Annotated in this window: 44 protein-coding genes and 1 tRNA gene (2 of these 45 running past the window's edge); 24 read left to right on the top strand and 21 right to left on the bottom strand. The window is 68.9% G+C overall.

Annotated elements, in window-relative coordinates; all coding sequences use genetic code 11:
• The 5 genes from E4F25_RS01915 to E4F25_RS01895 form a co-directional block, all read right to left on the bottom strand.
• Nucleotides 1-3,454, bottom strand: the 5' portion of a protein-coding gene (locus E4F25_RS01915; protein ID WP_140908582.1) for a DEAD/DEAH box helicase. Its footprint begins 2,105 nt before the window's first position; only the first 3,454 of its 5,559 coding nucleotides appear in the window; its start codon is at nt 3,452-3,454; its stop codon lies off the left edge, out of view.
• Between the two features lie 8 nt (nt 3,455-3,462).
• The gene (locus E4F25_RS01910; RefSeq protein WP_181168173.1) at nt 3,463-4,548 is read right to left on the bottom strand and encodes a hypothetical protein; all 1,086 of its coding nucleotides are present in this window, start codon (nt 4,546-4,548) and stop codon (nt 3,463-3,465) included.
• On the bottom strand, nt 4,533-7,325 hold the full coding sequence (locus tag E4F25_RS01905) for a hypothetical protein (protein ID WP_140908580.1): 2,793 nt from the start codon (nt 7,323-7,325) through the stop codon (nt 4,533-4,535). Before E4F25_RS01905 ends, E4F25_RS01910 begins: the two co-directional genes overlap by 16 nt.
• Nucleotides 7,326-7,327: 2 nt before the next feature.
• Entirely contained in the window at nt 7,328-8,557 is a 1,230-nt protein-coding gene (locus tag E4F25_RS01900; protein ID WP_140908579.1) for a Druantia anti-phage system protein DruA, read from the bottom strand.
• A gap of 63 nt (nt 8,558-8,620) precedes the next feature.
• Entirely contained in the window at nt 8,621-12,139 is a 3,519-nt protein-coding gene (locus tag E4F25_RS01895) for a methylmalonyl-CoA mutase family protein (protein ID WP_140908578.1), read from the bottom strand.
• A gap of 43 nt (nt 12,140-12,182) precedes the next feature.
• On the opposite strand from E4F25_RS01895, the gene E4F25_RS01890 reads away from it, so the two are divergent.
• The gene (locus E4F25_RS01890; RefSeq protein ID WP_140908577.1) at nt 12,183-13,055 is read left to right on the top strand and encodes a ChaN family lipoprotein; all 873 of its coding nucleotides are present in this window, start codon (nt 12,183-12,185) and stop codon (nt 13,053-13,055) included.
• On the opposite strand, the gene E4F25_RS01885 is transcribed toward E4F25_RS01890, so the two are convergent.
• On the bottom strand, nt 13,052-14,626 hold the full coding sequence (locus E4F25_RS01885) for a tetratricopeptide repeat-containing sulfotransferase family protein (RefSeq protein WP_140908576.1): 1,575 nt from the start codon (nt 14,624-14,626) through the stop codon (nt 13,052-13,054). The genes E4F25_RS01890 and E4F25_RS01885 overlap by 4 nt on opposite strands.
• A 207-nt stretch (nt 14,627-14,833) precedes the next feature.
• On the opposite strand from E4F25_RS01885, the gene E4F25_RS01880 reads away from it, so the two are divergent.
• Together E4F25_RS01880 and E4F25_RS01875 are read left to right on the top strand one after the other, a co-directional pair.
• Nucleotides 14,834-15,934: a Glu/Leu/Phe/Val dehydrogenase dimerization domain-containing protein gene (locus tag E4F25_RS01880; RefSeq protein ID WP_140908575.1), complete on the top strand. Its 1,101-nt coding sequence runs from the start codon at nt 14,834-14,836 to the stop codon at nt 15,932-15,934.
• Nucleotides 15,934-17,091 (top strand): isovaleryl-CoA dehydrogenase, encoded by a 1,158-nt coding sequence (locus tag E4F25_RS01875; RefSeq protein WP_140908574.1) that lies wholly within the window; start codon nt 15,934-15,936, stop codon nt 17,089-17,091. The genes E4F25_RS01880 and E4F25_RS01875 overlap by 1 nt, the downstream gene beginning before the upstream one ends.
• 103 nt (nt 17,092-17,194) lie before the next feature.
• Here the strand turns inward: E4F25_RS01875 and E4F25_RS01870 are convergent, their stop codons facing one another.
• Entirely contained in the window at nt 17,195-20,149 is a 2,955-nt protein-coding gene (locus E4F25_RS01870; protein ID WP_140908573.1) for an autotransporter serine protease, read from the bottom strand.
• Nucleotides 20,150-20,289: 140 nt separating this feature from the next.
• Between E4F25_RS01870 and E4F25_RS01865 the strand changes: the two genes are divergently transcribed.
• From E4F25_RS01865 to E4F25_RS01835, 7 genes are all read left to right on the top strand, one after another.
• Nucleotides 20,290-21,465 carry a thiolase family protein gene (locus E4F25_RS01865; RefSeq protein ID WP_140908572.1) on the top strand — a complete coding sequence of 392 codons (1,176 nt, stop codon included), beginning with the start codon at nt 20,290-20,292 and terminating at the stop codon, nt 21,463-21,465.
• 122 nt (nt 21,466-21,587) lie between these two features.
• Nucleotides 21,588-21,965 (top strand): hypothetical protein, encoded by a 378-nt coding sequence (locus tag E4F25_RS01860; RefSeq protein ID WP_140908571.1) that lies wholly within the window; start codon nt 21,588-21,590, stop codon nt 21,963-21,965.
• A 79-nt stretch (nt 21,966-22,044) separates the two neighbouring features.
• Entirely contained in the window at nt 22,045-22,380 is a 336-nt protein-coding gene (locus E4F25_RS01855) for a hypothetical protein (RefSeq protein ID WP_140908570.1), read from the top strand.
• A gap of 69 nt (nt 22,381-22,449) precedes the next feature.
• Nucleotides 22,450-24,060: a carboxyl transferase domain-containing protein gene (locus E4F25_RS01850; protein WP_140908569.1), complete on the top strand. Its 1,611-nt coding sequence runs from the start codon at nt 22,450-22,452 to the stop codon at nt 24,058-24,060.
• Nucleotides 24,061-24,093: 33 nt separating this feature from the next.
• Complete coding sequence (locus tag E4F25_RS01845; protein WP_140908568.1) at nt 24,094-26,055, top strand: BCCT family transporter; 1,962 nt, start codon at nt 24,094-24,096, stop codon at nt 26,053-26,055.
• A gap of 95 nt (nt 26,056-26,150) precedes the next feature.
• On the top strand, nt 26,151-26,660 hold the full coding sequence (locus tag E4F25_RS01840) for a bactofilin family protein (RefSeq protein ID WP_140908567.1): 510 nt from the start codon (nt 26,151-26,153) through the stop codon (nt 26,658-26,660).
• Complete coding sequence (locus E4F25_RS01835; protein ID WP_140908566.1) at nt 26,657-27,022, top strand: hypothetical protein; 366 nt, start codon at nt 26,657-26,659, stop codon at nt 27,020-27,022. Before E4F25_RS01840 ends, E4F25_RS01835 begins: the two co-directional genes overlap by 4 nt.
• Nucleotides 27,023-27,062: 40 nt before the next feature.
• On the opposite strand, the gene E4F25_RS01830 is transcribed toward E4F25_RS01835, so the two are convergent.
• Nucleotides 27,063-28,982: an FTR1 family protein gene (locus E4F25_RS01830; protein ID WP_140910262.1), complete on the bottom strand. Its 1,920-nt coding sequence runs from the start codon at nt 28,980-28,982 to the stop codon at nt 27,063-27,065.
• A 163-nt stretch (nt 28,983-29,145) separates the two neighbouring features.
• On the opposite strand from E4F25_RS01830, the gene E4F25_RS01825 reads away from it, so the two are divergent.
• The 8 genes from E4F25_RS01825 to efpL are packed head-to-tail and all read left to right on the top strand — an operon-like array spanning nt 29,146 to nt 37,736.
• The gene (locus E4F25_RS01825; RefSeq protein WP_140910261.1) at nt 29,146-29,916 is read left to right on the top strand and encodes an enoyl-CoA hydratase-related protein; all 771 of its coding nucleotides are present in this window, start codon (nt 29,146-29,148) and stop codon (nt 29,914-29,916) included.
• Between the two features lie 50 nt (nt 29,917-29,966).
• On the top strand, nt 29,967-30,347 hold the full coding sequence (locus tag E4F25_RS01820; RefSeq protein WP_140908565.1) for a GxxExxY protein: 381 nt from the start codon (nt 29,967-29,969) through the stop codon (nt 30,345-30,347).
• 43 nt (nt 30,348-30,390) lie between these two features.
• Entirely contained in the window at nt 30,391-32,403 is a 2,013-nt protein-coding gene (locus tag E4F25_RS01815) for an acetyl-CoA carboxylase biotin carboxylase subunit (RefSeq protein ID WP_140908564.1), read from the top strand.
• 1 nt (nt 32,404) lies between these two features.
• Entirely contained in the window at nt 32,405-33,304 is a 900-nt protein-coding gene (locus E4F25_RS01810) for a hydroxymethylglutaryl-CoA lyase (RefSeq protein WP_140908563.1), read from the top strand.
• Nucleotides 33,301-35,874, top strand: a complete 2,574-nt coding sequence (locus E4F25_RS01805; RefSeq protein WP_140908562.1) for a sensor domain-containing protein — start codon at nt 33,301-33,303, stop codon at nt 35,872-35,874. Before E4F25_RS01810 ends, E4F25_RS01805 begins: the two co-directional genes overlap by 4 nt.
• The gene (locus E4F25_RS01800) at nt 35,871-36,362 is read left to right on the top strand and encodes a GNAT family N-acetyltransferase (protein WP_140908561.1); all 492 of its coding nucleotides are present in this window, start codon (nt 35,871-35,873) and stop codon (nt 36,360-36,362) included. Before E4F25_RS01805 ends, E4F25_RS01800 begins: the two co-directional genes overlap by 4 nt.
• Before the next feature lie 29 nt (nt 36,363-36,391).
• Nucleotides 36,392-37,162, top strand: a complete 771-nt coding sequence (locus E4F25_RS01795; RefSeq protein ID WP_140908560.1) for an SDR family NAD(P)-dependent oxidoreductase — start codon at nt 36,392-36,394, stop codon at nt 37,160-37,162.
• A gap of 7 nt (nt 37,163-37,169) precedes the next feature.
• Nucleotides 37,170-37,736 carry an elongation factor P-like protein EfpL gene (gene efpL / locus E4F25_RS01790; protein WP_140908559.1) on the top strand — a complete coding sequence of 189 codons (567 nt, stop codon included), beginning with the start codon at nt 37,170-37,172 and terminating at the stop codon, nt 37,734-37,736.
• 20 nt (nt 37,737-37,756) lie between these two features.
• Here the strand turns inward: efpL and E4F25_RS01785 are convergent, their stop codons facing one another.
• The gene (locus tag E4F25_RS01785; protein WP_407062799.1) at nt 37,757-38,317 is read right to left on the bottom strand and encodes an NUDIX hydrolase; all 561 of its coding nucleotides are present in this window, start codon (nt 38,315-38,317) and stop codon (nt 37,757-37,759) included.
• Complete coding sequence (locus tag E4F25_RS01780) at nt 38,304-39,776, bottom strand: alanine/glycine:cation symporter family protein (protein ID WP_140908558.1); 1,473 nt, start codon at nt 39,774-39,776, stop codon at nt 38,304-38,306. The genes E4F25_RS01785 and E4F25_RS01780 overlap by 14 nt, the downstream gene beginning before the upstream one ends.
• Nucleotides 39,777-39,968: 192 nt before the next feature.
• Between E4F25_RS01780 and E4F25_RS01775 the strand changes: the two genes are divergently transcribed.
• The 5 genes from E4F25_RS01775 (at nt 39,969) to mtnC (ending at nt 44,764) form a co-directional block, all read left to right on the top strand.
• Nucleotides 39,969-41,441 (top strand): amino acid permease, encoded by a 1,473-nt coding sequence (locus tag E4F25_RS01775; RefSeq protein WP_140908557.1) that lies wholly within the window; start codon nt 39,969-39,971, stop codon nt 41,439-41,441.
• A 12-nt stretch (nt 41,442-41,453) separates the two neighbouring features.
• The gene (locus tag E4F25_RS01770) at nt 41,454-42,734 is read left to right on the top strand and encodes an amino acid permease (protein WP_140908556.1); all 1,281 of its coding nucleotides are present in this window, start codon (nt 41,454-41,456) and stop codon (nt 42,732-42,734) included.
• 10 nt (nt 42,735-42,744) lie between these two features.
• Nucleotides 42,745-43,389 (top strand): methylthioribulose 1-phosphate dehydratase, encoded by a 645-nt coding sequence (locus E4F25_RS01765; protein WP_140908555.1) that lies wholly within the window; start codon nt 42,745-42,747, stop codon nt 43,387-43,389.
• Nucleotides 43,377-43,958 (top strand): 1,2-dihydroxy-3-keto-5-methylthiopentene dioxygenase, encoded by a 582-nt coding sequence (locus tag E4F25_RS01760; RefSeq protein WP_140908554.1) that lies wholly within the window; start codon nt 43,377-43,379, stop codon nt 43,956-43,958. The genes E4F25_RS01765 and E4F25_RS01760 overlap by 13 nt, the downstream gene beginning before the upstream one ends.
• Before the next feature lie 110 nt (nt 43,959-44,068).
• Nucleotides 44,069-44,764 (top strand): acireductone synthase, encoded by a 696-nt coding sequence (gene mtnC / locus E4F25_RS01755; protein ID WP_140908553.1) that lies wholly within the window; start codon nt 44,069-44,071, stop codon nt 44,762-44,764.
• Nucleotides 44,765-44,840: 76 nt separating this feature from the next.
• Here the strand turns inward: mtnC and E4F25_RS01750 are convergent, their stop codons facing one another.
• From E4F25_RS01750 to hisS, 3 genes are all read right to left on the bottom strand, one after another.
• Nucleotides 44,841-46,310: a calcineurin-like phosphoesterase C-terminal domain-containing protein gene (locus E4F25_RS01750; RefSeq protein ID WP_140908552.1), complete on the bottom strand. Its 1,470-nt coding sequence runs from the start codon at nt 46,308-46,310 to the stop codon at nt 44,841-44,843.
• 74 nt (nt 46,311-46,384) lie between these two features.
• Complete coding sequence (gene hutH / locus E4F25_RS01745; protein ID WP_140908551.1) at nt 46,385-47,986, bottom strand: histidine ammonia-lyase; 1,602 nt, start codon at nt 47,984-47,986, stop codon at nt 46,385-46,387.
• Nucleotides 47,983-49,335 carry a histidine--tRNA ligase gene (gene hisS / locus E4F25_RS01740; protein ID WP_140908550.1) on the bottom strand — a complete coding sequence of 451 codons (1,353 nt, stop codon included), beginning with the start codon at nt 49,333-49,335 and terminating at the stop codon, nt 47,983-47,985. The genes hutH and hisS overlap by 4 nt, the downstream gene beginning before the upstream one ends.
• A 91-nt stretch (nt 49,336-49,426) precedes the next feature.
• Here hisS and E4F25_RS01735 point away from each other — a divergent pair.
• A tRNA-Pro gene (locus E4F25_RS01735) sits at nt 49,427-49,503 on the top strand.
• Nucleotides 49,504-49,688: 185 nt separating this feature from the next.
• Here E4F25_RS01735 and E4F25_RS01730 read toward each other — a convergent pair.
• From E4F25_RS01730 to E4F25_RS01695, 8 genes are all read right to left on the bottom strand, one after another.
• The gene (locus E4F25_RS01730; protein WP_140908549.1) at nt 49,689-50,972 is read right to left on the bottom strand and encodes a phospholipase effector Tle1 domain-containing protein; all 1,284 of its coding nucleotides are present in this window, start codon (nt 50,970-50,972) and stop codon (nt 49,689-49,691) included.
• Between the two features lie 110 nt (nt 50,973-51,082).
• Nucleotides 51,083-52,369: an argininosuccinate lyase gene (argH, locus tag E4F25_RS01725; RefSeq protein WP_140908548.1), complete on the bottom strand. Its 1,287-nt coding sequence runs from the start codon at nt 52,367-52,369 to the stop codon at nt 51,083-51,085.
• A 38-nt stretch (nt 52,370-52,407) separates the two neighbouring features.
• Nucleotides 52,408-53,361, bottom strand: a complete 954-nt coding sequence (gene argC, locus E4F25_RS01720; protein WP_140908547.1) for an N-acetyl-gamma-glutamyl-phosphate reductase — start codon at nt 53,359-53,361, stop codon at nt 52,408-52,410.
• The gene (locus E4F25_RS01715; protein WP_140908546.1) at nt 53,354-53,956 is read right to left on the bottom strand and encodes a GNAT family N-acetyltransferase; all 603 of its coding nucleotides are present in this window, start codon (nt 53,954-53,956) and stop codon (nt 53,354-53,356) included. Before E4F25_RS01715 ends, argC begins: the two co-directional genes overlap by 8 nt.
• Nucleotides 53,953-55,293: an acetylglutamate kinase gene (locus E4F25_RS01710; RefSeq protein WP_140908545.1), complete on the bottom strand. Its 1,341-nt coding sequence runs from the start codon at nt 55,291-55,293 to the stop codon at nt 53,953-53,955. Before E4F25_RS01710 ends, E4F25_RS01715 begins: the two co-directional genes overlap by 4 nt.
• Before the next feature lie 33 nt (nt 55,294-55,326).
• The gene (locus tag E4F25_RS01705; protein ID WP_140908544.1) at nt 55,327-56,403 is read right to left on the bottom strand and encodes an acetylornithine deacetylase; all 1,077 of its coding nucleotides are present in this window, start codon (nt 56,401-56,403) and stop codon (nt 55,327-55,329) included.
• Nucleotides 56,393-57,619, bottom strand: coding sequence for an argininosuccinate synthase (locus E4F25_RS01700; RefSeq protein WP_140908543.1), 1,227 nt, complete (start codon nt 57,617-57,619; stop codon nt 56,393-56,395). The genes E4F25_RS01705 and E4F25_RS01700 overlap by 11 nt, the downstream gene beginning before the upstream one ends.
• On the bottom strand, nt 57,616-57,671 hold the 3' portion of the coding sequence (locus E4F25_RS01695) for an N-acetylornithine carbamoyltransferase (RefSeq protein ID WP_140908542.1). It continues 955 nt past the right edge of the window; the window shows 56 of its 1,011 coding nt (coding positions 956-1,011); its start codon lies beyond the right edge, outside the window — the gene reads right to left on this strand; it ends in the stop codon at nt 57,616-57,618. Before E4F25_RS01695 ends, E4F25_RS01700 begins: the two co-directional genes overlap by 4 nt.

The raw sequence follows: 57,671 nt of genomic DNA, 5'->3' as shown, positions 1-57,671 counted from the left end.
GTCCGGCACGCTGCTGGTAGTTCGCGCGGCCAGGCGGCATGTTGCGCAGGGCGACGCCCGACAGCGCACCAATGTCGATGCCCACCTCCATCGTCGTCGTGCTAGACAAGATATCGATGGCGACCTGCGCATCGTTCTGCCCATCCCAGGCGATGTTAATGTCCTGAAAGAGCAACTCGTTGCGCTCGGCCTTCGAAAAAGCTTCTTCCTGGTCGGACGAGTTCAGTTGCGCCGTATGCTCGGCCGCGATCAGCGCCAGCGGCCGCCTCGAGACATCGGACAGGACTTCCTCAGTTGCCCGGCGGTAGTAGCCCTTACGGGCCCGGAAGACCGGGTCGCTGAATGGATCGATCTGGGCAACCTGGTCTTCACCGCAGTCGATGCAGCCCGCATGATTCCCAACTTGGCGATGTACGGACGCACAACTCTTGCAACGCACCCATGTTCCGCCGAGTTCGAGGTAAAGCTTTTTCGCGTGCAGTCGGTACGTCGAACCGAGCTTCTCAGTGAACTCATCGAGGAGTGCGGGCAACCAACGCTCACTGAAGATTGTCTGAGCCGCCTTGTTCGGAAGAATCTTCTCGATGGCCTTGAACCTTCCATTTTGCCCACGTACTTCGGTCTGCCACATGTCGGCATCCATGCCTTGGAACCAAATGTGGCCCTTCCTACCCTTCTTGCGCCAGCACCGCAGCCAGTAACTTACCAGTGATAGCTTGGACTCTTCGGTCGTGGCGAATCCAACTATGTCGGGCAACTTCTGGAGCAAGTCGCTTCTTTTCTTGCCTGGCCGCACCGTCAGCGAACCCAGTGCAATCGCTTCCAAGCCAATGTAGCGGTCTTGGATGACACTCAGCAATTCCTCGAGCATAGCGTCGGGTGCTTCGGCCTCGTGAAACTCGTCGTAGAGCTCGATCAGCGTCTCTTCGCCGATCATTCCGCCACTGCCAACTTGGGCGCCAATCTTGAAGTAAGCGTCGAAGGATTCGCCTGATTTAAGTTCCGGACGGAGCCGGACTGAAAGAGAGCGCGCAGCCAGCAGTGTCGCGAAGTAGGCGTCCTGCAAGCTAATCCGCTTCGCTAACGATGGAGACTGCTGGAGCCTTTGCATGCCCCAAACCAGAAGCGGCCGCAGCGCGTCGCGCATGGAATAAGTTTGGAGGTTAGGTGCAAGGCGCGCCGCGACTTGTCGCGAGTCTGAGAAAGCCAGCACCTTGCGTCCGCGTAGCGGCGCAAAGTCGTCATCGGTCTTCGGGCCGGGCGGTTGGATCTGAATCTGCCGCGCGACAAGTGCCTGGAAAGGTTGGTCGCCCTTGGTCATGTGATCCTGCACTGAGGACTTTCCACCGCCCGCGCGGCCGCGACAGATGGCGCAAGGAATGAACTGCCCACGCGTACCCGGTCCGCCATCCTCATCTTCCTCACCCAGGGACTTAGTGTTCAGGAGACGGCGGTATACGATGCGAGAACGATTCCCGCTGTCGTATGCGTTGAGTCTTCCAGTCTCCACGTCGTATTCGGCCGGCACAACGGTGTCTTCTTTAGGTGGCGCCTGCAGCAACAAATCCAGCGCCTCCAGCTGCTCCACCTCTCTGTCGTTCAGTGCGATATTCGCGCCTGGCTCGGGCCAGAGCGACTGTGGTGCCTCAACGTTGTCGGTATATGCGCGTGCGTAAGGCGCACCGCAGTGACGGCAGGTGTAGAACTCCAGGCACATAGCGCCGCAGCCGCATTGCTTGATCGGTTGGCTGTACATCTTGCCGCAATAGAGATTCTTCTCCTCTGGCACAACTTCCGAGCAATCGGGGTCCATGCAGATCCATAGACCCGGCAAGCCACGAAAAAAGCCATGGACACGGCAGGGTAGCAGGCCATTACCGTCTGCCGACCGGGCCAGGCTGCCAAGAGACAGCAGGTTGGAGAACGCCTTCGCCGCCAGATCCGTCTCAACGCCTAGGAAAGCCTCCATAGGCAGTTCCGCCAAACGCTTCGCGCTGCCCATTGTCTCGTTGACAACCAATTGCAGCGGACCGAACGTCTCCAGCGCGGTATAAAGGTCTTTGTCGATGCACCCCGAAGGCGTCACGCCACGGTACTCAAGGAAACTGACCAAGAGATCGGCTTGCTCCTGGGGGTCGTCGGCCTCATGCAGGCGCGCGACATCGACCGCCGCCAGCGCTTGGGCATCTGCTAGGCTTCCGGTCGCCGCCTCCGCGCCCTTCTTCAGCTTGCCTTCGACTGGCTTGAATGTCTCCTCAGGGCAACCGCTGAGCTGCGATCCGAACTTTTTGGCGTAGTCGCGGTCGCTGAAGCTGGCTGTCGCGCAGATCGCCTGGATTCGGTCCGACGATACTCCGAGGCGGTCAGTTAGTCGGCGGATCAACAAGCCGACCTCCGCGCCTCCTGCGCCGCGGTAAAGGTGAGCTTCGTCGAGAATAATCAAAAATTTTTCACTCGGGTTTTGTTCGAGCCAACATTTCGTGGCGTCGAAGATCGAGCGCTCGATCGGGCGCATCAGCATGTACTCGAGCATCGAGTAGTTCGTGACAAGCAGATCTGGCGGCGCAGCTTGGACTTCGTGGCGCGTGATCAGCTCACTATCATCTGGAAGCGTGACTGCTCGAATGAACGCGCCAGTGTGGCCGTCCTGCCAACGTGAACCCGGGGCACCGAGCCATCTAGAGAGGCTGGCCTTAGCTGGCCATTTGCCCTTGGCCTGTAATCGGTGCATTAGTGCCCGGGCGCGGTCGGCAGCCTCGTCATTACCGCCCGCCTCGCGCTCTATCCTGACATAGAACTCGTCGAGCGATTTCAGTCGTCGGTCGTCCTTACCTTTCTCGCGAACGCCCGCATAAGGTGTGCGACTGGTGTAGCGTGCGAATCGCGGGATACGCTCGCCCCAGTCGTGAAACGCTCGTCTGACACGCGCATCGTTGAACATTGAGCGGAGCCGTCCGAGCTGGTCATTGACCAAGGCGTTCATCGGATAGAGGAGCAGCGCCCGGACCGCGGGCTTGCCGAAGGAACCGGGCTTGGAACTAGCTTCGATCGCCAACTTCGATAGAACCGGCATTAGAAAGGATTCAGTCTTGCCTGAACCTGTTCCGGTCATGATCAGGAGATTCCGTCCATTCACGATCGCTTCCTCGATCGCTTCGGCTTGGTGGGAATACGGCGGGTTATGCAGCAACCGCTTGCCCAAGGCCTCGTCGGAGAGCGTCGTCAGCAAGTGCCTCGCAGCCGCGGGTAGACCTTCAATCTGGGCGAATGTGCGGTCCGAGACGTAGCGCGGCGTCGACTCCAGAAACGGAACCTGATAGATGTTGCCTGGTTCGTCCAACAGACGCTTGCGTGCCTTGACCAACGCTGCCGCGCCGATGTGGTAGGTCGCCTCGATGTACTCAGTCAGCGCTTGATGGAGTTCGGCAACGGACTGCTGGATCGTCGTGGACATCTTTCCCCCTAACCGGCCTGCGTGAACCACATGTAGGACTGAACTAATTCGTCGATGCCGTGACCACTGCGCCGGTCAAGTTCATAAGCGAACAGCGCGCCGTTGGCCCGCACCTTCTCGCCCTCAATCCTGAGCTTACGCTCGACCCATAACGGCACAGGTGAGAAAAATTCATAGCGATGTAGATCACCTTCCAGCGGCACCACGCGATAGGTTTGGGGCTTTCCGGCTCGCACATCGAGAGCGCTCTGGATGCGCCACCCATGGTCGCACCCACGGAACCTTCCGCCTCGCCAAGGCAAGTCCAGAAACTGGACTGGTCGGCCTCGGTCGAGTTCGACGAAAACCCAGATCGGCGATCCAAAGGCCTGCGGGCGCCGTCCGACGTAATAACCAGAGCGCCCTGCCGGCGTGGTCAGCCGCGACGTATAAGGCCTTGCCTCATCGGCGGCCCCATACACTTGGAGACCTTCCAGCGCGCCTTGGCCCCCCGACTCTCGTAAGCGACGGACGACCCCTTCAAAGAATGTGTTGGCGCTCTGATTCTGTGGAAGGCGCGTCCACGCGGCTTTCGAGATCTCCAGGTAGCCGGCCGCACGCAGTTGCTTTGCTATCCCGTCGTCGCCCTTCCTCCGCAGGTAACGAAGCTCTCGCTGGCGAACCAGTTGGCCGCGAAGCGACGCAGGCAGAGCCGCCTGATCTTCAGGTTCGATGCCAAGCAACAGCACTGTCTCCCCGCGAACCACGAACGCAGGCGGGGCGCAATAGAGCCAATTTTCGGCTGCCACGCCCGGCAGCGAGGTCGAACCGCCAAGTTCGAGCAAATCTCCGAGGATTACAAGACTGTCTAGCACCTCGCGTACGTGCAACTTAGTCGCCTCAGTCTCGCCAACACCGGTGAACGCATCGACGGCGCCTTCGACGAAGACCTCCCGCGGGCAAGGGCACGTAGTGGCGGCGATGCGCCGCAGAACGGCCGCAATGAGGGCCGATGACAGCTCGTCAGACACCCCATCGATGTGGGTCAGCCCCAGCTGTCGGGCAACGACACCGAGCAATTCGCCACTGGTCAGTGACTTTAGCTCCAATCCCACGACTTTTCCCCCAGCAGAATCTGCAAGTAGCGAGCTCCGCGGGCGAGTTCGCTGTGCTTCGAAAGTATCCGGATATCCGCGGCAACATTCCGCGACGAAGCAACGAACCCGCTCGGGTCAGTCAGATATCGCAAGGCACGCTCGACGATATGCGGATCAGTGCACAAGCGGAAGCCAGTGCTGATTGCCAGCAGCCATGGCACAACTTGACTAGGCGCCGTATCGATTACTTCTCGGTGTGACATACGCAACTTGGCCGGAAAGTTTTGCCAGTCCTTGCGCATCGAAATCGCGTCTCCCAGCGCAGCAATCGCCTCTTCGTCTTTGGTCGAACTTTCGAACGCACGCTCGGCCTGCATCCATGCTGGGCCACACACCAAAAGAGCAAGCGCGTCGCGCATCGAGCGAACCACCCTACCTTGCCTGGCTGCCCCAAGCGGGCCGACGACTCGTGCGCGAATCCACAAGGTCTGCAACGCGATGTCGCCGGATATTCGCTCAGGCGAACTCGCAAAGCCATCTAGCCGCGGGGCGGGAGCAAGTTCGGAAAGACCGTGCAATCCGTCTCGACTCGGCTGACTGACGATGACCGCATCGAGGTGCCACCGGCCGGCTACAACGAATAGGGCACCCGGCGACTGGACTTCGATACCCTCGATGCAGGCGTCGTACTCTAATGTGCGGGCGACCGTTGGTTGATCCAGTGATGCCATCTGGCACTGCGCATTGACACCTAATCCCGCCTCGTCGATCAGCCGGATCGTGGTGGTATGTTTCGAGCGTCGCAGCTGCCATCGCACGGGCCGGCTCTCGCGCTCCAGCGGCAGGGCGAACACACCGATCTCGTCCGCCCTTACTAGGAGGCGACAGGCAGAACTGCCACCGAGATCCTCTCTCGTTTCGACTGGCAGCAAGTTCCATAAGTCGTTCAACGTCGCCGGAAGCACCACCTTGCCGAACGCCCTTTGATCTGTCTCGCAGCCAGTGACCTCCAGAAACAACTGAGCCTCTCGGCCCGCCGGACCAAACACTTCGAGTCGCAGGTCGCCGCGTTCGAGGTTCTCCAGCGTCGCGTCTGCGGGAGTAACGATCACCATCAGGCCGCCGCGCTGTTGAGTTGTCTCCTCCAGCCCTAAGGGATTCCGGACGTTCAAGATTACTTCGCCTTGCGAAGCGCCAAGCGATCGAGCTTGCCTCACGTCGTACTTCACTTCGATCGACATCCGGTGCTCGCCCGGTGGCAATGGTGGCAATTGCACCCATGAGGGACCCCGCACTCCTATCCGCGGAATCCTCAAGGCCGCGACGCCGTCGAGCATCACGTCTAGCGCGACCACGTCGTGGTCAACAGCAATACCGAAGCAAGGTTTGTCAGTCGAGAGCCACTCGCTTTGGCCCTCACCATCCCAGGACACCGCAGGAACCCCAGCTGGCCAGATCCTAACGGTCGACGTGAAAGAGAGGTCGAGTGACTTGAGATCATGCTTCAAGTCGTCGGGCACGTGCTCAGGCAATGCAAGTTGAATGCCGGTCAGCCCCCCGCATCGAAGCTCGATGGGCCGGAGGGCCGGGCTCTTTCGGAACGCATAGCCCGTCCTACCTAGTACGATGTATTTTTGTCCCGGGCGTACTTGGTGGCTACGGACTTCGCGGGCTAGTCCGTCGTTGCCAATCCGACAGACCCAGAGCGGACCTGGGCTGAGAGACGCCTCCTGCCGTACCAATTCCTCAAAGGATGGGAATACATCCTTGAATCTCAGGACCTGGCCATCAACGGGCCATTGCTGCAGGCCGTGCACCTTCGACTGTATGGTCAGCACACGCGCGGGATGCCAATCGCCAGAACCACCTACGTATTGCACCTTCGTCTTCTGCAGGTACTTATTCACTTCCGGGGACGCGGCCGCCAACGACGCGAAGGAAGGCATCTGGACGCCCACTCGCCACGCATCGCCTTCTTGACTAAGCAACAGCGACGGGCGCAGGTTGAACCGTGCTTGCGAGTGCGACACCTGCCCCTGCGACGTCCGCTCGCCCTGACGCTGCCTCCTCACACCGCGGATTCGTCGGATATCCGAGCGAGCTTCTTCCAACCACTCCCGCGCTTCCTGCATCGACCCGAGATCGCCAACGATGCGTAAGGTCGCTTCGGCCGACAGTGGCAGATCTTCGGTTTCCCCACCGAGCAGGGCTAAGGCAATTCGCCCAACCAACTCCTCCTGCTGACAGAACTCACGAAACCGCGACGAAGCATTCGCGGTGCAGTGGTGAATTTGCCGGCCGATAGCAAGCGGGTCGCTATATGCGGCGATCTGATACCGGTTGGAGTGCAGCGATTTGGCGAACTGGTACTGCAAATCCTGAGGCAGGATGGCATGGGTAATGGGCCAAGCAATGATGCGGAACTGACGCGCCCAAGTGCCAGATGGCCGTACCCCGTTATATGTATTGGCAAAGCGCCGAAACCAAACCCTGATCCGGGTGCGGTTCTTGGGGGTATCGATAACGCCCCAATCCGGCAAGCGCTCCTTGAAGGTTTGCCAGTACTCGGCGCCGTCATAGTTGTATCCGACTTCGGTAGCGAACACGACCCAAGCGAGCCAGTATGCGTTGTTGGGCTTTCCGTACTGAAGCTGTTTCGACAACTCGCCAGCCAGCTCCAACACATCAATCTGCAGCCCATGTTCTAACGCGAAAATGCGTCGCTTGTCCGCGCGCTCCCCAGCAAGCCGCCCAAACCGCGCTTCGAGTTCCCGTTGCAGATCAGGCAGTTGCATCACTAGCGTCTTGCCCGCGTCCTTTTTTTCGGCAGGATAAGAGATACGCGCACGCCCGACGACTTCGACACCAGGTCAATGAGATCTTGTCTGGTCCACTGCTGATACCCGGTCTGGCGCTTGGCGCGTGGTATCAACCATCGTTCACATGCTAGAGCTCCAACTTCGTCAACCGTTTTGAGGTTACTGACATCAAGTTGCGCATCCTCGCCCTTCAAGAACTCGATCGTGTTGGTAGCCATTTCACAGATGAACACTTCACGCTTGACGCCGTGCATCATTAGGCTTGGCCGCATGCCGATAAGTTCAAACGCCGTGCGCGTTACACGCATTCGCCAATTCGGCCCTTCGCCAAAGGCGTGATCGTCCGCATAGCTGTGCTTTTTCTCGCGAAGATAGCTGCGCAAATCTTGGAATAGCTTGTCAGGAATGTGGAAATGGCCGTAACCGCTCGAGTATCCAATGGGCCTGAGGTAGAACTCGTCGCCCAACTTAACGCGGTTATAAACCGACGACCTGCCCATTGATGACGTCGTGGTAATCGCTGCTAGGCGGGCCTGCTTGATTTCTCCAGAGATAATTCCTTCGCGATCCCCATAGGAGACTCTGAAGTCGTCGAAAATCTCTTTAGTGCGCAACAGCGAAGCAACCACCTTACCGCCAAGCAACTGGTTGTACGGCGGCACCGCACCAAGCACATAGGCGTCCATGATGTGTACTAACTGCGAACGTCGCTGCCCACCAGTCCAACCGATGTAGTCGTCTCTGGATCGAAGATTGAAAACCGGGTCGCCAATTGCAAGGATGCCCATCAAACGCTGATTATCGTCGTCCCACACCAAATAGCGGAGACGCCGACCGAATCCAGGCGACACCGGCACCGACCAAGTCAAGGAGGCCAGCTTAAACAGCTCCGCTTGCCAAGTTCCGCTGCGCACACGCTCCAAGCGTGGCCTGACCCTTTCAGGATGAATCTCGCCACCTGTGGCGAAGTGCTCTGAAAGACGAGGGAATCGGGACTTTAAGAAATCGGACTGTTTGGAGGATCGTTCCGACCTTTGCATCTGATGTGCCGCCCGAATCGCCTCCTTGCTGTCAGCAGGAAGATATAGCACTCCATCGTCGTCGCGTTTAAAGCCGACGCGCGTTAGATGCCGCCTGATCTTGCGCTTGAGGAGCGCTTCTCGGGTCAGCAGGGAAATGACTTTCCCTTTTACGTTCTTCTTCCTCATGGCCTCTCCCCGATGGCCCAATTACGAACTGCCCCCTTGCAAACCTCGTCGCAATGCCTTCGACTACATATTCCGCCGATACTCCCCACCCACTTCGTACAGCGAATGACTGATCTGCCCCAGGCTGTGGGTCTTCACTGCTTCCATCAACGCGGCGAAGACGTTCTGGCGGTCACGGGCGGTCTTCTGCAAGGTCTGGAGGCCTTGCGCCAAGAGCTGCCCCTCACCGGCGCCTGCGGCCCCGACTCTCCCCGCTGGCGGGGAGAGTGAGTTCCTGGTTTCCCGGAACGCTTCTACGTTGGCGATCTGCTGGGCCTTCTCCTCCGGGGTCGAGCGGATCAGCTCGATCTCGGTGACGATGTCGCCGGCGTGCTCCTTGGGCAGGAAAGTGTTGACGCCGACCAGGGGCAGCGAGCCGTCGTGCTTCTTGTGCTCGTAGTAGAGGCTCTCCTCCTGGATCTTGCCGCGCTGGTACATGGTGTCCATGGCGCCGAGCACGCCGCCGCGGTCGCTGATGGCCTCGAACTCGCGGTACACGGCCTCTTCGACCATGTCGGTCAGCTTGTCCACGATGAAGCTGCCCTGCCACGGGTTCTCGCAGTAGTTCAGCCCCAGCTCCTTGTTGATGATCATCTGGATCGCCACGGCGCGGCGGACGCTTTCCTCGGTCGGCGTGGTGATGGCCTCGTCGTAGGCGTTGGTGTGCAGGCTGTTGCAGTTGTCGAACAGCGCGTACAGGGCCTGCAGCGTGGTGCGGATGTCGTTGAACTGGATCTCCTGCGCGTGCAGGGAGCGGCCGCTGGTCTGGATGTGGTACTTCATCATCTGGCTGCGGGCGCTGGCGCCGTAGCGCTCGCGCATGGCGCGCGCCCAGATGCGGCGGGCGACGCGGCCGATGACGGTGTACTCCGGATCCATTCCGTTGCTGAAGAAGAACGACAGGTTGGGCGCGAAGTCGTCGATCTTCATCCCGCGCGCGAGGTAGTACTCGACGATGGTGAAGCCGTTGGAGAGGGTGAAGGCGAGCTGCGAGATCGGGTTCGCCCCGGCCTCGGCGATGTGGTACCCGGAGATGGACACCGAGTAGAAGTTGCGGACCTCGTTGTCCACGAAGTACTGCTGGATGTCGCCCATCATCCGCAGCGCGAACTCGGTGCTGAAGATGCAGGTGTTCTGGGCCTGGTCCTCCTTGAGGATGTCGGCCTGGACCGTGCCGCGCACGGTCCTGAGCGTCTGCGCCTTGATGCGTTCGTAGACCTCGGGCTCGACCAGCTGGTCGCCGGTGACGCCGAGGAGGCCCAGGCCGAGGCCGTCGTTGCCCTCGGGCAGCATGCCGCTGTACTGCGGCCGCTCGCGGCCCGCGAACAGCTTGTCGATCTTCGCCGACGCGGCATCCCAGCGCTGCTGGTCCTCGCGCAGGTACTTCTCCACCTGCTGGTCGATGGCGGTGTTCATGAACATCGCCAGGATCATCGGCGCCGGGCCGTTGATGGTCATCGAGACGCTGGTGGTCGGCGCGCACAGGTCGAAGCCGGAGTACAGCTTCTTCATGTCGTCCAGGGTCGCGATGTTGACGCCGGAGTTGCCGATCTTGCCGTAGATGTCCGGGCGCGTGGCCGGGTCCTCGCCGTACAGGGTGACGCTGTCGAAGGCGGTGGACAGGCGCGCGGCCGGCTGGCCCAGGCTCAGGTAGTGGAAGCGGCGGTTGGTGCGCTCGGGCGTGCCCTCGCCCGCGAACATGCGGATCGGGTCCTCGCCGGTGCGGCGGTACGGGTACACGCCGCCGGTGTACGGATACGCGCCCGGCAGGTTCTCCTTCTGCAGGAACGTCAGCAGCTCGCCCCAGGACTTGTAGGTGGGCGCGGCGATCTTCGGGATCTGCAGGTGGCTCAGCGATTCGCGGTAGTTGTCCACGCGGATGGTCTTGCCGCGGACCTGGTACTCGTTGACCTCGGCGGTGATCGACTCCAGGCGCTGCGGCCACTCGCGCAGGAGCTTGAGGGCTTCGCTGTCGAGGGACTGGATGGCGTCGTTGTACCGTTGGCGGAGGGTTAGGAGGCTCTTGTCGCCGCCTTCGGTCAGCGCGCCGCCCTCGTACAGGCCGAGCGCCTTCGGCAGCTTGCCGTCCTCGAGTTCCTGCAGGCTCTGCCACAGGGACTGGGCGCGGTCGGCGATCTCGGCCTGGGTCTCGATGCGCTGGTTGATGGCGCGGCCCTGCTCGGCGATTTCGGCCAGGTAGCGCACGCGGCTGCCCGGGATCAGCACGGTCGCGCGCGGCTCCTTGAGCGTGGTGTCGACCTTCGGGTTCCAGTCGCACCCCACCGTTCCCCGTTCCCCGTTCCCCGTTCCCTGCTTTTCCCGCATCAACCGGCACAGGTTGGCGAACATCCAGGTGATGCCGGGGTCGTTGAACTGGCTGGCGATCGTCGGGTAGACCGGCACGTCCTCGTCGGCGACCTTGAACTGCACGTGGTTCCGCTTCCACTGCTTGCGCACGTCGCGCAGCGCGTCCTCGGCGCCGCGCTTGTCGAACTTGTTGAGCACGATCAGCTCGGCGAAGTCGAGCATGTCGATCTTCTCGAGCTGGCTCGGGGCGCCGAAGTCGCTGGTCATGACGTACATCGGGAAGTCGACCAGATCCACGATCTCCGAGTCGCTCTGGCCGATGCCGGCGGTCTCGACGATCACCAGGTCGTAGCCCAGCGACTTGAGGAAGCCGATGCAGTCCTGCAGCACCACGTTGGTGGCCGCGTGCTGGCGGCGGGTCGCCATCGAGCGCATGAAGACGCGCTTGGAGCGCAACGAGTTCATGCGGATGCGGTCGCCCAGCAGCGCGCCGCCGGTGCGGCGGCGGGTCGGGTCCACCGAGACCACGGCGATGCGCATCTCCGGGAAGTTGGCCAGGAAGCGGTTGAGCAGCTCGTCGGTGACCGAACTCTTGCCGGCGCCGCCGGTCCCGGTGATGCCGATCACCGGGGTCTTGCCGCTGGCGAGCTGCCACTGCTTGCGCAGTTTCGCCATCTCGGCGTCGTCGAGCGCGCCCTCCTCGATCGCCGAGAGCATCTTGCCGATCTCGGCCTCGTCGGTCAGCTCGACTTTGTGCGGGGTCTCGACCGGCTGTCGGGCCTCCTCGGCGCGCCTGACCACATCCTCGATCATCGCCACCAGCCCCATGTGCATGCCGTCGTTGGGGTGGTAGATGCGCTCGACGCCGTAGGCCTCGAGCTCCCGGATCTCCTCCGGGGTGATGGTGCCGCCGCCGCCGGCGAACACCTTGATGTGCCCGGCGCCGCGCTCGCGCAGCATGTCCACCATGTACTTGAGGTACTCGACGTGCCCGCCCTGGTAGCTGGACAGGGCGATGCCGTCGGCGTCCTCCTGCAGCGCGGCGCGGACCACGTCCTCGACCGAGCGGTTGTGGCCGAGGTGAATGACTTCCGCGCCCTGGGCCTGGATCAGGCGGCGCATGATGTTGATCGCGGCGTCGTGGCCGTCGAACAGGCTGGCGGCGGTGACGAAGCGCAGCGGGGTCGCGGTGTCCGGCTGCGTCGGGGTGGCTGGCTGGGAGGCTGCGGTGTTCATCCCCCGATTGTATCCTCGTGCCGTAGCCCCAGCCGGAAGCGACATGCCGCCCAGCACCACGGTTCGCCTTGCCCTCGCCTGCCTGCTGCCGCTGGCGTCCGCCGCCTGCGCCGCGCCACAGGCCGGAGACCCGCCCGGGCCGCCCGAGCCGCCGATCGTCGAGCCGTCCCCGCGCCTCGTGCTGCTCGGCGAGGTGCACGACAACGCCGAGGGCCATCGCCAGCGGCTGGAAGCGGTGCGCGGCTACACCGGCAGCGACGACTTTCCGGTGGTGATCGCGATGGAGCAGTTCGACCGCGAGCGCCAGACCGACCTCGACGCGGCGATGGCGCGCTGCGCGGACGCCGCCTGCGTCATCGAGGCCGCGGCGCCGGACAAGGCCGGCTGGAACTGGGAGTTCTATGCGCCGGTGATCCAGCACGCGCTCGACCACGACATCCCGCTGGTGGCGGCGAACCTGTCGCGCGCGGATGCATCGAAGGTGGTCAAGGAGGGCTTCGACGCCCTGCCCCGGGACCTGCGCGACGCCTTCGACCTCGACCGGCCGCTGCCCGAGGCGCTGCTCTCGGCGCAGGTGGAGGCGGTGCGCGACGGGCACTGCAACATGCTCCCGGAATCGCTGCTCGAGCCGATGGCGCGCGCGCAGGTGGCCCGCGACGTGGCCATGGCCGACGCCATGCTCCGCGCCCTGCCCGAAAGCGGCGGCGTGGTCCTGCTGCTGGCCGGCAACGGCCACGTGAAGCGCGACATCGCGGTGCCGTGGTGGCTGCGCGGCAGCGGCGAGCAGTGGGTCGCGGTCGGCTACCTGGAAACGCCGGTCGAACCCGGCGCCTACCGCTGGTTCGACAGCATCCACGAGATCCCGCCGGCCGAGCGCGAGGACCCCTGCGCGGCGTTCAAGGCCCCGGCCCGCTAGTACGCCAGCGCGCCCAGCCGCTCGCGCAGCGGCCCCAGCCGGTCCTCGTAGCGGCGCCAATGGTCGCGGTAGCGGCCGTGCACCGGCTCCAGCACCTGGCTGGCGCTGGCGGTTGCGGCGCTCCCGGCGCGGGTCTCGATCGCGCTGATGCCCGGGTGCGGCGGCAGGCCGCAGAATTCCAGCACCACGGTAGCGACGGCCTCCGGGTCCGCGACCAGCTCGTCGTAGCGCACGTCCAGGATCCGGTCCGGGTACTGCGCGCGCCAGTGCGCCATCAGCGTGCGGTAGCGGCGGAAGTGTTCCGCCATCTCCGCCTGGTCGTAGGTATGTGGATAGGCACCGGCGAACCATTCCTTGAGGTTCGAGAAGCAGGTGTCCATCGGCCCGCGCACCATGTGCAGGATGCGCGCGTGCGGCAGCGCGCGCACGATGTAGGCGATGTTGAGGAAGTTGGGCGGCATCTTGTCGGTATAGGCCGCCCTGCCCTTGGCCCGCCACTGCGTACGCGCCAGGTAGCGATTGCCCAGTTCGGCGAAGTCCACCGACTCGGCGCGGCGGGCCAGCTCCAGGTCAAGGTACGGCGGCCCGGCCAGGTCCGCGCACCAGCGCAGCTGGCGGGTGAAGTCCTGCAGCTCGCCGGCGTCGGCGACGTCGCGGTGGTTGCCGAGCATGCGCTCGAGCAGCGTGGTGCCCGAGCGCGGCATCCCGACGATGAAGATCGGGCGCGGCCCCGGGGGCGCCGCGCCGGTCGCGGCCGGCACGCGCAGGCTGCCGAGGTGTTCGAACAGCGCCTGCTCGGCCTCGCTGTCGTACTGCACCTGGGCGCGGCGCAGGCGCATGCCCTGCTCGAGCGCCTGCCAGGCCTCGTCGCGGCGCTCGCGCCGGTCGAGCTCGTCGAACAATGCATACAGCAGCACCGGCGCGTCGCGATGCTGCTCGCCCAGGCGCGCGAGGCTGGCGCGGAGCTGCTCGATGCGGCCGTCGCCCTCCGCCGGCGGGCGCCGCAGCTTGCTGAGGGCGCGGTGCGCGGGCGCGAAGTCCGGGTTGCGCTCCAGGCTCCGCTCAAGCTCGCGCGCGGCGATGCCCGGCTCGCCGTTGTACATGCGGCACAGGCCGATCAGGAACTGCAGCACCGGGTTGCGGAAGCCGCGCGTGCGCGCCGTCTCCAGCAGCTGCAGCGCCTCGGCCGGGAAGTAGGCATTGGCCAGCAGCTTGCCGAGGTCGGCCACCACCTGCACGTTGCTGCCGCGGAGCACCGCGACGTCCATCGCGCAGGAAAACATCGCGCGAGTCTCGCCCAGCGCGAACAGCCGGGTGGCGACCAGCTCGAGCACGCCGGGGTCCGGGATCCGCGTCTCGTACGCGGCCAGCGCCGCGTCCACCGCGTCGCGGTGACGGCCGCCGGCGGTCGCCAGCAGCGATAGCCGCAGGTGCGCCAGCGGCGCGAAGCGCGGGACGCCGGTGAGCCGGCGGTAGGCGGCCTCGGCCTGCGCGTTCTCGCGCGCGGCGAGCAGCCGTTCGGCCTGGTCCCAGAGGCTGGCGGGGTCTGGCCCCGGGGTCGGATCCTGCATCCGGCCAAGGATAGGCCAGCGCGGGGTCGGCGGCTGCCGGGGCCGTCGACACGGGCTTTTCAGCCCGGACCCGCGTAAAATATCGCCGCTTGCAGCCGGAGCGGCATCGCCCGGACTGCCGCCACCCACAAGCGATTCAATGACTTACCACACACAGTTGGCGTCGGCCGCGAAGCGCGACACGACCGCCGGCCCCTGGAGCACGCGATGATTTTCGAAACCCTCGATACCTTCGGCCACGAGCAGGTCGTGTTCTGCCACAACAAGGATGCCGGCCTGAAGGCCATCATCGCGATCCACAACACCGTGCTCGGCCCGGCCCTCGGCGGCACCCGCATGTGGCCGTACACCAGCGAGGAAGAGGCGCTCAACGACGTGCTGCGGCTGTCGCGCGGCATGACCTACAAGAACGCGGTCGCCGGCCTCGACATCGGTGGCGGCAAGGCGGTGATCATCGGCGACCCGGCCACCGACAAGTCCGAGGCCCTGTTCCGCGCCTTCGGCCAGTTCGTGGAGTCGCTGGGCGGCCGCTACATCACCGCCGAGGACGTCGGCATCGACGTCAACGACATGGAGTACGTGTTCAAGGAGACCGAGTACGTCACCGGCGTGCACCAGGTCCACGGCGGCTCGGGCGATCCCTCGCCGTTCACCGCCTACGGCGCGCTGCAGGGCCTGATGGCCACGCTGCAGGCCAAGTTCGGCGACGAGGAAGTCGGCAAGTACACCTATGCGGTGCAGGGACTGGGCCACGTCGGCATGGAGTACGTGAAGCTGCTGCGCGAGCGCGGCGCCAAGATCTTCGTCACCGACATCAACAAGGGTCTGGTCGACCGCGCGGTCAACGAGTTCGGCGCCGAGGCGGTGAACCCCGACGAGATCTACGACGTCGCCGCCGACGTCTACTCGCCGTGCGCGCTGGGCGGCACCGTCAACGAGAAGACCCTGCCCCGGTTCAAGTTCAAGGTCATCTGCGGCGCGGCCAACAATCAGCTCGCCAGCAACGAGATCGGCGACGAGGTGGCCAAGCGCGGCATCCTGTACGCGCCGGACTACGCGGTGAACGCGGGCGGCGTGATGAACGTGGCGCTGGAGATCACCGGCTACAACCGCGAGCGCGCGATGCGCATGATGCGCACGATCTACCACAACCTGACCCGCATCTACGAGATCGCCGAGCGCGACAGCATCCCGACCTACAAGGCCGCCGACCGCATGGCCGAGGAGCGCATCGCGATCATGGGCAAGCTGAAGCTGCCGCTGGGTCGCTCGAAGCCGCGCTTCCAGGGCCGGATTCGTGGGCATTGATGCGGGCCTTCCCGCTAGGTGAAGAGGTAGACGCCCTGCGCGAAGCGGTCCATCGCTTCGCGCAGGCGGAGATCGCGCCGCGCGCAGCGGCGATCGACCACGACAACGCCTTCCCGCAGGACCTGTGGCCGAAGCTCGGCGAGATGGGCCTGCTCGGGCTCACCGTGCCCGAGGAGTTCGGCGGCAGCGGCATGGGCTACCTCGCCCACGTGGTCGCGATGGAGGAGATCTCGCGCGCGTCCGGCTCGGTCGGCCTGAGCTACGGCGCGCACTCCAACCTGTGCGTCAACAACCTGTACAAGAACGGCAACGACGCGCAGCGCGCGAAGTACCTGCCGAAGCTGTGCACGGGCGAGTGGAAGGGCGCGCTGGCGATGAGCGAGCCCGGCGCCGGCTCCGACGTGGTCGGCTCGATGGCCTGCCGCGCCGAGCTGCGCGACGGGGTCTGGATCGCCAACGGCAACAAGATGTGGATCACCAACGGCCCCGAGGCCGATGTGCTGATCGTGTACATGCGCACCGCACCGAAGGACGCCGGCAGCCGCTGCATCACCGCCTTCATCGTCGAGAAGGGCATGAAGGGCTTCTCGACCGCCCAGAAGCTGGACAAGCTCGGCATGCGCGGTTCCAACACCTGCGAGCTGGTGTTCGAGGATTGCGAGATCCCGGCCGAAAACGTGCTCGGCGAGGTCAACGAGGGCGTGCGGGTGCTGATGTCCGGCCTCAATACCGAGCGCCTGGTGCTCAGCGGCGGCCCGATCGGGCTGATGCAGGCGGCGTTGGACATCGCCCTGCCCTACGTGCGCGAACGCAGGCAGTTCGACCAGCCGATCGGCTGCTTCGAACTGATGCAGGCCAAGATCGCCGACATGTACACCGCGCTGCAGTCCTCGCGCGCCTACGCCTACCAGGTGGCGCGCGACTACGACGCCGGCCACGACTCGCGCGTGGACGCGGCCTCGTGCCTGCTGCACGCCAGCGAGGCCGCGGTGCAGGTGGCGCTGGAAGGCATCCAGGCGCTCGGCGGCAACGGCTACATCAACGAGTTCGACACCGGCCGCATCCTGCGCGACGCCAAGCTCTACGCCATCGGCGCCGGCACCAACGAAATCCGCCGCATGCTCATCGGCCGCGAACTCTTCGACGGGAAGCATTAGCCACAGATCCCACAGATTGGAAAAGGATCACAGCGGATTTTTTGTATAAAAAGATCTCGTGCAGATCGTTTTCAAATCAGTGAAATCTGTGGCTGAAAATGCTCTAGAAGCGGAACTGGCCCTGTAGCGACAGTGTGTTGCTGGTGCCGAGCGGCGTGCGGCGGCTTGCGGCGTCGAGGCGCAGGAGGGCGTTGTCGCCGAACAGGGCGGAGAGGCCGGCGCCGAAGGTTGCGGCGTGGTCGGCCAGGCCCATGCCCTGCAGCGGCGACCACTGCTCCACGCCGGTGAAGCTGGCCTCGAACATCTGGCCTTGCGACGCCAGTGTCTGCTGCCACTCGGCGCGCGCGTCGGCGCGCAAGGCCACGTCGCCCAGCGTCCAGCCGCGCACCGCGCGCAGGCCGGCGAAGCCCTGCCAGCGGCTGCTGTTCCAGGCCTCGGCGCGCAGGCCGAAGCCGGTGTCGCCGCTCTCGGCGAAGCCGTCGTTGTCGATCCGCGCGTACTGCGTGCCGAGGTACGGCGTCAGCGCCACGCCGGCGACGTCGAAGCGGCGTCCCGCCTCCACGAACGCGCTCTGGTAGCGGCCCGACAGCGAGGTGCCGACGGTGTCGCGAGCGTTGCCGAGCAGCAGGTTGCGCTGCATCTCGCGCTCGAAGCCGCCGGCCGCGAGCTGGCCCTGGAGCTGCCAGTCGCCGTGCCAGCCGGCCGCGTAGAGCTGGACCTCGCGCTGCTCGCCGCGGCTGCGGTCGCCGAGCGCACCGATCCAGCCGGCCTGGCGCACGCGGTTCATGGCCAGGCCGACCACCGCGTCGCTGTCGCCGACGCGCCAGTCGTTGCCGATCATCTGGCCCTGCGCGTCCAGCGCCATGCTGTCGTGCCCAGCCTGCGCCAGCGTGCCGCTGCTGGCGAGGTCGCGGTACCAGCCGCCGGCCGCGCGCGGCTGCGCCGCCACCCGGTCGAGGCGCGCGCCGAGCGCCTTGCGCCCGGCGTCGATGGTGTCGAAGGTCAGCGCCGACGAGGCCGCGTGCAGCTGCCCGCCGAGGCTGCGCAGCGACAGGTCGGCGTTGGCCACGCTGCCGGACTGCTGCAGCGCGCCCGCGGCGTCGATGAAGGCGCCGCCGATGCCGGCCGGCGCGGTGCCTGCAAGCTGCGCGTCGATCGCGCCCATGGCCGACTCGACCCGCTGCGCCGAGGCGATGCTGATGCCCGCCAGGCCCATGCCCGCGGCCGCCTTGGTGACGTCGATGCGCTTGATGTCGAGGAACACGTTGGTCGGGTCGTAGCTCAGCGAGGCGTCGAGGAACACGTTCGGCGCCGCCCGCAGCGTGTCGAACGTGCCGGTGATCGAACCGGCCGTGAGCAGGGTCTCGCGCGAACTGGTGGTGTAGCCCTGCTTGACGCCGAGGATGCTCACCTGCCCGTCGAGGCTGGCCTGCCCGGTCACCCGGAACGGGTTGCCCAGCCACACGCCGAGGTTGCCGGTGGCCGACTGCACGAAGGTCTCGGCACCGACGTTCCCGGAAGCCGATGCCAGCAGGCGACCCTTGTTGTCCACAGCCGGCGCCATGCCGCCGAGCCACAGCGTCGCGCCCTGGCTGACGAACAGGTCGGAGTTGGCGCTGCCGCCGCGCAGGTACAGGCCGCCCTGCAGCAGCCGGGTGTCGCCGGTGTAGGTGCTGCGCTCGGTCAGGGTCAGCGTGCCGGAGCCGGACTTGGTCAGCCCGCCGCTGCCGCTGATCGCGTTGCGCCACACCGAGCTGCCGGTGAACGACACGCTGACGTCGCCCCAGGCGAACACGCTCGGGCCGTTGGCGGCCTTGGTGACGTCGAGCAGGCCCCAGCCGAACACCGGGTCCACGCCCGGTGCGCCCAGGTCCCTGGCGCCGCCGAGGATCGACTGCCGCACCAGGTCGTTGCTGAAGTACGGGAACGCCGCCCACACCACCGCCGCCGCGCCCGACACCAGCGGGGCCGCGAACGAGGTGCCGCCGCCGACGTACAACCCGCTGTTCGCCTGCGAGGTAGCGTCGGGGTCGATGAACACGACGTCGCCGGGTGCGGCCAGGCAGTAGTTCATCGCCGAGCCGCACTCCTGCGAATAGTCGGTGAGCTGGGTCGGGTTGTCGGGATCGAGCGCCGCCACCGCCAGCCAGCCCTTCTCGAGGGCGGCGTCGTTGGCCAGCGTCGGCAGGCGCGCGTTGTCCGACGGCTCGGGGCGCAACGCGGCGTTGCGGCCGGAGTTGCCGTTGGCGAACACGATGATGCCGCCGCGGTTGACCACGAAGTCCTTCCACGCGTTGGCCAGCTCGGTGGTGAGCGCCGGATCGTTCCAGTACAGGCCGCCCCAGGAGTTGTTGATGATCCTTGCGCCCGCGTCCGCGAGCTGGCCATTGATCGCGCGGAAGTAGTCGCCGTAGCCCTGCCCGGCGCCGATCTCGTTGCCCTCGCCCGAGCCGTCGTCTTCGGGCGGCTCGTCGGAGATGATGCGCGACGACACCACCGTGGCGTCCTGCGCCACGCCGCCGCCCCAGCGCCCGGTCTGGCCGGAGTTGCTGCCGTCGGAATTGAGGTACTGGCCGGTGGCCGCGCGCCCGGCGGCGAGCGAGGCGACGATGGTGCCGTGGCCGACCTTGTCGTCCACGCTGAGGTCGTTGGTGGCCGGGTTGACGTTGACGAAGTTGGCGGTGACCCGGCCGGCGAGCGTCGGGTGGTTGCGGTTCACGCCCGAGTCCACGAAGCCGATGGTCACGCCGGCGCCGCGCAGGCCCGCGCCCAGGGCGCCGGCCGCGTTGATCAGGACCAGGTGCTCGCTGAGGCTCGGGTCGGCGAAGCTGACCGGCGCCCCGCGCCCCGGCACCGACGGCGGGTTCACCTGGGTCAGCGAGGTATCGGTGGGTACGGTCGGGGTGAAGTCCGGGCCGGTGCCGCCCGGCACCACCGGCGGCGGCGGGGTGGCGCGGACGTTGCCGCCGCCACCACCGCAGGCAGCCAGGCCAAGGGCGATGGCGCAGGCCAGGGCCGAGAGCGCGCAGGGACTCGAAAGACGATCAGGCTTGGACATGGTTCCGCATCCCGGCGCGCCATCCACCCCCGCGGAACTGCTGCGCACCGCTGGCCCATTATGCAAATTCTTCGGGCATCGGCAGCAGGTGCGATAATCGCGACATGCGGCGAGGCCGTCACAAACCCAACGGAGTCAGCATGTCGGATGTCGTGATCGTCGGTGCGAAGCGCACCGCCATCGGTTCCCTCCTCGGCCAGTTCACCGGGGTGCCCACGCCTGTCCTGGGAAGCACCGCGATCCGCGGCGCGCTCGAGCACGCCGGGCTCGCCGCCGACCAGGTGGACGAGGTGATCATGGGTTGCGTGCTGCCGGCCGGCCTCGGCCAGGCGCCCGCCCGCCAGGCCGCGCTCGGCGCCGGCATCCCGCCGGCGGCCGGCTGCACCACCATCAACAAGGTGTGCGGCTCGGGCATGAAGGCGGTGATGCTGGCCCACGACGCCATCAAGGCCGGCTCGGCCAGGGTGGTCGTCGCCGGCGGCATGGAGTCCATGACCAACGCCCCGCACCTGCTCAACGGCTCGCGCACCGGCATCCGCTACGGCAGCGCCGAGTTCCTGGACCACATGGCCCACGACGGCCTGACCAACCCCTACGACGGCAAGGCCATGGGCGTGTTCGGCGACATGGCCTGCAACAAGTACGGCTACGACCGCGCCAGGCTGGACGCGTTCTCGGCCGAGAGCGTGCGTCGCGCGCAGGAAGCCGTCGCCTCCGGCGCGTTCAAGGCCGAGATCGTCCCGGTGACGGTCAAGACCCGCAAGGGCGAAGTCGTGGTGGATACCGACGAGGAGCCCGGCCGGATCGACCCGGCGAAGATCCCCGGCCTGCGCCCGGCCTTCGGCAAGGAAGGCGTGCTGACCGCCGCCTCGTCCTCGAAGATCTCCGACGGCGCCGCCGCCACCGTGCTGATGTCGGCCGACGAGGCCGCCGCCCGCGGGCTGAAGCCGGTCGCGCGGATCGTCGCCCATGCCACCCACTCGCAGGAGCCGGAGTGGTTCACCACCGCCCCGGTCTCGGCCCTGCGCAGCGTGCTGGACAAGGCTGGCTGGTCGGTCGGCGACGTGGACCTGTTCGAGGTCAACGAGGCCTTCTCGTGCGTGGCCATGGCGCCGATGACCGACCTGGGCATCCCCCATGACCGGCTCAACGTCAACGGCGGGGCGGTCGCCCTCGGCCACCCGATCGGCGCCAGCGGCGCCCGCCTGCTGGTCACCCTGGTGCATGCCCTGCAGGCCCGGGGCGGTAAGCGCGGGGTGGCTTCCCTGTGCATCGGCGGCGGCGAAGCAACCGCAGTCGCCGTGGAAATGGCGTGAAAGGACGAATGATTTTTTAACCAAAAAAAGACGCCCTGCCGCTTGACAGGCGACATGGGGTTGTCATCATGTTATCGGCGCGCAGTTGCGCGTTGCCAAACTCAACGACGAGGAAATATTTCATGACCATCAACAAGGCGCTGCTCGCCATTGCCATGGGCCTTGCCCTGGCTGCGTGCACCAACCAGCAGCAGGCCGCTGACTCGGCCGCCGAGGCCGCCGAGGCCGCGAACGAGGCCCAGGAAGCCGCCGACAACGCCGCCATGGCGGGTGACATGGACGCCGCCGACGCCGCCCAGGCTTCGGCCGACGCCGCTGCCGCCGCCGCCGACGCTGCCTCCACCTCGGCCGACGCCGCTGCTTCGGCGACCGACATGGGCGACGCCGACGACGCCGCCGACGCTGCCGAGAACGCGGCCGACGCCGCCGAGCAGGCGCAGGACGCCGCCGAGGAAGCTGCTGCTTCGGCCGACGCCGAGAACAACACCGACGGCCAGTAAGACCGGCTTCGGTCTGGTTACGGAGAGCCGCCGGCAACGGCGGCTTTTCCGTTCGACGGACATCCATGAGGAGAGAGTCATGAACACCAAGCTTCTGGTCATCGCCGCTGCCGCCGTGCTGGCGCTGTCGGCCTGCAAGAACGAGACCCCGGCCGCCCAGCAGGAGGCCGCCGAGGCCGCTGCCGCCGCCGACGCCGCCGGCGCCGAGGCTTCCGACGCCATTTCCGCCACCGGCGAGATGGTCGAGCAGGGCGCCGAAGCCGCTGCCGCCGCCACCGGCGAGGCCGTGAGCGAGATCGCCGGCAACACCCAGGACGCCGCCGCGGAAGTCTCCGCCGCCGCCGACCAGGCTGCCGCCGAGACCAACGAGGCCGCGCAGGAAGCCGACGTCGCCATCGACGGCGAGAACGACTGAGCCACCACTCCGTCGCTTCGAGAAAAGACCCGCTCCGGCGGGTCTTTTTTTTGCCCCTACAATCGGCGGATGGCCGCCATCACCTCGCAACTCGATCCGCGATCGCAGGAGTTCCGCGACAACGCCGACTTCCACCGTGCGCTGGTTGCCGAACTCGACCGCCGCCTGGCCCGTGCCGCCGACGGCGGCGGCGAGAAGGCGCGCGGCAAGCACGTCGCCCGCGGCAAGCTGCTGGTGCGCGACCGCATCATCGCCCTGCTCGACCCGGCCTCGCCCTTCCTCGAGATCGCGCCGCTCGCGGCCGAGGACATGTACGACGGCCAGGCCCCCGCGGCCGGCATGGTCTGCGGCATCGGCCGGGTGATGGGCCAGGAGGTGGTGGTCGTGGCCAACGACGCCACCGTCAAGGGCGGCACCTACTTCCCGATGACGGTCAAGAAGCACCTGCGCGCGCAGGAGATCGCACGCGAGAACCGCCTGCCCTGCATCTACCTGGTGGACTCCGGCGGCGCCTTCCTGCCGCTGCAGGACGAGGTGTTCCCCGACAAGGAGCACTTCGGCCGCATCTTCTACAACCAGGCGCGGATGAGCGCGGAAAACATCCCGCAAGTCGCGGTGGTGATGGGCTCATGCACGGCCGGCGGCGCCTACGTGCCAGCGATGAGCGACGAGTCGATCATCGTCAAGGAGCAAGGCACGATCTTCCTCGGCGGGCCGCCACTGGTGAAGGCCGCGACCGGCGAAGTCGTGGATGCCGAGACCCTGGGCGGCGCCGATGTGCACACCTCCATCTCCGGCGTCGCCGACCACTTCGCCGAGGACGACCGCCACGCGCTGCAGATCGCGCGCGACATCGTCGGCGGCTTCAACCGCCGCAAGCAGTTGCCGCTAGCCACGCGCGAGGTCCGCGAGCCGCTGTACCCGGCCGAGGAGCTGTACGGCATCGTGCCGAAGGATCCGCGCCGCCCGTTCGACATCCGCGAGGTGATCGCGCGCATCGTGGACGGCAGCGAGCTGCAGGAGTTCAAGGCGCGCTACGGCAAGACCCTGGTGTGCGGCTTCGCGCACCTGCACGGCTATCCGGTCGGCATCGTCGCCAACAACGGCATCCTGTTCTCCGAGAGCGCGCTCAAGGGCACGCACTTCATCGAGCTGTGCAACCAGCGCGGCATCCCGTTGGTGTTCCTGCAGAACATCACCGGCTTCATGGTCGGCAAGAAGTACGAGCACTCCGGGATCGCCCGCGACGGCGCCAAGATGGTCACCGCCGTCGCCTGCTCGCACGTGCCGAAGTTCACCGTGGTCATCGGCGGCAGCTTCGGCGCCGGCAACTACGCGATGAACGGCCGCGCCTACGGCGGCCGCTTCCTGTGGATGTGGCCGAACGCGCGGATCTCGGTGATGGGCGGCGAGCAGGCGGCCAGCGTGCTGGCCACGGTCAAGCGCGAAGGCATCGAGGCCCGCGGCGGCAGCTGGAGCGCGGAGGAGGAGGACGCGTTCAAGGCCCCGATCCGCGAGCAGTACGAGACCCAGGGCAGCCCCTGGTACGCGACCGCGCGCCTGTGGGACGACGGCATCATCGACCCGGCCGACACGCGCCGCGTGCTTGGATTGGGCATCTCGGCCAGCCTCAACGCCCCGATCGAAGGGCCGCCGCGCTACGGCGTGTTCCGGATGTAGGGCGCCAGCGGTGGCCGCCACGCAGGGACGCCGATGAAAGCATTGCTCGAACGTGTGTCGCCGTTGCCGTTCTTCGGCGCCACCGCGATCGCGCTGTGCCTGATCGCTTACGCCAGCTTCGCGCCGCAGCGCGCGGCCGCGATGTTCGACGCCGCCAATGCCTGGATCATCGCCGAGGCCGGCTGGTTCTACCTGCTCTCGGTCGGCATCTTCGTGGTCTTCCTGCTCGCGCTGGCGCTCAGCCCACTGGGGCGGATCAAGCTCGGGCCGGACGACGCCACCCCCGACTACGGCTTCGGCACCTGGGTCGCGATGCTGTTCAGCGGCGGCATGGGCATCGGCATCGTGTTCTACGGTGTCGCCGAGCCGATCACCCACTTCGGCTTCCCGCCGGACGCGGCGCCGGGCTCGCCACAGGCCGCGCGCGACGCGATGGAGGCGACGTTCTTCCACTGGGGCGTGCACGCCTGGGCGATCTACGCGGTGGTGGGACTCGCGCTGGCCTACTTCGGGTACCGACGCGGGCAGCCGCTGCTGCTGCGCTCGGCGTTCCGGCCCCTGCTCGGCCGCCACACCGACGGGATCGCCGGCGACCTGATCGACATCTTCGCCGTGGTCGGCACGCTTGCCGGCCTCGCCACTTCGCTCGGCCTCGGCGTGTCGCAACTCAACGCCAGCATGAACTACCTGTTCGGGCTGCCGCAGTCGCTGGCGATGCAGCTGTGGCTGATCGCGATCGTGACCCTGCTCGCGACGCTGACGGTCGCGACCGGCCTGGACAATGGCATCCGCCGCATGAGCGAGCTGATCATCCTGGTCTCGTTCCTGCTGATGTTCCTGGTGCTGGCGCTGGGGCCGACCGAGTTCCTGCTGCGCGCGTTCGTCGAGAACATCGGCCTGTACCTGGACGGCTTCGTCTCGCGCACCTTCCACATCTACGCCTACGAGCCGACCGACTGGGTCGGCACCTGGACCCTGTTCTACTGGGGTTGGTGGATCTCGTGGTCGCCGTTCGTCGGCATGTTCATCGCGCGCATCTCGCGCGGGCGCAGCATCCGCGAGTTCCTATTCGGCGTGCTGTTCGCGCCGGCGGGCTTCAGCTTCATCTGGTTCACGATCTTCGGCGACACCGCGATCTGGCTCGACATCAACGTCGCCGACGGCGAGATCGGGCGCACCGTGGCCGACAACATGCCGGTGGCGCTGTTCACCGTGTTCGACTACCTGCCGTGGGCAACCTTCCTGTCGTGGATCACCGGCCTGCTGGTGGCGGTGTACTTCGTCACCGCCTCGGACGCCGGCGCGCTGGTGATCGCGATGATCACCTCGCGCGGCGACGAGGAGCCGGTGCTGTGGCTGCGCGTCGGCTGGGCGCTCGCCTGCGGCGCGGTCGCCGGCACCCTGCTGCTGGCCGGGGGGCTGGCGGCGGTGCAGATGGCCGCGGTAATCGCGGGCCTGCCGCTGGCGCTGGTGATGCTGCTGATGTGCTACGGCATCTGGAAGGCGCTGCGCGAGGAGACCCTGCTCCACCGCAGCGCGCTGCTGCCCGCCCCGCCGGCCGTCCCCGGCACGACGGTGCCCTGGCGACGCCGGCTGGCCGCGATCGTCAACCACCCTACCCGGGCACAGGCGGACAAGTACCTGGACGAGGTGGTGGCCGGGGCCTTGGCCCGGGTGGCGGCCGAGATGGCCGGCAGCGGGCTGGCCGCGGAGTCCGGCCGCGACGCGGACGGCGGCGCCTGGCTGCGGGTGGTGCACGAGGGCGTGCCGGATTTCCTGTACGCCGCGCGCGCGGTGCAGCACGCGATCCCCGCGTTCGCGCTCGCCGATGCCGCCCGCCGCGAGGGCGATCGCACCCGGTACTGGCAGGTCGAGGTGTTCCTGGCGCAGGGCGGGCGCGGCTACGACATCTACGGTTACGACGCTGAACAGGTGATTGCAGACGCGTTGGTGCACTACAACCGCTTCCGCCACTTCCTCTACGCATCCGCTTGACGACGGTCACGGCAAGGCCCCCGGGCGAGCGTGCTAGGCTCGATCGTCCCGGGGGATCCGGATCCATTGCAGACTTCGCGCAGAGGGCAACAGACATGGCGATCTTCGACCAGAAAACCGCGGCCAGGAAGGAAGCGTCCCCGTTCACCAACGAGCCGGCGCCGTTCCGCGAGCCGCCGGCCGCCAACACCGCGCCCGAGGCCGCCCCGGCCCAGCGCCAGGCCTCCGGCAAGGAATCGCTGATCGCCGCCGATCTCACCATCGAGGGCAAGATCGAGGGCGCCGGCAACGTCCGCATCGCCGGCAAGTTCAAGGGCGACGTCAACGTGCAGGGCGACCTCACCATCGAGCAGGGCGCCAAGCTCACCGGCGGCGTGCGCGCGCGCCGCGTGGTCATCTCCGGCGAGCTCGAGGGCAACATCGAGACCGCGCAGCAGGTCGAACTGCAGCAGGGCGGCGTGCTGGTCGGCGACGTCAAGGCCGGCTCGCTCACCGTCGCCGCGGGCGCGCGCATGCGCGGCCAGGCCGACTTCGGCTGGGACGAGAAGTCCGCAGGCGCCGGCAGCAACGGCAAGGCCAAGGTGGAGTCGCTGTCCGCGTCATGAGCACGGCGCGCCCGGGGAGCGCGGGCGCGACCCGCGCCTGCCCCCACTGCAAGGCGACCATCCTCGAAAGTGCCAGCGTGTGCCCCGCGTGCCGGGGCCACCTGCGTTACGACGAGGCGTCGCTCGCGCGCGACAAGACGAAGGTCAAGCCGCTGCACATCGAGGGCACGCTCGCACCGCCCGGCGGCGACGACCGCACCTGGGAGTACGCCATGGTGCTGAGCATCCGCAACGAGCGCGGCGAGGAAGTGAACCGCCAGGTGATCGGCGTCGGTGCGCTCTATCCCGGCGACCAGCGCAGCTTCACGCTCGAGGTCGAGATGACCGAGGCGACGGGCGCGAAGGCCCGCCGCAAGCACTGACCGCTCCTCCTTGTGGGAGCGGCGGAAGCCGCGAAGGTTTTCAGCGCGCCGCCGCCAACCCCCGCGCCATCCGCGCGTTCCACGCGAACCCGGCCACCAGCACGACCAGCACCACGAGCTGCGCCAGCAGCGTTTCCAGCGTCGAGTGGATGCCGAGCAGGTCCACGCGCGGCACCGGCACCAGGGTCATCGACACCCAGCCGGCTTCCTGCAGCGCGGCCACGCCCTTGCCCGCCAGCACCACCGCGAGCACCGCGATCAGCACCGCGCTGGCCTTGAAGAAGGTGCCGAACGGCAGCCGCCTGCTGAAGCGCAACATCGCCCAGGCCACGACCGCCAGCGCCACCGCGGCCACCGCCGCGCCGGACAGCACCGCGGCGTGGTTGCCCTGGCTCCACAGCGCCGCGTAGAACAGAACCGTCTCGAAGGCCTCGCGGTACACGATCAGGAACGCGAGCCCGAACAGGAACCAGCTCGAGCCCTTCGACAGCGCGTGCGACAGCTTCTCGCGGATGTAGCGCTGCCACGCGTCGGCCTGGCCCTTGCCGTGCATCCAGATGCCGACCGAGACCAGCACCACCACCGCCACCAGCGCGGCGATGCCCTCGGTGATCTCGCGGCTGGCGCCGCTGATCGCGACCAGGCTGGTGGCCGCGAACCAGGTCGCGAAGCCGGCCAGCAGCGCGCCGATCCAGCCGGCGTGCACGTACGGCATGGCATCGGTGCGGTTGGCCTTGCGCAGGAACGCGACCATCGCGATCACCAGCAGCAGGGCCTCGATGCCCTCGCGCAACAGGATGGTCAGCGCGCCGACGAAGGCGGCGCCGGCACCGGCGGCCTGGTCGTCCGTGAGCACCTGCTCCGAGCGGTCGAGCAGCACCGCGACCTCGTCCGCGCGCGCCGCGACCTCGCCCACCGGCGCGCGGCTGCCGATGTCCGCGCGCAGCCGCGCCATCGCGGTCTCGACTTCGGCCATCAGCCCGGCGTCGCGCGCACGCAGCATGGGTTCGACCGGCTCGAACCCGTCCAGGTAGGCCGACAGGATCTTTTCCCGCGCGAGCGCGTGGTCGCCGGTGGCGTAGGCCGCGGCACCCTCGCGCAGGCGCAGGCGCGCCAGGTCGAGCAGGCCGCCGCTCCCGGGCGCGGCCTCGGCGGTGGCCTCCGGGTGCCGGCGCAGGTACGCGGTGAGCGCATCGGCCTCGGCGCCCTGCAGGCCGGCGATGGAGGCGGGCAGCGCCTGCACCAGTGCATCCAGGTCGGGCAGCGCGGCGCGCACGTCGGCGCGCCGTTCCCACAGCGCCTTGCCGGCCTCGCTGTCCGGGAAGGCCATCTGCCCGATGTGGAACGCGAGCGCCCAGCGGTCGGCTTCGGGCAGCTGCGCATAGCTGGCCATGCTGGTGCCGTCGAGGCCGTTCTCGATCACCTGCTGGAGGCCGAACACGCTGCGCTGGCGCGCGCGCTCGAGGTCGGTGAAGGCGATCGGCGCCGGCTCCAGGCCGACCCCGGCGGGACCGTCGCCGTCGCCGGTGGGGCCGTGGCAGCTCGCACAGTACTGGTGGTACAGGGTGTCGGCGCGGGCCAGATCCGGCACCTCGGCGGGACCGCGCGGCACCGGATAGGCCTCGAGCAGGGCGTCGGCCAGCGCGCGCGCCTGGCGGTCCACCTCCGACGGGTCCGCCCTGCCCGCGATCGCCTGCTGCAACGCCTGCGCCCGCGCCTGCAGGTCCGGGAGCGCCGGCTCCGCCGGGAGCCCGGCCAGCCGCTCGGACACCGTCGCCGAGAACTCCTGCATTTCGCCGTATTCGAGCTCGCTGATGACCTCGCCGTCCTGCACGGCCGCGGCGTAGTCCACCGCGATGTAGTCCAGCAGTTGCCAAAGCTGCTGCACCTGCGGGTTGGCCCTGGCGGCAAGCGCCGCGGCCAGCAGGACGGCCAGGGAAACGAATCGGAGCAGGCTCATCGGGAGCAGGCGCATCGGGGTGTCCGTCGGAAACAATCCCCGCATTCTACGAGAAAACGAGAATGGATCGCATTTGCTTCCGGCAAGGCCAGGCCGGGCGCGCGGTGCCCGCCGGTATCATGGAGCGCCATCCAGCAGCAGGAGCCGAGGCGTGAGCGAACCCATGCGGTTGACCCGGGACGGCGCCGTCGCCCGCCTGCGCCTGGAGCGCCCGGAACTGCACAACGCCTTCGACGACGCCCTGGTCGCGGCCCTGACCCGCACGCTCGAGGGGCTGGCCACCGATGCCGCGGTGCGCGTGGTGGTGCTGGAGGGCGCCGGCGCCTCGTTCTCGGCCGGCGCCGACCTGAACTGGATGCGCGGCATGGCCGCGGCCAGCGAGGACGCCAACCGCGAGGACGCCCTCGCCCTCGCCCGCCTGCTGCGCACCCTGGACGAACTGCCGAAGCCGACCATCGCCCGCGTCCACGGCGCCGCGTTCGGCGGCGGCGTCGGCCTGGTCGCCGCCTGCGACATCGCCATCGGCGTGCCCGCGGCGAAGTTCGGGCTCACCGAGAGCCGGCTAGGCCTGCTGCCGGCGGTGATCTCGCCCTACGTCGTCGCCGCCATCGGCAGCCGCAACGCGCGCCGCTACTTCGCCAGCGCCGAGGTCTTCGACGCCGCCGAGGCGCACCGCATCGGCCTGCTGCACGAGGTGGTGGAGGCGGACGCGCTGGACGCCGCCGTGCAGCGCCAGGTCGACCTGCTGCTGAAAGCCGGCCCGGTCGCGGCCGCCGCGGCCAAGGCCCTGGTCCGCAACGTCGCCCACGCCTCCGGCCCGGTCGCCATCGACGCCGCCAACGCCGACCTCATCGCCCGCCTCCGCGTCTCCCCCGAAGGCCAGGAAGGCATCACCGCCTTCCTCGAAAAACGCAAACCTTCGTGGGTGGGGTAAGGCATTTTTTAGCCACAGATTTCACAGATGAAAAAAAGGATTGGGTGCGCATGGATGCGAACTCACGCCGGTACATCGAAGCCGCGTTGACCCGCCGGATCATTGGTGCGTTCTACGAGACCTATAACCTGCTGGGGCATGGCTTCCTGGAAGGGGTCTACGAAAATGCCCTGGCACTGGAGATGGAAGCCCAGGGAATTGGCTTCGTGCGCCAAGCCAGCCTGGAAGTGCGCTTCAAGGGAAAATGCGTCGGCATCTTCAGGGCAGACTTCCTGGTGGAAGGTAAAGTGATCGTGGAGATCAAAGCCGTGGAGCACCTTCTCCCTGCCCATGATGCCCAGCTTCTGAACTACCTGAAAGCCACGAATATCCCTTTGGGCCTTCTCCTGAACTTTGGCCCCAAGGCCCAAGTGCGACGCCGCATCTACTGACGAGCCAAATCCTTTTTTATCTGTGAAATCTGTGGCCAAAAGAATGTTCGAGAAGATCCTGATTGCCAACCGCGGGGAGATCGCTTGCCGGGTGATCCGGACGGCGCGGCGGTTGGGGGTGCGGACGGTGGCGGTGTTCTCGGAGGCGGACCGGGATGCGCAGCACGTGCGGCTGGCGGACGAGGCGTATCCGGTCGGCGGGCCGCGGCCGCAGGAGTCGTACCTGCGCGGGGACGCGATCATCGCGGCGGCGTTGGCCTCGGGCGCGCAGGCGATCCATCCGGGCTACGGGTTCCTGTCGGAGAACGCGGACTTCGCCGACGCGGTCGAGGCCGCCGGCCTGGTGTTCATCGGGCCCAAGGCGGCCTCGATGCGGAAGATGGGCAGCAAGGCCGGTGCCAAGGAGTTGATGGCGGCGGCCGGGGTGCCGGTGGTGCCGGGCTATACCGGCGAGGACCAGTCGCCCGACCTGCTCCGGCGCGAGGCCGATCGGATCGGGTATCCGCTGATGATCAAGGCTGCGCACGGCGGCGGCGGCAAGGGTATGCGCATCGTGCGCGAAGCGGGCGAGTTCGCCTCGGCGCTGGAGAGCTGCCAGCGCGAGGCCGCCAACGCCTTCGGCCGCGACCGCGTGCTGCTCGAACGCTACGTCGAGTCCCCGCGCCACATCGAGATCCAGGTGTTCGGCGACGCCCACGGCAACGTCATCCATCTCAATGAGCGCGAGTGCTCGGCGCAGCGGCGCTACCAGAAGGTGCTGGAGGAAGCGCCCTCTCCGTTCGTGACGCCGGAGCTGCGCGCGGCGATGGGAGCGGCCGCGGTCCAGGCCGCGCGCGCGATCGACTACGCGAACGCGGGCACGGTGGAATTCATCGTCGCACCGTCGGGCGAGTTCTTCTTCATGGAGATCAACACCCGGCTGCAGGTGGAGCACCCGGTCACCGAGATGACCACCGGGCTCGACCTGGTCGAGTGGCAGCTGCGGGTCGCGGCCGGCGCCCCGCTGCCGCTGGCGCAGGAGGACATTCCGCAGCGCGGCCACGCGATCGAGGTGCGGCTGTACGCGGAGGATCCGGAAGCCGGCTTCCTCCCCGGTTCCGGCAAGCTGGAACGGCTGCGGCTGCCGGCGGCGTCGGCGCACGTGCGGGTGGACTCGGGCGTGGTCGAGGGCGACACGGTCACCATCTTCTACGACCCGATGATCGCCAAGCTGATCGTGCACGACGCCGACCGCGCGCGGGCACTGGCGCGCCTGCGCGAGGCGCTGGCGCAGTGCGAAGTCGCGGGGCCGAAGTCGAACATCGCCTTCCTCGAGCGGCTGGTGCGGCATCCCGCGGTGGTCGAGGCGCGGATCGACACCGGTTACCTCGACCGCCACCTGGACGAGTTCCTGCCCGATCCCGACGCGCCGATCGCGCCCGCGCTGCTGGTCGCGGCGGCGACCGCGCGGATGCTGCTGCAGGAACAGGCGGCCGCGCGCCGCGCCGCGGCCTCCGGCGATCCGGGATCGCCGTGGGCGCTGGCGGACGGCTGGCGGTTGGGGCATGCGGGCAAGCGCCTGCTCGGCTTCCTGCATCGCAGCCGGCGCCTGGACCTCGTGGCCCACGGCCACGGCGGCCGCTACAGCATCCAGCCGATGGCACCGGAAGAAGGCGCGATCGTGGAAGTTGACGGCGCATTCCTGCACGATGGCGTCCTGAGCGCCCGCTTCGACGGCGCCGCCGCCAGCTACCGCGTGCTGCACGCGCCCGGCAGCCTGGTGCTGCACGACGGCGAGCGCCGCCTGCCGCTGGTTCCGGTGGAGGTGTATCGTCGGGACAGCGACACGTCGTCGGTACAGGACGACAAGCTGCGCGCGCCGATGCCGGGACGCGTGGTCGTGGTCCGGGCCGCACGGGGGGACAACGTCGTGGCGGGACAGGAACTGCTGGTGATCGAGGCGATGAAGATGGAGCTGGCGCTCAAGGCGCCGCGCGACGGCAAGGTCGCGGCCGTCACCGCCAGCGCCGGCGAGTTCGTCGAGGCCGACACCGTGCTGCTGGAGCTGGAGGCTTGAGATGGCGCTCCCCCGCAGCGTCCGCATCGTCGAAGTCGGGGCCCGCGACGGGCTGCAGAACGAAAAGGCGATCGTCCCCACCGCCGCCAAGATCGAACTGATCGACCGGCTCTCGGCCACCGGCCTGCAGAGCATCGAGGCGACGAGCTTCGTCAGTCCCAAGTGGATCCCGCAGCTGGCCGACGCCGCCGAGGTCATGGCCGGCATCGAGCGCCGTCCGGGCGTGCGCTACCCGGTGCTGGTGCCGAACCTGCAGGGCTACGAACGCGCGCGCGCCGCGGGTGCGGAGGACATCGCGGTGTTCACCGCGGCCTCGGAAGTGTTCAACCAGCGCAATACCAACGCCGGCATCGACGAGTCGCTGCAGCGCTTCGCCCCGGTGCTCGAGCGGGCGCGCGCGGACGGCGTGCGCGTGCGCGGCTACGTCTCCACCGTGCTCGGCTGCCCCTACCAGGGCGAGGTGCCGCTGGCGGACGTGGTGCGGGTGGCGCGCGCGCTGCACGCGATGGGCTGCGAGGAGGTCTCGCTCGGCGACACCATCGGCGTCGGCACCCCGGGCAAGGCCCGCGACATGCTGCGCGCGGTTGCCGGCGAAGTGCCGATGGAGCGGCTTGCGGTGCACTTCCACGACACCTACGGCCAGGCCCTGTCGAACATCCTCGCCTGCCTGGAGGAAGGCGTGGCGGTGGTGGACTCCTCGGTGGCCGGCACCGGCGGCTGCCCGTACGCGCGCGGCGCCAGCGGCAACGTCGCCAGCGAGGACGTCGTGTACATGCTGCACGGGCTCGGGATCGAGACCGGCATCGACCTGGACCGGCTGGTCGCCACCGGGCGCTGGCTGGCGGCCTTGCTGGGGCGCGAAAGCGGCAGCAAGGTCGGCCGCGCGCTGGCGGGGGCGTGAGCAGGCGCGCGCCAGACGCCCCGCCCCAGCCGCCCGCGCCGGGCGGCGAGGACACGCTGCTCGCGTTGCTGGGCGCGCTTGGTGACCCGGGCCTGCCGGACGACGCCCGCGCGCTGCTGCAGGACGCCGCCGACGCGCTGCAGGTCGCGCTGCTGGTGGCCGAGTCCGAGCGCGTCCGCTACCGCGCTCTGTTCGACGCGGTGCCCGACCCGGTGAGCGTGATCGCCTGGGACGGCACCGTGCTCGACCTCAACCGCGCCGGCGCCGAGGCGTACGGCCGTCCCGCGCACGAGATCATCGGCCAGGACATCAACGTGCTGAACCCGGACCTGCCGCGCGACCACATGGGGCCCGTGCGCGACACCCTCGCCAGCGGCCGCAGCCACGTGGTCGAGGTCACCAACATGCGGGCCGACGGCACCCGTTTCCCGGTGGAGGTGCACTCGGCCAACTTCGAGTACGAGGCGCAGCCGTGCGTGGTCGCGGTGGCGCGCGACATGAGCGGGCGCGCCGAGGCCGAGCTGCGCTACCGCGAGCTGATGGCGGTGGTGGACAAGGGCATCCTGGTGCGCGACGCCTCGGGCACGGTCGTCTACGCCAACGCCGCGGCCATGCGCATGCTCGACGTTGATCCGACCCTGGGCGTGGCCGAGTCGATGCGCCCGTCGCGCTGGAAGGTGATCGACGAGGACGGCAAGGAGCTGTCCGAGCAGGACATGCCCTCGTTCCGCGCACTGCGCCAGGGCAAGGCCGAGGACAACAAGGTGCTCGGCTTCTACCACCTGGGCCTGCGCAAGCTGACCTGGTTCGCGGTGACCTCGGTGCCGCAGTACGCGCCGGGCGCCGACCGGCCGCACCAGGTGCTGTCGCTGTTCACCGACGTCACCAAGCTCAAGCGCGACAGCGCGCTGTTCGCGCGCGTGCAGGAGATGGCGCACATCGGCGCCTGGGAGTGGGACTCGGCGCGCGACCGCCTGTACCTGAGCGGCGAGGCCATGCGCATGCTCGGCCTGGAGCACCCGCCCGGGACCATGCACGAGGCGCAGCAGGTGCTGGTCGAGAACGACCGCAAGCGCCTGCAGGCGGCGGTCGAGCGGCTGCTCGCCGGCGGCAGCGGCTTCGACCTGGAGCTGCGCGGCACCCGTGCCGGGGAGACGTTCTGGGTGCGCGTGATCGGCGAGTCCGAGGCCGGCAACCCGCTGGCCCTGCATCTCACCGGCACCGTGCAGGACATCACCGAGCGCAAGCGCGCCGAGGAGGCGCTGCGGGTGCAGGCGCGCACCGACCCGCTCACCGGAATGCTCAACCGCGACGCCATCCTCGGCCAGGTCGCCGACTGGCTCGACGATCCGGCGATGTCGCGCTTCGCGGTGCTGTACGTCGACCTGGACCGCTTCAAGGTGGTCAACGACGTGCTCGGCCACGCCGCCGGCGACGGCCTGCTGGTGTCGGTGGCGCGGCGCATCGGCGACGCAGTCGGCGAGGAAGGGCTGGTCGCGCGTTTCGGCGGCGACGAGTTCCTGGTGGTGTGCGGCGCCTCCGACGACCCCGGCCGCCCCGAACGCATCGCCAACGCGATCGTGGATGCGCTCGGCGAGAGCTTCCACTTCGAGGACGAGGACTTCGCGATCACCGCCAGCATCGGCATCGCCCACTCCCCCACCGACGGCAGCACCGTGCAGGCGCTGATCCAGAACGCGGACGCGGCGATGTACGACTCCAAGCGCCGCATCCGCAACGGCTGGCAGGCCTACACCCCGGCGCTGGCGAAGTCGCGCGAGGAGCGCCTGCGGGTGGAGACGCACCTGCGGCGCGCGGTCGAGAACGACGAGTTCCACCTTGTCTACCAGCCGCAGGTCGAGCTCGCCAGCGGCCGCATCGTCGCCGCCGAGGCGCTGATCCGCTGGGACAACCCGCAACTGGGCGAGATGCGCCCGGACCACTTCATCGCGCACGCGGAGGTCACCGGCGACATCGTGCGCATCGGCAACTGGGTGCTGCGCGAGGCCTGCCGCCAGGCGCGCGCCTGGCGCGACAGCGGGCCCGGCGACGTGCGGATCGCGGTCAACGTCTCCTACCGGCAGTTCCTGGGCGACGACCTGGCGATCACCGTGCGCGCGCTGCTGGAGGAGTTCGGGCTGCCTGGCGACGCGCTCGAGCTCGAGTTCACCGAGCGCGTGCTGATCGAGGACGCGCCCGACACCCAGCGCAACTTCGCCGCGCTGCGCGCGCTCGGCGTGAAGCTGGCGATCGACGACTTCGGCGAGGGCTATAGCGCGCTCAACTACCTGCGCCGGCTGCCGATCCACGGGCTCAAGCTGAGCCAGATGTTCGTGCACGGCGTGCCCGGCAACGAATCCGACGTGGCGGTGTGCCAGGCGGTAGCCGGGATCGCGCGCAGCCTCGGGCTCGGCCTGGTCGCCGAGGGCGTGGAGACCGGGGCGCAGCGCGACTTCCTGATCGCGCTCGGGGTGCCGGTCGGCCAGGGCTTCCTGTTCGCACCCGGGCTGGCCCCGGACGAGTTCGCGGCGCGGCTGGCGGGCTCGACCTCGGAGACCGTCACCGCATGAGCGCTCGCGACTGGTCGATCCGGCCGATCGCGCCCGCGGACGATGCCGCGGTCGCGCGCATCATCCGCACCGTGATGCCCGAGTTCGGCGCCTGTGGCGAGGGCTTCGCGATCAACGACCCCGAGGTGGACTGGATGTCGCGCGCCTACGCGGCCCCGCGCAACGCCTACTTCGTGCTCGAGCGCGACGGCTCCGTGCTGGGCGGTGGCGGGATCGCGCCGCTGGTCGCCGGGCCGGCGGACACCTGCGAACTGCGCAAGATGTACTTCCTGCCCGAGGCCCGCGGACTGGGCGCGGGCACGGCGATGATGGCCCGCTGCCTGGAGGCGGCGCGCGCCGCCGGGTTCGCCCGCTGCTACCTGGAAACCCTCACCGGGATGGGCGCGGCGCAGCGCCTGTACGCGCGCAGCGGCTTCCGCCGCATCGAGGGCCCGCTGGGGGCCACCGGGCACGGCGGCTGCAATACGTTCTACCTCCGCGACCTGTAAAATCGCGGCTTTCCCCGCAGGATCGCCCGATGCAACTGAATGCCTCACGCGCCGTGATCACCGGCGGCGTGTCCGGACTCGGACTCGCCGTGGCCCGCCACCTGGTCGCCAAGGGCGGCAAGGTCGCGCTGCTCGACGTCAACGAGGAGAAAGGCGCCGAAGCGGTCGCCGGACTCGGCGACGGCAACGCGCGCTTCTTCCGCACCGACGTCACCGACGAGGCGCAGGTCGAGGCGACGCTGGCCCAGGCCCGCGGGTTCCTGGGTGGCCTGAACGTGGCCGTGAACTGCGCCGGCATCCTTGGCGCCGGGCGCGTGCTCGGCAAGGAAGGCCCGATGCCACTGTCGCGCTTCCAGGCCACGGTCATGGTGAACCTGGTCGGCAGCTTCAACGTCGCCAAGGCCGCCGCCGCGCTGATGCAGGAGAACGAAACGGGCGAGGACGGCGAGCGCGGCGTGATCGTCAACACCGCGTCGGTCGCGGCCTACGAGGGCCAGATCGGCCAGGCCGCCTATTCCGCCTCGAAGGGCGGCGTGGTCGGCATGACCCTGCCGATGGCGCGCGAGCTGGCGCGCTTCGGGATCCGGGTGATGACCATCGCCCCGGGCGTGTTCTGGACCCCGATGGTGGACGGCATGCCGGACAGCGTGCAGGAGTCGCTCGCTGCCTCGATCCCGTTCCCCTCGCGCCTCGGCAAGCCGGAGGAATACGCCTCGCTGGTCGCGTACATCCTCGGCAACACCTACCTCAACGGCGAGACCATCCGCCTCGACGGCGCGACGCGCCTGGCACCGAAGTAAGCACTCCATGAAGGCCTACGACATCAAGAAGGGCAACGTCGTCGAGCACAACGGCGGCGTCTACCAGGTCCGCGACATCGAGCGCAGCTCGCCGCAGGGCCGCGGCGGCAACGTCAAGTACCGTTTCACGCTGTACTCCGTGCCGGGCGGCAACAAGCTCGACCTCAGCCTCGGCGCCGAGGACGACCTGCGCGAGGTGGAGCTGACGCGCCGGCAGGCGACCTACTCCTACCGCGACGGCGAGGCTTTCGTGTTCCTGGACGACGAGGACTACACGCCGTACACGCTCGACGCCGACCTGGTCGGCGACGACGCCGGCTACATCGTGGACGACCTGTCCGGCTGTTACGTGCAACTCATCGACGACACGCCGGTGGCGCTGCAACTCCCGCAGAGCGTGGCGATCGAGGTGGTCGAGACGCCGCCGGAGCTCAAGGGCGGCACCGCCACCAAGCGGCCGAAGCCGGCGACGCTGTCCACCGGCATCGAGATCCTGGTGCCCGAGTACGTCGCCAGCGGCGAGAAGGTGTGGGTCAACACCACCACCGGCGAGTTCGCCGGCCGCGCGGACTGATCGCGGCGCCAGCGCCGCTCCTACACGCGCAGCTCCATCCACTTCCGCGCCATGCGGCGGACCGACGCGTCCGCCGCTTCGTCGCGCGCCAGTTCGGCGATCCCGCGCCACGCCAGCGCGTGCGACTCGTCGCTGACCACGAAGGCTTCGTCCGCGCCCGCACGCACCACGTAGCGCACGTCGTAGTGCCAGTGCGGCGGCACGCCCTTGTGCTCGGGGATCCAGTGGCGGTCGAGGTCGAAGATCGCGTCGCCCTCGAGCCGCAGGTCCGGCAGCCCGGACTCCTCCCCGGCTTCCTTGAGCGCTGCGCGCGCCAGGTCGTCGTCGCCGTCGGCATGGCCGCCGAGCTGGAGCCACAGCCCGAGCTTGCGGTGGTGGGTCAGCAGGGTGCGCGCGCCGTCCGCGGCGACCAGCCAGGCGGAAGCGGTGAAGTGCCCGGCGAGCCGCTCGCGCAGGAACCCGTGGCCGCCTTCCGCCAGCAGTTCCTCGAACAGCGCGACCGTGCCCGCTTCGCCCGGCCAGCGCCGGCGGTAGTCCGCCAGCGCGGCCTGCAACGGGCGTCGCGGGTCAGTCCCCGGCACCCGCGCCGGCGTCCTGCTCGTGCTTGCGCCTGACCCAGAACTCGGCGTTGCGGATCCCCAGGCCCTCGGGGTCGAAGCGCAGTTCACCGCCCGCCTTGCGCTGGCGTTCGTAGTCGCGCAGCGCGGCGAGCGCCGGCTTCTGCAGGATGATGATCGCGACCAGGTTGAGCCAGGCCATCAGGCCGACGCCGATGTCGCCGAAGCCCCAGGCCGCGCTGGTGGTGCGCAGCACGCCCCAGACCACCGCGGCCAGGATCACCACCCGCAGCAGCTGGATCAGCCACGGCCGGTGCACCTTGCGGTTGATGTAGGCGACGTTGGTCTCGGCCATGTAGTAGTACGTGACCAGCGTGGTGAACACGAAGAACAGCACCGCCAGCGCCACGAAGCCCGCGCCCCAGCCCGGCAGCGCGGAGTCCACCGCCGCCTGCGGGAAGTCGGGACCGGCCACCGCACCCGGCAGCGCCTGGTACAGGAAGCCACCGGCGACCGCCGGATCGGGGATGTTGTACATGCCGGTCGACAGGATCATGAAGGCGGTCGCGCTGCACACCAGCAGCGTGTCCACGTAGACCGCGAACGCCTGCACGAAGCCCTGCTGCGCCGGGTGCGCGACCTCGGCGGCGGCGGCCGAGTGCGGACCGGTGCCCTGCCCGGCCTCGTTCGAGTAGACGCCGCGCTTGACGCCCCACTCGATCGCCAGGCCGACCATCGCGCCGAAGCCGGCGTCGAATCCGAAGGCGCTGCCGATGACCATCTGGAACATCGCCGGCAGGCGGTCGGCGTTGAGCACCATCAGCGCCACCGCGACGATGATGTAGGCCGCGGCCATGAACGGGACCACGACCTCGGCGAAGGTCGCGATCCGCTTGACGCCGCCGTAGATGATCAGCGCGAGCCCGACGGTGATCACCGCTGCCAGCGCCAGCGGCGGCACCTCGAACGCGTTGACCATGCTCTCGGACAGCGTGTTGATCTGCACGATCGGCAGCAGGAAGCCGCAGGCCGCGATGGTGACCACCGCGAACAGCCACGCGTACCACTTCTGCCCCATCGCCTTCTCGATGTAGTAGGCGGGGCCGCCGCGGTACTGGCCGTTGTCGTCGCGCTCCTTGTAGATCTGCGCCAGGGTGCACTCGACGTAGGAAGTCGAGGCGCCGAGGAACGCCATCACCCACATCCAGAACACCGCGCCCGGGCCGCCGAACGCGATCGCGGTGGCGACGCCGGCGATGTTGCCGGTGCCGACGCGGCCGGCGAGCGACATGGCCAGCGCCTGGAACGACGAAACGCCCGACTGCGAGGACTTGTTGTTGGCCATCAGCCGCAGCATCTCCGGCACGCCGCGCACCTGCATGAAGCGCGTGCGGATGGAGAAGTACAGGCCCAGCGCCAGGCACAGGTAGATGAGCGCGGGGCTCCAGATGATCGCGTTGATCGCGTCGAGGGTCTCTTGCAAGACAGCCGCTCCCCTGCGGAAAAGAGCCGTGAGCCTACCAGCCCCCGCGACCGCTGCGCACCCCCATGGATGCGGTGCGCGCGGGGCGCCGACCCTGCCATAGGTCATGCCTTGCCGCTTGATTCGGCGCTGGGGTAAGGTGCTGCGTCGCCCACCGCGCTGCGCGGCGGGCCGGGGTCAATGGGGATTTCAATGCTCGACAACCTGTTCAGGACCAAGCCGATCGCTCCCGCGGGGCACGTGGACGCCGGCGAACCCTTCGAAGGCTCGCTGCAGGGCGAGGTCACCCTCAAGCGCACGCTCACGGGCACCCAGCTGATCCTGCTCGGCATCGGCGCGGTCATCGGCGCCGGCATCTTCGTGCTCACCGGCCAGGCGGCGGCCGAGTACGCCGGCCCCGCGGTGATGCTCAGCTTCGTGCTCGCCGGCCTCGCCTGCGCCTTCGCCGGCCTGTGCTACGCCGAGTTCGCGGCCATGCTGCCGGTCTCGGGCAGCGCCTACTCCTATTCCTATGCCACCCTCGGCGAGGGCGTGGCCTGGTTCATCGGCTGGTGCCTGGTGCTCGAGTACCTGTTCGCGGCCTCGACCGTGGCGGTCGGCTGGTCCGGGTACCTGAATGCGTTCCTGGGCAACTTCGGCGCGCAACTGCCCGAAGCGCTGGCCAGCGCGCCCTACGTGTACGAGGCGGCCACCGGAAAGTTCGTCGGCACCGGCGCGATCCTGAACCTGCCGGCGGTGCTGATCATCGCCGCGGTCAGCGGCGTCGGCTACGTCGGCATCAGCCAGTCGGCGTTCGTGAACTCGATCATCGTCGCGATCAAGGTCACCGTGATCGTGATGTTCATCGGCTTCGGCCTGCAGTACGTGGACCCGTCCAACTGGGAGCCGTTCATCCCGGCCAACGAGGGCGGCACCCGCTACGGCATGGAAGGCGTGATCCGCGCCTCGGCGGTGGTGTTCTTCGCCTACATCGGCTTCGACGCGGTCTCGACCGCCGCCGGCGAGGCCAAGAACCCGCAGCGCGACATGCCGATCGGCATCCTCGGCTCGCTCGCGGTCTGCACCCTGCTCTACATCCTGATGAGCGCGGTGCTGACCGGCATGATGCCGTTCGCGCAGCTCGGCACCCCGGAGCCGGTCTCGACCGCGCTCAACAACTACCCGGCCCTGGGCTGGCTGCAGACCCTGGTCGAGATCGCCGCGATCGCGGGCCTGGCCTCGGTGATCCTGGTGATGCTGATGGCGCAGCCGCGCATCTTCTATTCGATGGCGCAGGACGGCCTGATGCCGAAGATGTTCGGCCGCTGCCACCCGAAGTACCGCACGCCGCACATCGGCACGGTGATCGTGGGCGTGATCGCGGCGCTGCTGGCCGGCCTGCTGCCGGTCGGCTTCCTCGGCGACATCGTCTCGATGGGCACGCTGCTGGCGTTCGCGGTGGTCAGCATCGGCGTGCTGATCCTGCGCTACACCCGGCCGAACGTGCAGCGCCCGTTCAAGGTGCCGTTCGCGCTCCTGATCTGCCCGCTCGGCTTCCTGTCGTGCATGTACCTGTTCTGGCAGGTGTTCCGCGAGCACTGGCACCTGCTGGTCGGCTGGCTGGTGATCGGCGCGATCGTGTACGCGCTGTACGGATACCGCCACAGCAAGCTCCGCGCCGGCTAAGCAAGCAAGGCAATGCAGACGCGCAAGATCGGTCCCGTGCTGGCGACCTTCGTGGTCGCCAACAACATGATCGGCTCGGGGTTCTTCCTGCTCCCGGCCAGCCTCGCCGCCTCCGGCGCGATCACCGCCTTCAGCTGGGTCATCGGCACCCTGCTGGCGGTCGTGCTGGGCGGCGCGTTCGCGCGGCTGGCGCGCGACTACCCCGACCTCTCCTCCGCCGACGACTACGTGCGCCCGGCGCTCGGGCGCGACGCCAGCTTCCTCGCCTCGACCCTGTACTGGGCGTCCTCGTGGATCGGCAACAACGCGATCGCGGTGGCCGCGTTCGGCTACCTGGTGACGCTGCTGCCGCTCGACGGCGGCGACCCGCAGGTGCAGGTCGCCGGGCAGATCGTGCTGATCTGGCTGATGTTCGCGATCAACCTGCTCGGCCCGAAACCTGTCGCCAGGTTCCAGTCGCTGTGCGTGGTGTTCGGGCTGGCGCCCGTTGCGCTGGTGCTCCTGTTCGGCTGGGGCAGCTTCGACCGCGGCATCTACGAGGCCGCCTGGAACGTGTCCGGGCAGTCCGACGCGGCGGTGGTGTTCGGTTCGCTCTCGCCGGTGTTCTGGGCCTTCGTCGGCCTCGAGACCGGCGCGATGATCGCCGGCCTGGTGCGCGACCCCGACCACGACGTGCCGCTGGCGACGCTCGGCGGCGTGCTGCTCGCGGGTACGGTCTACGTCGTGTCCTCGGTGCTGGTGATGGGCATCGTGCCGGCGGCCGAGCTAGAGGCCTCGAGCGCGCCCTTCGCGCTGGTCGCGGCCGAGATCTTCGGGCCGTGGGCAGCGGTGGCGATCGCCGCCGCCGCGGCGCTCAAGGCCACCGGCACGCTCGGCGGCTGGATGCTGGTGAGCGGCGAGACCGGCGCGCGCGCGGCGCAGCACGGCTACCTGCCGGCGATCTTCGGCCGCCTGAACAGCCGCGGCGCCGCCGGCTGGGGCCTGCTCATCATCGCCTCGGCGATGTCGCTGATCGCGATCCTGACGCTGTCGCCCAAGGTCTCCGGGCAGTTCGGGGTAATCATCAACATCGTGGTCAACCTGGTGGTGCTGGCCTACGCCGCCGCCGGGCTGAGCCTGGTGGTGGGCACGCGCGAGCGCCGGCCCAGCCTGCGCGACCGCCTGCTCGGCATCGGCGCGCTGGTCGCCTGTGCACTGCTGTTCGCGTCCTCGTCGGTGGACATGATGGTGGGTGCGGCGGGCGCCATGGCGCTGGCCTGGATCCTGTACCGGATCTTCGGCCGCCGGGGCTAAACTGGGCGGCATGAACGCCGCCCCCGCCTATGACGGCCAGCGCCTGCGCCACCTGGCCGGCGAGCTGATCACCAACGTCCGCGAACTCGCCCAAGCGGGCTGGACGCCGGCGACCAGCAGCAACTTCTCGCAGCGCCTGGACGAGCGCCACGTCGCGATCACCGTGTCCGGGCGCGACAAGGGCCGCCTGACCGAGGCCGACATCATGGTCGTCGACCTCGACGGCCGCGCCGTCGGCAGCGACCACCGCCCCTCCGCCGAGACCCTGCTGCACACCCAGCTCTACGCGCGCTTCGCCGAGATCGGCTGCGTGCTGCACACCCATTCGCGGGTACAGACCGTGGCCTCGCGCCTGTTCGCCGGCGCCGGGCACGTGCGGCTGGAGGGCTACGAGCTGCTCAAGGCCTTCCACGGCAACACCACGCACGAGACCAGGATCGACCTGCCGGTGCTGCCCAACAGCCAGGACATGGCGACCCTCGCCGCGCAGGTGGACGCGCTGCTCGACGAGCGCTGCATGTGGGGCTACCTGATCGACGGCCACGGCCTGTATGCCTGGGGGCGCGACATGGCCGAAGCGCGCCGCCACCTGGAGGCGTTCGAATTCCTGCTCGGCTGCGAGCTCGACCTGAGGAACCTGCAATGCCCGGTGTGACCACCCAGGCGACCGGCCCGGCAACGGCCAGCCGGCTGCGCATCTTCCGCGACGACCATCCCGACGAGGCGCTGCTGTCCACGCAGGACCGCGGGGAGATGGCACGCGAGCTGGCCGCGATCGGCGTCACCTTCGAGCAGTGGGAAGCCTCGCGGCCGGTGATGCCGGGCGCCTCGCCCGAGGAGGTCATGGAGGCCTACCGCGCCGACATCGACCGGCTGGTCGCCGAGCGCGGCTTCCGCAGCGTGGACGTGGTCAGCATCGCGCCGGACCACCCGCAACGCGAGGCGATGCGCGCGAAGTTCCTCGACGAGCACTTCCACAAGGAAGACGAGGTGCGTTTCTTCGTCGCCGGCTCAGGTCTGTTCACCCTGCACGTGGGCGACCGCGTTTACGAGGTCCTGTGCACGCAGGGCGACCTGATCGCGGTGCCGGACTCGACCACCCACTGGTTCGACATGGGCCCGGAGCCGAGCTTCGTCGCGATCCGCTTCTTCACCGAACCCGACGGCTGGGTCGGCCACTTCACCGGCACCGACATCGCCCGGCGCTTCCCTCGCTACGAATGACACATGATTCTTGCCACAGATTGCACAGATTTCAAAACGATTTACACAGAGGTTTTTATGTTTTTTGATCCTTTTGAATCTGTGAAATCTGTGGCCAAAGATACTTCCAAGTGACGACGATCCTGACGGACATCGAGGGGACCACTAGCAGCATCTCGTTCGTGAAGGAGGTGCTGTTCCCGTTCGCGCGCAGGGCGCTGCCGGGGTTCGTGCGCACGCACGGCGACGACCCGGAGGTGCGGCGCTGGCTGGACGCGGTGGCGGCCGAGCACGGCGCCATGTGCGACGACGCGATGATCGTCGAGACCCTGCAGGGCTGGATCGACCAGGACCGCAAGCACACCGCGCTCAAGGCGCTGCAGGGCATGGTCTGGCGCGAGGGCTACCTGTCGGGCGAGCTCCGCGCCGACATGTACCCGGACGCGGTCGCCGGCCTCCAGCGCTGGCACGCCGCCGGGCACCGGCTGGCGTTGTATTCGTCGGGCTCGGTGGCGGCGCAGAAGCTGCTGTTCGCGCATACCGACGCCGGCGACCTGGCCTCGCTGTTCGATGCCTTTTTCGACACCGAGGTCGGGCACAAGCGCGAGTCCGGCAGCTACGCCACGATCGCCAGCCAGCTCGGCGTCGAGGCCGGCGACATCGTGTTCCTGTCGGACGTGGTCGAGGAACTGGACGCAGCGCGCGAGGCCGGCATGCGCACGGTGCTGCTGGACCGCCGCGAGGACTATCCGCAGCCCCGTACCAAGGCCGAATGCAACGGCCATCCGCGCGTCGGGTCCTTCTCCGCGGTGGACCCGTACCTGTAGGAGCGGCGCTAGCGCCGCGACCGGGAAACAGCTCGCCGCCATGGCGGCTCCTACGGTCGCGGCGCGAGCGCCGCTCCTACATTCCGTCGGCTAGGCGGTAGCGGGTGCTGGCGCGCTGTTCGCCGCGCCAGCGGTCCATGTAGCGGACCTCCACGGTGTGTTCGCCGATCGCGAGGTCGGTCGGCAGCGCGCCGCGCCACAGGTGGTGCGACGGTTCCGCCTCTGGCGAGCGGTCCCAGCCCCGCAGTTCGGTGGCCAGGTCGTCGCGCACGTTCTCCACCACCAGGCGCGGATCGGGCTGCAGCACCTTGCGCATCGGACGCCACGCGCCCTCGTCCACGCGGTATTCGACGACGGTGTCGTCCATGCCCATGTAGACGTTCGCGTAGACGCCGAAGGCCGGGTAGGCGCCGCGGCGCAGCACCTTCGGCGCATGCAGCCCGATCGTGGCGTCGTCCGGATCCCTGGCGTTGTGCCAGTACAGCGCGTAGTCGCCGCCCTGCCCGGCCACCAGCCGCGCGTAACCGTTCGGCGTGCCGTCGGCCATGGTCGCGTCGGGGACGCCGGCCGCGTCCTCCACGCCCGACCAGAACGCGCCGCAGGCGGCGCCGACGTTGTACTCGTGCACGTGCCCGTGGAAGACGTGCCGCTGCGTGTGCCTGTGCCCGCTCAGCACCAGCACGCGGGGGAACGGCTGCAGCAACGCGAGCAGGCGTTCGCGGTCGGCGGCGCGGAACGCGTCATCGAACAGCGGGATGTGGAGGGCGAGCACCAGCAGCCGGTCCTTCGGCACGCCCGGCAGGTAGGCCTCGAGGAAGTCGAACTGGTCGTCGCGCAGGCCGCCGAGGTAGGCGGGGCGCCGGCCCGGTTGCGCGATGACGTCGTCCAGGCCGATGAAGCTCGCCTGCGGCTCCTCCCAGGCCACGGTGTCCGGGCCGTAGGTGCGGTGGAAGGTCGCGAGCGAAGCGGCGTCGTCCGCGGCGTCGCCGTCGAGATCGTGGTTGCCGGCGACGTGCAGCCAGGGCACGCCCAGCGAGGTGGTGACCTTGTTGATCGTCGGATACAGCGACAGGTCGTCGGCGACGATGTCGCCCAGGCTCAGGCCCAGCCGTGCCGTGGTGCCCTCCAGCGGCTGGACGATGTCGGTGTAGTAGTCGTCTATGTCGACCAGCGACGCGACCTGCGGGTCGGCGAACACCAGCACCTCGAGGGCGTCGCCAGCCGCGCGCGGCGGCGACAGCGCCACGTCGAAGCGGCCGTCGTCGGCGTCGGCGATGTGCCAGAACGACGGCAGGCCGTCGTCGCCGCGTCCGAACGCACGACCAGGGGGCTTGATGGCGAATACCACGTCGCCCTTCGCGGCTTCGATGGCATAGCTGCCGTCCGCGGCGCTGCGCACGATCGCGCGGCCGTTGGAGAGGCCGATGCCGCCGATGCCCTGCTCGCCGGCATCGTGCAGGCCGTTGCCGTTGGCGTCCTCGAACACGATGCCGGAGGCGGTGCCGGCAACTGCGGGGGCCGAAAAGAACAGGAGGATTGCAAACACCCATCCTGTGGGAGCGCGCCTTGCGCGCGATCGCGGCCAAGGGCTGCTCCCACAAGGGCCGGGGCGGTGACGGATCACCTGCCGCTCCTCGCCGCGGCCAGCACGCTCCCGTCGGCGACCATGCCGACCGCTTCGCGCACGTCGCGGTCCAGCGCGCGGTCGTGCGCGAGGAAGGCGATGCGCTCGCGGATCGCAGCGTGCGCGGCGGCCACCGCATGGCCCGGACGGGCCCCGCCCTCGACCATCGCGAGGCGCAGGTCCAGGGCCTGGGCCGCGGTCATCAGTTCCAGCGCCAGCACCTTGCCGAGATCGTCCACCATCGCGAGCACGTGGCGCGCCTCGTTGGCGCCCATGGACACGTGGTCCTCGGCGTTGGCCGAGGTCGGGATCGAATACACCGAGGCCGGCATCGCGCGCGTGGCGAGGTCGTTGACGATCGCCGCCGCGGTGTACTGCACGATCATGAAGCCGGACTCGGTGCCGTCGGCGTTGCCGACCAGGAAGGCCGGCAGGCCGTCGCTGGTCGCCGGGTCCACCAGCTTGTTCAGGCGGCGCTCGCTGATCGAGGCCAGCACCGGGATCGCCGCCTTGACGTAGCTCATCGCCAGCGCCAACGGCATGCCGTGGAAGTGGCCGGCCGAGATCACCTGGCGGTCAAGGCGCGCGTCGCCGGCGTCCGGGAACACCAGCGGGTTGTCGGTGACCGCGTTGAGCTCGATCTCGAGCACGCGCGCGGCCTGGGCCGCGGCGTCGCGCACCGCGCCGTGCACCTGCGGCACGCAGCGCAACGAGTAGCTGTCCTGCGGCTGCACCTTCTTGCCGGGGACGCGGTCGTAGGCGATGTCGGCCAGGGTGGAGCCCGCCAGCAACGCGCGCATCCGCGCCGCCACGTGGACCTGCCCTGGATGCGGACGCAGCGCGTGCACCTCTTCCGCGAACGCGCCAAGACGGCCGGCGAAGGCGTCCAGCGTCATCGCCGCCGCGAGGTCGGCGGTGTCCAGCAAATCCTCCAGCTTCGCCAGCGCCAGCACGCCGGTCGCCAGCATCTGCGCGGTGCCGTTGTTGAGCGCGAGGCCTTCCTTGATCGTCAGCGTGACCGGTTGCAGGCCGGCGCGCGCGAGTGCCTCGCCACCGGGCAGGCGTTCGCCACCGAAGAACGCCTCGCCGCCGCCAAGCAGCACGATCGCCAGGTGCGACAGCGGCGCCAGGTCGCCCGAGGCGCCGACCGAGCCGAGCTGCGGCACCACCGGCACCACCCCGGCGTTGAGCATGGCCGCGAGCGCCTGCACGGTGCCGACCCGGATCCCGGAGTGCCCGCGCAGCAGGGTGTTGATGCGGATGCACAGCATCGCCCGCACCACCTCCGGCGCGAACGGCTCGCCCACGCACACGGCATGGGTCTCGATCAGGTTGCGCTGCAGCTTCTCGGACGCGCCGCGCAGCGCGTGCCCGGCGCCGGCCAGCAGCTTGTCGGCGTTCATGCCGAAACCGGTGGTCACGCCGTAGATCGGCGCGCCCTGCTCGGCCTTGTCGGCGAGGAACGCGGCGGCGCGCGCCACGTTGCGCAACGCTCCCTCGTCGAGCGTGACGCTGGCACCGCGGGCGACCGCGACCAGCTGCGCGCGGGTCAGCGAGCGGCCGTCGAGATGGACCGGCTCCCCGGCGAGCGCGCTCATGCCAGCGCCTCGCGCAGCCGTTCCACGAGGGCGTCCTCGGCGACCTCGAACTGCTCGCCGCGGCGCAGGTCCTTGACCGCCACCGCGTTGCGCGCGGCCTCGTCGCTGCCGCGGATGAGCGCAAAGCGGATGCCCGCACGGTCGGCGTACTGCAGCTGCTTCGCCAGCTTGCGCGGCTCGAGCTGGGTCTCGACCTTGAAGCCGGCGGCGCGCAGCCGCTGCGACAGCGTCAGCGCGTCGCCGAGCATGGCGTCGTCCATCAGCGCGACCAGCACGTCCACCGGGCTTTCCGCCGCCGGCAGCAGGCCGGCCTCGCGCAGCTGGTAGAACAGCCGGGTCAAACCGATGGAGATGCCGACGCCGGGCAGCTTCGACTTGGTGTAGTGGCTGGCGAGGTCGTCGTAGCGGCCGCCGGAGCAGATCGAGCCGATCTCCGGGTGCGCGTCGAGCGTGGTCTCGTAGACGATGCCGGTGTAGTAGTCGAGGCCGCGCGCGATCGACAGGTTGAGGGCATAGCGGTGCTCGGGGACACCAAGCGCCTTGAGCTGGTCCAGCACCAGCCGAAGTTCCTCGCGGCCCTCCTCGAACAGCGGGGTGCCGCTGCCGAGCGCCTCGAGCTGTGCCAGCGCGTCGGCGTGGCCGGTCGAGCGCACGCGCGAGAAGGCCATGAGCTTCGCGACGACGTCGGACGCCAGGCCGAAGTCGCCGCCGGCCAGGGTCGCCGCCACCGCCTCCTCGCCGCGCTTGTCGAGCTTGTCGAGCTCGCGCAGCACCAGCAGCTGGCGCTCGCCGTCGATGCCCTGCCCCTCGAAGAAGCCGCGCAGCAGCTTGCGGTGGTTGAACTGGATGGTGAACTCGCCGATCGCCAGGCGCTCGAACACGGCGTTGATCACCGCCGGGATCTCGGCGTCGAAGCGCGGCGACAGGCCGTCCTTGCCGATCACGTCGATGTCGCACTGGTAGAACTCGCGGAAGCGCCCGCGCTGGGCCCGCTCGCCGCGGTACACGCGCTGCATCTGGTAGCGGCGGAACGGGAACGCCAGCTCGTGCTCGTGCTCGGCCACGTAGCGGGCCAGCGGCACGGTCAGGTCGAAGCGCAGGGCCAGCTCGGGCAGCCCGGGGCCGCCCTTCTCGAGGGCGCCGGTGGATTGGACGAAGTAGACCTGGCGCTCGGTCTCGCCCCCGGACTTGGTCAGCAGCACGTCGGTGAGCTCGAACACGGGGGTCTCGACCGGCAGGAAGCCGTAGGACTCGAAGGTGCCGCGGATGGCGTCGAGCATGCGCTGGAAGGCGACCTGGTCGCGCGGCAGCAGTTCCATGACGCCGGGCGGGGTGCGGGGCTTGATCAAGGGGGCTCCGGAGACTGAATCCGTGGACAGTTTACCGGTCCGCTACTTGCCCGGGACCCTCGGGGGTCCGTAAAATGGGTGGCTCACCTGTCGGGGTGTAGCTCAGCCTGGTAGAGCGCTACGTTCGGGACGTAGAAGTCGCAGGTTCAAATCCTGTCTCCCCGACCAAAGATCCTGGAACCGGCCCTTGCGGCCGGTTTTTTGTTGGCCGTGCCGTCGGGACGTGGACTCGGCTTCGGATGGGCGCTCCTGCGGGAAGGCGGGGGCCCTGCCCTCCTCCAGAGCGTTTTGAGTCGTCGGTCAGGACCCCCGCCTTCCCGCAACGCTCAACCGCGCTCGAGCTCTGCTGCCGGCTAGTTGGCCACGGTCAGCCGGCACAGGTCCGGCTCGGGGTCGAAAAGGAAGCGCTCGCCACCCAGGGGACGGAAGCAGGGCTTGAACAGCCGGCTGCCCAGGCCGGCCGGAGAGCGGAGGCCGTCGGTGCGCTTGCCGTCCACGATCGGGCCGTCTACGCGCAGCGCGCTGAGGCGGGAGAGGACGGTCGGGTGCAGCTTCAGCTTGCCGCCGTTGTAGCCGGACTCGAGTGCATAGCGCTCCAGGCTCCGCGGTTTCCGGCGGTAGATCTTCATTGCCTCCTGCGGGTCGTGCAGTTCACTGGTCAGGTCCTCGTTGACGCCGGGATGGTCGGCGGCAATGCCGTAGGCCCGCAGCTTGGCGAGCATCCAGTTGAGACTGACGCCGCTGAGCCGGCCTTCCTCGTAGCCGCCGCCCACGTCCGAGTGCGCGCCGGAGAACCACACCTCGTCGACCTTGGCGTCGAGCCACGCGTCGGCGGCCTCATCCGTGTAGGTCCAGGGTTCTCCGTCGGGCGTCCGCGTGCAGTGGTGCAGCAGGTGGCGACGCGTCAGCAGGATCGGGGTGAAGTCCCAGGCGCGGTTGTCGTCCAGCGACATGGCATGCGCTGCCTTGCGCACGTTGCAGAGCTGGTCGGCGTATTGCCGGTTCTCGCCCTCGACGTCCTCGTCCTCGTCGGGGAGGCCCATCGACTCCACGGTGTCCCACAGGCCCATGAACTCGACCGTCGCCGGCCGGAACTCCAGGCCGAGGCGGGCCTGCGCGGCGGCGATCCTTTTCCTGCGCAACTCGTCGCTGATGTCGCCCTTGTAGGCGTCGAACAGGACATCGGCGATCTGGCGTGCCCGTGCCTCCTTGGCGACGGGCTCCACGGGCAGTCCGCCGTAGTGCAGCAGCGAGGCGAGCACGCGAGCCGAGTAGGCGCCCCTGCTGAAGCCGAACAGGAAGACGCGGTCGCGTTCGTGGTGGTTCATGAGCAGGTAGGCGTAGGCCTGCTTGATCCGGTAGCGGAAACCCCAGCCGGTGGCCGCGCCGACCAGCTTGTCCTTCGCGCCGATGCCTTCGACGTAGAACGTGTCCACCGTGTCGCCCGCATCCTCGGACAGGATGAGGTTGAGCTTCATGACGTTGGTCCGCGACTCGAAGTCGTTCGCGGTGCCGTCCATGAAGACGGCGATGTCGTGCGGCGGCGGCAGCTTGGCGCGCGAGCGCATGGTCCAAGGGTTGCTGACGCAGCCCGCCGTCGCGCAACAGGCAAGCACGATGACCAGAAGTCTCTTCATTCCCCTCTCCCTGGAGTACGCACACCGCTCCGTGGCCGGAGCCCCCGCGGCCGATTGTGCAGCGACAGTGGCGCCTGCGCGACTCCCCCGGGCTGGCGACCGCGGCCCCCTCAGGCCGAGCCGAGCCGTCGCCGGAGCTCCCCCAGCCGGAGGTCCCCCGGGGCGCCGGGGGAGACGCGGGCGGCTAGGCTGGCTTCGGGGTCGCCTTCGGCCCAGCGGGCGGGGTCGGCGGCCTGGCGGTAGGCGTCGCGGAAGGGGGTGCCCTGGCGGGCGAGGTCGACGGCGAGGTCGGTGGCGTACATGGCGGGTTCTAGGGCGGCGCGCATGGCCTCCTCGTTCCAGCGCATGCGGCGCAGGAGGTCGGGGAGCAGCGCGAGGGCCTGGATGCCCCTGCCGAAGCCGTGGAACAGGGCGCCCTTGGAAACCTGGAGGTCGCGGTGGTAGCCGGAGGGCAGCGACAGCAGGTGTTCGAGTTCGGCCTTGGCGGCGGCGACGCTGGCGTAGGTGCCGCGCATGAGTTCGATGACGTCGGGGTTGCGCTTGTTGGGCATGATCGAGCTGCCGGTGGTGTACTGCGGCGGCAGCGCGACGAAGCCGAACTCGGCGCTGGTGAACAGCGACAGGTCCCAGGCCAGGCGGCGCAGGTCGAGCATGGCGCTGCCGAGGGCTTCCAGCGCGGCCAGTTCGAACTTGCCGCGCGAGAGCTGGGCGTAGCTGGCGGCGAGCTGCAGGCGGCCGAAGCCGAGAGCCTCGGTGGAATGGTCGCGGTCCAGCGGCAGGTTGACGCCGTAGCCGGCGGCGCTGCCGAGCGGATTGGCGTCGATCCAGTCGCGGGTGTCGCGGGCGCGCACGGCGTCGTCGAGGAAGGCCTCGGCCCAGCCGGCCCACCACAGGCCCGCGGACGACACCACCGCGCGCTGCAGGTGGGTGTAGCCGGGCATCGGCAGCCCCTGCTCGGCCTCGGCGCGCTCCAGCGCGATGCCGGCGACCTCGCGCGCGATCGCGTGCACCTGGCCCAGCTGCTCCTTCAGCCACAGGCGGGTCGCGACCAGCACCTGGTCGTTGCGGCTGCGGCCGGCGTGGATGCGCTTGCCGGCGTCGCCGAGGCGCTCGACCAGGCGCGCCTCGATCGCCGAGTGGCCGTCCTCGAAGCGGTCGTCGAGCACGAAGGCGCCACTGCGGAAGTCGGCCGCCAGCGCGTCCAGTTCGCGGACGATGCCGTCGAGTTCCGCTTGCGACAGCAGGCCGATGCGCTGCAGGCCCTCGGCGTGGGCCTGGCTCGCCTGGATGTCGAACAGGAAGAACTCGCGGTCGAGCAGCACGTCGTCGCCGGCGAGGAAGGCCTGGATGTTCGCGTCCACTTCGACGCCGGGTTTTTGCCAGAGGAGATCGGACATGTGGGTTCCTTGCGGCGGCCGCGGCGCCAGCGCCGCTCCTACAGGGGGATGCCGGTGAGTTCGTGCAGGCCGAAGGCCAGGTTGAGGTTCTGCAGGGCTTGGGTGGCTGCGCCTTTGAGCAGGTTGTCCTCGGTGGCGACCACGACCAGGCGGCGCGCATCCGGGGACAGCGTGAAGCCGCCGATCTCGACATGGTGCCTGCCGGCGACGCGGCTGACCCAGGGCGCCTCGTCCACCACGCGCACCAGCGGCTCGTGGGCGTAGCGCTCGCGATAGCGGGCCTGGACTTCGTCGAGCGACGACGGCCGCGCCAGGTGCAGGTTCGCGGTCACTGTGATGCCGCGGAAGTGCGGCGCCACGTGCGGCATGAACTCCACCGGGTGGCCGAGCCGGCGCGTGACCTCGCGCTCGTGCACGTGGTCGGCGAGCGCGTATGGCATCAGGTTGTCGCGCAGGTTCGCGGGGTCGTTGCGCTCGGAAGGCGTGGTGCCGGCACCGGAGTAGCCGGACACCCCGAAGCACTGCACCGGCCCCGCGAGCAGGTCCAGCATCGGCGCCACCGCGAGCTGCATCGCGGTGGCGTAACAGCCGGGATTGGCGATGCGCCGCTGCCCCGCGTAGTCGTCGCGGGTGAGTTCGGGCAGGCCGTACCACCATGCGTCGTCGAAGCGATGGTCCGCGGACAGGTCCACGATCACCGGATCCGCGCCGGCGGCATCGAACGCGGCGACGCAGGCCGCGGCCTTGCCGTTGGGCAGCGCCAGCACCACCGCGTCGGCGCCGAAGCCGGGCAGGTCCTCGTGTCCAGGCGCGCCGTAGCGCAACTCGCCGCTGTATTCGGGTACGTGGTCGGCCACGCGCTGGCCGTCGAGCGCGCGCGAGGACACGAAGGCGAGCTCGAAGCGCGGATGGGCGGCGACCAGGCGGATCAGTTCGGCGCCGGTGTGGCCGCGGGCGCCGACGATGCCCAGCGTGATGCGCGGCTCAGCCATGGGCGTGCGCTCCCAGCCGCGCCCGCAGGCGTGCCTTCACCGCCGGCCATTCGACGTCGAGCAGCGAGAAGCACACGGTGTCGCGCAGGCTGCCGTCGCGGTGGCGCAGGTGCTGCCGCAGGATGCCCTCCTGGGTGGCCCCGAGCCGCGCGATCGCGGCGCGCGAGGCCGCGTTCTCGGTGCTGGTGTGGAAGCCGACGCTGGCGCAGCGCAGCGTATCGAAGGCGTGCTCGAGCAGGAGCAGCTTGGCCTCGGTGTTCACGCCGGTCCGCTGCACCGAACGCGCGTACCAGGTGTAGCCGATGCACAGTCGCGGGGTGTCCGGCAGCATCTCGTAGAAGCGGGTGCTGCCGACGATGCGACCGCCGGCATCGCGCACGGTGAATGCGAGCTGCTCGCCCCGTGCCTGCCTGGCGAGCGCGGATTCGATCCATGCGTCCACCTCGGCCGGCGCCGGCACGTTGGTGTACCAGAGCGTCCACAGCTCGCCGTCCGCCGCCGCGGCGCGCAGGCCGGCGGCATGCGCCGGCTGCAGCGGCTCGAGCCGGACGTGCGCGCCCTGCAGTGTCGGCGGCGTGCTCCAGTCGGCGCTCATGGCAGGTTCTCCAACGCGCGCTCCTCGAGGGTCGCGGGGCGGTGTTCGCAATGCTCCACGCAGGCGGCGATGTCGGCAAGCGCCTCGAAGCCGTACCAGAACACCTTCCAGCGCGGCTGCTTGAGGCAGCCGTCGCACTCGGCGAAGTAGAACGGGTTCACCGGGTTGCCGCGACGCGAGCGCCAGAACAGGCGCGGGGTCCGCTCGCGCATCACCTGCCACACGGCGCGCCCCAGGCCCTCGCCCTGGGCTTCGTCCAGGACCGCGAACTTGTCGAGGTAGATGCCCGCGTCCTCCCTGGTGAGGATGATCGCGGTGCGGTAATGCTCGCTCACGTAGGCACGGTGCAGCCGGGTGCGCTCGAAGTAGTCCGCGGCCAGCCTGCGCCCGAACGCGGACTCGACCAGCGTGCGCAGCCGCGGCAGGTCGAGCTGGTCCCAGGCCTCGGCCTGCAGCACCCGTTCGCCGCGCCGCACCAGCGTGCCCGAGCCCTTGTGCGTGAACAGCTCCTTGGCCAGTTCCACCGGACGGGTGATGGAGACCGAGGACGACGGCGGCAGGCCGTCCAGGAGCTGCTTGACCTGCTCCAGCTTCAGGCGCATGCCGCCGTCGATCCACGGCTGCGCCATCAGCCCGTCGTACTCGGTGGTCAGGTTGATCGAGTCGATGACCGTGCCCTCCCCGTCCAGCAGGCCGCCGGTGCCGGTGAGGAACACGATCTTGTACGGCTGCAGCTCGCGCACCAGCGCGTTGGCGGCGAAGTCGGCGTTGACGTTGAGGATCTGCCCGCCGGCGGTCTCGCCGAGGCTGGCGATCACCGGGATCGAGCCGGCCTTGAGCGCGGCGTGGATCGGCGCGAGCTGCACGCGCTGGACGTTGCCGACCAGCCCGAGCGTGGCCTGGTCCACGTAGCCGGCCTCGAACACGCCGGTGACGATCGAGGTGGCGCGCGCGTCCTCCGCCTGCAGCGCCTCGACCAGGGCCAGGTTCTGCGCATGGAACACCCGCCGAACCACCGCCAGCGCTTCCGCCGAGGTCACGCGCAGGCCGTCCACGGTGCGCTTGTCGATGCCGGCCGCGGCCAGCTCGGCGTCGAGCTGCGGCCCGGCGCCGTGGACCACGATCGGGGTCAGGCCGACGTCCTGCAGGAACGCCAGCGAGGACACCAGCGCCGGCAGGTCGTCGCGCAGCACCGCGCCGCCGACCTTGACCACGGCGAAGCGCGCGGCGTCGAGCTGCGAGAAGCGCTTGAGGTACTGCGAGACCTCCTTGGCGCTGCCCATGCTGGACAGCAGGCGGATGATGGTCTGTCGCGTTTGCAGGTCGTGGATGTTCATGGAGTTCAGGTGTGGGAGCGGCGGAAGCCGCGATCAGCCGATGATCCGAGCGACGGAGTCCGCATAGCGCTGCAGCTGCGCGAGCGACACCCACTCGTCCGCGGAGTGCGCCTGCGCGATGTCGCCGGGTCCGTAGACGAAGACGGTCATGCCGGCGCGCGAGAACAGCGAAGCCTCGGTCCAGAAGTCCACCGCGTTGCCGATCGGCAGGCCGAGCTCGTCGGCGAGGTCGCGCGCGGCCAGCCGGCGCTCCTCCGCCGCGGCGACGTCGCCGGCGGGCAGCGGCGGGCCGCGGAAGGTTTCCTCGTAGTGCGCGATCGGGCCGGCGCAACCGGCGAAACGCGCGTGCAACTCGTCGATGTCGTGCGACGGCAGCGGGCGGAACCCGAAGCGCAGCTCCGCCTCGGGCGCGACCACGTTCGCCTTGATCCCGCCCTCGATGCGGCCGATGTTGAAGCGCAGCCCGGTCAGGCCGCCGAAGCGGCGGTGCGATTCGGCTTCGACCAGGGCCAGTGCGCCGGCGCCCCAGCGCACCGCCTGGTGCAGCGCGCTGGCCTCCAGCGCGGACGCGGCCGAGGCGTGCCCCGCCTCGCCCCGGAAGCGCAGCAGCACCGAGCCGATGCCGCGGTGGGCGAGCACCGCCTCGCAGCCGGTCGGCTCGGCCACGATCGCTTCCGCGAACCCGTGATCCGTCCCCAGGAAGCCGGCGATGCAGCGCGCGTCGTTGGCTTCCTCGTCGCTGCTGAACAGGAACGCGGCGTCGCCGCCGGTGGCATTGGCCGCGGCAATCAGCCCGGCCGCCGCACCCTTGATGTCGCACGCGCCCAGTCCGATGGCGCGTTCGCCCTCCACGCGCAGGCGCCACGGATCGGCGCTCCATCCCGGCGAATCGGGCACCGTGTCCAGGTGCACGTTGAACACCCGCCGCGGATTCCCGCGCACCGCCAGCAACGACACCGCGCCATCGCCGTGGTCCGTCACTTCGCAACGGAAACCCGGCAACTGCGCCGCGATGTACTCGAAGATCCCGCCGGCACCGATCCGCCGCGGCGGATTCCGCGTGTCGAACGCCACCAGCGCCTCCAGGTGGCGCAGCACCTCAGGCAGCATCGCCGCTGCCCTTGCCGTTGACCTCGGCCCACAGGGTTGAGCTCATCCCGAACAGCCGGATGAACCCCTCCGCCTCCTCCACGCCCCAGTCCGCGCTCTGCGCGTAAGTGGCGGTGCCGGAACGCAGGATGTGGGGCGACTCGACGGCGACCGCGTCCACGCGGCCGCCGCGGGTCTCCAGCAGCACCTCGCCGTTGACGGTGCGCTGCGACGACGCCAGGAACGCCTCCACGTCGGCCTTCAACGGGTCGTGCCAGAAGCCCTCGTAGACAAGCTCCACCCACTTGCGCGCGACCTGCGGCTTGAAGCGGTTCTGCTGCTTGCCGAGGACCGCCTCCTCGAGCGCGCGGTGCGCGGCGAGCAGCGCGGCCAGGCCCGGCGCCTCGTACACGATCCGGCCCTTGAGCCCGATGGTGGTGTCGCCGGTGTACAGCCCGCGGCCGACGCCGTACTGGGCGAACATCGTGTTGAGGCGCGCCAGCAGCTCCTGGCCGGCGAGCGGCTTGCCGTCCAGCGCGACCGCTTCGCCGCGCTCGAAGCGCAGCCGCGCCTGAAGCGGCTCGGCCGGCCACTGCTCGCGCCGCGCGCACCAGCCGCGCGCGCCCTCGCCCGGCGCCTGCCAGTCGTCGATCTCGCCGCCGGACAGGGTCACGCCGAGCAGGTTCTCGTTGATGGTGTAGGCCTTCTGCTTCGCGTTCACGGCGAAGCCGCGCTGCTCGAGGTAGGCCTGTTCGTAGGCGCGGGTCTGCGCGTGCTGCTTCTGGATCTCGCGGATCGGGGCGACGATCGCCCAGTCGCCGGTGGCCCCGCTCCTGGTGGACATGACGGCCAGGTCGAAACGCACCTGGTCGTTGCCCATGCCGGTGCAGCCGTGGGCAACGGCATTGGTCCCCAGCTCCCGCGCCCGGGCGAGCACCGCGTCCACGATCAGGTAGCGGTCGGAGACGAGCAGCGGGTACTGGCCCTGGTAGCCCTCGCCCGCCCACACGAACGGGCGCACGAAGTCGCGCCACAGCGCCGGCCCGCCATCCACGGTGCGATGCGAGGCGACGCCCAGTTCGGCCGCGCGCGCCTCGATCGCCGCGCGCTCGGCGGCGCCCACGCCGCCGGTGTCGGCGAACACGGTATGCACGGTCCAGCCCTGCTCCTGCAGGTACGGCACGCAGAAGCTGGTGTCGAGCCCGCCGGAGAATGCCAGCACGATGTCCCGGTTCATGCCGCGCCTCCTGCCAGCCACGCCATCACCGCCTTCTGCACGTGCAGCCGGT

The organism is Cognatiluteimonas lumbrici (genome assembly GCF_006476065.1).
In the GTDB taxonomy this organism is placed as follows: Bacteria; Pseudomonadota; Gammaproteobacteria; order Xanthomonadales; family Xanthomonadaceae; genus Cognatiluteimonas; species Cognatiluteimonas lumbrici.
The sequence above is the reverse complement of the archived record's forward strand: the minus strand, read 5'-3'. Positions and strand labels throughout refer to the sequence as shown.

Bases quoted from the DNA above. Each gene is read 5' to 3' on its own strand.
- E4F25_RS01905 (WP_140908580.1), bottom strand. From the start codon at position 7,325: ATGCAACTGCCTGATCTGCAACGGGAACTCGAAGCGCGGTTTGGGCGG.
- E4F25_RS01900 (WP_140908579.1), bottom strand. From the start codon at position 8,557: ATGAGGAAGAAGAACGTAAAAGGGAAAGTCATTTCCCTGCTGACCCGA.
- E4F25_RS01895 (WP_140908578.1), bottom strand. From the start codon at position 12,139: ATGAACACCGCAGCCTCCCAGCCAGCCACCCCGACGCAGCCGGACACC.
- E4F25_RS01890 (WP_140908577.1), top strand. From the start codon at position 12,183: ATGCCGCCCAGCACCACGGTTCGCCTTGCCCTCGCCTGCCTGCTGCCG.
- E4F25_RS01885 (WP_140908576.1), bottom strand. From the start codon at position 14,626: ATGCAGGATCCGACCCCGGGGCCAGACCCCGCCAGCCTCTGGGACCAG.
- E4F25_RS01880 (WP_140908575.1), top strand. From the start codon at position 14,834: ATGATTTTCGAAACCCTCGATACCTTCGGCCACGAGCAGGTCGTGTTC.
- E4F25_RS01875 (WP_140908574.1), top strand. From the start codon at position 15,934: ATGCGGGCCTTCCCGCTAGGTGAAGAGGTAGACGCCCTGCGCGAAGCG.
- E4F25_RS01870 (WP_140908573.1), bottom strand. From the start codon at position 20,149: ATGTCCAAGCCTGATCGTCTTTCGAGTCCCTGCGCGCTCTCGGCCCTG.
- E4F25_RS01865 (WP_140908572.1), top strand. From the start codon at position 20,290: ATGTCGGATGTCGTGATCGTCGGTGCGAAGCGCACCGCCATCGGTTCC.
- E4F25_RS01860 (WP_140908571.1), top strand. From the start codon at position 21,588: ATGACCATCAACAAGGCGCTGCTCGCCATTGCCATGGGCCTTGCCCTG.
- E4F25_RS01855 (WP_140908570.1), top strand. From the start codon at position 22,045: ATGAACACCAAGCTTCTGGTCATCGCCGCTGCCGCCGTGCTGGCGCTG.
- E4F25_RS01850 (WP_140908569.1), top strand. From the start codon at position 22,450: ATGGCCGCCATCACCTCGCAACTCGATCCGCGATCGCAGGAGTTCCGC.
- E4F25_RS01845 (WP_140908568.1), top strand. From the start codon at position 24,094: ATGAAAGCATTGCTCGAACGTGTGTCGCCGTTGCCGTTCTTCGGCGCC.
- E4F25_RS01840 (WP_140908567.1), top strand. From the start codon at position 26,151: ATGGCGATCTTCGACCAGAAAACCGCGGCCAGGAAGGAAGCGTCCCCG.
- E4F25_RS01835 (WP_140908566.1), top strand. From the start codon at position 26,657: ATGAGCACGGCGCGCCCGGGGAGCGCGGGCGCGACCCGCGCCTGCCCC.
- E4F25_RS01830 (WP_140910262.1), bottom strand. From the start codon at position 28,982: ATGAGCCTGCTCCGATTCGTTTCCCTGGCCGTCCTGCTGGCCGCGGCG.
- E4F25_RS01825 (WP_140910261.1), top strand. From the start codon at position 29,146: ATGCGGTTGACCCGGGACGGCGCCGTCGCCCGCCTGCGCCTGGAGCGC.
- E4F25_RS01820 (WP_140908565.1), top strand. From the start codon at position 29,967: ATGGATGCGAACTCACGCCGGTACATCGAAGCCGCGTTGACCCGCCGG.
- E4F25_RS01815 (WP_140908564.1), top strand. From the start codon at position 30,391: ATGTTCGAGAAGATCCTGATTGCCAACCGCGGGGAGATCGCTTGCCGG.
- E4F25_RS01810 (WP_140908563.1), top strand. From the start codon at position 32,405: ATGGCGCTCCCCCGCAGCGTCCGCATCGTCGAAGTCGGGGCCCGCGAC.
- E4F25_RS01800 (WP_140908561.1), top strand. From the start codon at position 35,871: ATGAGCGCTCGCGACTGGTCGATCCGGCCGATCGCGCCCGCGGACGAT.
- E4F25_RS01795 (WP_140908560.1), top strand. From the start codon at position 36,392: ATGCAACTGAATGCCTCACGCGCCGTGATCACCGGCGGCGTGTCCGGA.
- efpL (WP_140908559.1), top strand. From the start codon at position 37,170: ATGAAGGCCTACGACATCAAGAAGGGCAACGTCGTCGAGCACAACGGC.
- E4F25_RS01775 (WP_140908557.1), top strand. From the start codon at position 39,969: ATGCTCGACAACCTGTTCAGGACCAAGCCGATCGCTCCCGCGGGGCAC.
- E4F25_RS01770 (WP_140908556.1), top strand. From the start codon at position 41,454: ATGCAGACGCGCAAGATCGGTCCCGTGCTGGCGACCTTCGTGGTCGCC.
- E4F25_RS01765 (WP_140908555.1), top strand. From the start codon at position 42,745: ATGAACGCCGCCCCCGCCTATGACGGCCAGCGCCTGCGCCACCTGGCC.
- E4F25_RS01760 (WP_140908554.1), top strand. From the start codon at position 43,377: ATGCCCGGTGTGACCACCCAGGCGACCGGCCCGGCAACGGCCAGCCGG.
- hutH (WP_140908551.1), bottom strand. From the start codon at position 47,986: ATGAGCGCGCTCGCCGGGGAGCCGGTCCATCTCGACGGCCGCTCGCTG.
- E4F25_RS01730 (WP_140908549.1), bottom strand. From the start codon at position 50,972: ATGAAGAGACTTCTGGTCATCGTGCTTGCCTGTTGCGCGACGGCGGGC.
- argH (WP_140908548.1), bottom strand. From the start codon at position 52,369: ATGTCCGATCTCCTCTGGCAAAAACCCGGCGTCGAAGTGGACGCGAAC.
- argC (WP_140908547.1), bottom strand. From the start codon at position 53,361: ATGGCTGAGCCGCGCATCACGCTGGGCATCGTCGGCGCCCGCGGCCAC.
- E4F25_RS01715 (WP_140908546.1), bottom strand. From the start codon at position 53,956: ATGAGCGCCGACTGGAGCACGCCGCCGACACTGCAGGGCGCGCACGTC.
- E4F25_RS01710 (WP_140908545.1), bottom strand. From the start codon at position 55,293: ATGAACATCCACGACCTGCAAACGCGACAGACCATCATCCGCCTGCTG.
- E4F25_RS01705 (WP_140908544.1), bottom strand. From the start codon at position 56,403: ATGCTGCCTGAGGTGCTGCGCCACCTGGAGGCGCTGGTGGCGTTCGAC.
- E4F25_RS01700 (WP_140908543.1), bottom strand. From the start codon at position 57,619: ATGAACCGGGACATCGTGCTGGCATTCTCCGGCGGGCTCGACACCAGC.